Below are 57671 nucleotides of genomic sequence, written 5' to 3'. Positions count from 1 at the left end.
GCCTGTTTGACAACTGTTGGTCTGATTTTGCCAGTTGTTGATCTTCTGGGATATTCTGGTGCCCAGCTTGCAGCTCTTTCAATTTGTATTGCGGGTGGTTCTTTGGTATTGAGTCATGTTAATGACTCAGGTTTTTGGTTATTTGGTAAATTTACTGGTGCGACAGAATCTCAGACACTGAAAACTTGGTCAATTATGGAAACTATTCTTGGAACAACAGGTGCGGTTGTTGGAATGGTTTTCTTTGCCATGTTGTAATTCATATGAATTAAGAGATTGTATTAGATTAATACCGCCTTCTAAAGAAGGCGGCAAGATAAGTTAACTATCTGGAAATATTGGTGACATTAAAATAGTGTTCTTGCTAATGGGTGACGGTGGCACCAGCGATCTTTATAGGCGAAAGTAGGTTTGCCAATAGAATAGCGCATCGTTTTTTGATTCTGCTGACAGAGCGTTGAAGCATTTTGAATATTTAACCACATGACAATGCTTCCAAGGCTGAGATTAGCGTATTCAGGATCGTATCCACCGTTTACTGCATCGAATGAAACCCATTGAGGGCTGTCTGATTTTATAACTAAATCGTAGGCTGCTGGGGTTCCATTGATAGTTAATACACATCCGTACAGATGTTGTTTGAGCTCAGTGTATAATTCGGTTAATTTTCCTTTTTCTTCTTCACTGTGTTTTTTCCCCCACCGTTTTTCGTATAGTATGGTGTAAATATCAACAAATTCTTGGCAAGTGAAATCATCAATTTGATGTATTTCTCCGCCTGCACGCTTAAATCTATTAATTTCATTACTCCGATTTCTTCTTGTTTTATAAGAAAAATCTTCTTTAGCAAGGCATATTGTTCGCTTGTTTAATCGGCCATAATAAAGGTTGACGAAGTTTTCTTTGTGCAGAGGCGATATGGTTTTTGACTTCCCAGGGATGATAGTTTTTAGATGTTTGGCAATAGGGAAGAGAATTTCATCGTAACTGAAAAAATAATAATCCTTTTGGTGACTTGCTGCCAGATGATGATCTTTACATGTAAAGTATGCCCCTTCGATAACGTTTTCTATTTGTGGATTTTCTTTAACGTAAAAGATAAAACTATTGCCAAATTTTTCATTTAAGAAACGTACAATATCTGGATGAGTAGATATTCCACCACCATAAAGAGAATACGCTTGTTGGTAACGTTCGAAGCTACATTCTTTCCAGCCGGAGATGAGCCTTTTTATAGCACTGAGAGGATACTTTTTTGGAAAAATCATATTTTAAATACTCTTTTTAACGCTATGTTTTACATATGGTATAAACTTATTTTTCAACGCATTAAATACAACAAAAAAGATAATTTGTCTTTATAAAATGGGTTTCTTGTGAGCTCATTCATATTGTCAATCTAAGATTATACGTTTAATTTTTCTGCACTAAAAACAAGATAAGTATTTAGTACTATTCCCAATCAAGCTTTATTGTTGCTTACTGATCGAGAATATTTATTAATTGTTGATATAAAGCTTCAGCACTGCGTTCATAACCTGCGGCTGAAAGGTGAACATAATCAGGACGCGCGAGATCTTGTTGCGCCCAGTTCCTAATTGAGCATTTGCCACCCATATATTCACGCCAGTTCCAGAATAGTGTGTGCTGATCTTGAGCGACTTTTTGTTGAATATGGATAATATTATCCAACATTGTTGGTTGTTGTGCTGTACAACTTGTCAGTTGGTTGTTTTTCAAAGAATCACCCGGCCCAATAATAAGGATAACTGCTTGTGGTAACTGATTACGAATCTGCTTTATCTTAGCTTCCAGTTGCTGGCGATAGCTTGATAAATCAAGCGAATGATTAAATGCCTCATTTGTGCCATAAGCGAGGATCACCATATCAGGATGCATTTGAACTAATGTATCAATCCATTTTGGCTGCCACTTATCCATCATATTAATAGTTGCACCATTAATACCCAAGGCAGATAACATAATACCTGGTTGTTTACGTTTGATAAACCAACCGCCTAATTTTAACTGATTATTTTGTATCGCCATAATATTAACCGGGAATGTAACTGATTCCTCAGTAGAAAATTGCCAGTGACCTTGGGTTGCCGGTAATTTCAGTATTCGTTTGGTTGCAGATTGAACCAGAATCTGGGCATCATCCGATGTTTGGTATAATGTTTCGAGTTGATAGCGATCATGGGACGGTGCAAGTAGCCTTAAAGCTAATTGACTTATTTGGTTACTAGGTTCTGCAATTGTACCGCCGAGAGGAAAATCAGACCGATTATCTTTGCGGCTGGTAGTGAGTTTCCATTGCTGTTTATTACCGGTCATACTGACCATGGTGTTACGTTGGCCAGGTACATTAATTGGGCTAACAAAACCAATCCCTGCATCGCCAAAACGTTGTTGCAATAAAGAGCGAAGCTTGCCAGTAAAAAAGTCCGCGGCAGTATGGGAATCTCCTATCTGAACAAAATGCAGTTGATTATGGCGGCTGTTATGCAGTTTATTCGCCAGTAAGGCTAAATTCGGTTCACCAAAGTCTGTTAACTGTTGGTCCATTGTTGCAGGTTGTTGCGTTGGCAATGGTTCTGGTTTTTGTTTATGGCACGATATCAAACTTAAAGAGAGTGTGATGACCAGACTGATGCCAGCAGATTGGTATCGCCGACGGAGTTGTTTAACCATTTCCATTTTGTTTGGCTAATTCCTAAATAAATTCAATCAATGAGAATATATTGTCCGAGATAGTTTGCTGGCCTTTCAAGCTAAAATGTATACCATCGCCGCTTCTGAGTTTAATTTTATTACTATTGTCGCCGACATAATCGGAATAATCATTTGCATGATATTTAAAAATATCATTAACAGAAATGTAGATTTCTCCGGCTTTCGTTACTTCCGATTGATACAAGGCTCTCAGATATTCCATGCTGACGGAAAGTTTTTTCTGCCGCATATTGGGAGGACCAACCCAGATAATATCAGCACCGTGGTTACGTGCTTCAGTAAGGATTATGTCGATACGTTGGCGATAGAGGTTTTCCCAATCAGAACTTGCGAATTTCAGGTAGGTGCTGCCATGTCTTGGTGGCATATCCCAGGGGTCATTTGGCCCCAGGAAGATAACAACCAGCTTGATATCGTGGTTAGCTTCCAGCGCCTTATTGATAGTTTCTGGCCAGTTAAAAAAACTGGGATAAGCAAGCCCGGTACTTTGTTTGCTGAGATTAATACTTGAAATACCGTAATCCTGATAGAGCCGACGTTTCAAATGCGGGGCAATGCCTTGCATCATTGAGTCTCCGGCAAAAAGCACTTTATCCTTGGCTGTCAGCGTCACATTGGTTTTGGCGATCACTATACTGGAATGAACACTATTGCCTGAATTGCGGAGCACTGATGAGTCGACAGAATTAGCATGAGGAGATTTTTGTAATAATTCAGGGAAAGTGGCGGGAAGATTTACAATAGGAGAGGTATAACCACCCAGGAGTTTCAGCCCGATCTGAAAACCCGCAGGAAGGGTGATATTCGCTTCCAGGGGAGTTTGCTGATGATTGTCACTGTTATTGCCGGTGGTATGTAAGATGAATGCTTCTCCCGCAGCGAGTACACCTTGTTCCAGATTATCACCTAAATCCCAAAGTGGATTACCTTGTAAGGCTGCCCACGGGCTTTGCTGGTGGTATTTTTGTTGCCAGAATCTATCCAGTGAATGGTGATTCAGCCAGATTAACAGTAGACTCGTTAATACCACGATAAAAATGGCTTGCCCGGCAGTTTTTAAATTAGATTTGAATTCAGAAATTAGCATAGATGAATCCTGGCATTCCTTGTGGTGAAAGCATGAATACTAAAGTCAGAATAATGGCTAATGGTATTGGGTAGTATATCCATGAAATCTGAGAATGAATTTTCCCAACGGCTATTTTTAGATTAATCAGCCCCGGATAAATAATAAAGAGTCCCCAGAACATCAGTAACAACCCACCGCTGGCTATTATCGAGTGAAATAAATCTGGTGATATCAATTGATTTAATAATGTCAGGGCGTCATCCAGAGTAGGGCAACGGAAGAAAATCCATGCCAGACAGACAAAGTGGAAGGTGATAATTCTGGAGAAAAATGAGGTTGCCGGATTTTTGGATGTATTTTCGTTTTTTGAAGAAAATAACTGATATTTAACATTGAGGATGATTAATCCTAATCCATGAATCGCTCCCCAGATAATGAAGTTAATTCCGGCACCATGCCATAAACCGGAGATGACCATAGCAGCAAACAAATTAAGATTTTTACGTATAAATCCCTTTTTATTACCGCCAAAAGAAATATAGACATAATCACGGATAAATTCAGATAAACTGATATGCCAACGGCGCCAGAAGGCTTGTAAGTTTTCCGCCAGATAAGGGGCATGAAAGTTTTCAGGTACTCTGAATCCGAGGAGTAGCGCTAATCCGGTAACAAGATTGGTATAGCCAGAAAAGTTAAAATAGATATGCCAGGCATAGGCATAAATACCAACCAGGATTTGCCCTGCACTGTAGCTGGTAGGATCATCAAAAACTGGGTTTACATAATTTTCGGATAGATAAGAGCTGAACAGGAATAGTTTGGTTATTGCCAATGCAATCAGCAATATTGCTCTTGATGGTTCGATGATCACTCTTGATGATATCTGGATTTGAGGCAGAAAATCTTTAGCTCGGTTTATTGGTCCGGCAACAATACTCGGAAAAAAGCATAGGTATAAAACGACATCAGGGAATGATGCCCGAGGGATTTCTTTTCTTGTGACAGAAACGACATAGCTGACGGAATGAAATGCATAGAAAGATAAGCCCAAAGGCAGGAGTAGTGTCAGTATGGGTAAATCTATGGATAAACCAAATGTGGCAAATGCTTGTTGCAGGTTTTCTTGAAAGAAAGAGTAATACTTGAATGCGGTGAAACATCCCAGAATACCTATCGTCAGAATGGTAAATGTGATGCGGTCGGATAGAAATTTGCCAGCTATGTTTGTTAAAAGATAGATAAATAGCGTATAGCCAAATAAGATACCGGCGAAAAGTGGATTAAAAGAAAAGACAAACAGATAACTTGCGATTATCAACAAGTAGTTTTGTGCTTTTGCACTTTTTTGTAGCATCCAATACAAGAAAAAGAGGGCAACAAAGGACCCTAGAAACTCAAAAGAAAAGAAATTCATATTAAACTCTGGCTAATCATTTCGTCGCAGTACAAGGTCATAATGAGCGATATTATAATATCTAATCTAAATATTCTATCAATCGGAAAGATACGCTGGTGAACGTGAAAAATCATCCGCTTCATACCTTTGTTATGAAGCGGATGATGTTGGTCGTTGGGGTTATATATGCAGGTTCATACTTATTTAGCACCTTGGTTATGGTCGTTTTTAGCGAACTCTTGTGCTTGGGTAATAAGCCCTTTGTTGCTGTTAAACACTTTATGCAAGTAGCTGTTGTAAGTAGAACCTAATTGTGAATATCCTTCAAGATTATCAATCAGTTTGCTGGTATTCAACGATTCCTGGCTGTTTCTCTGTTTAGCGCGTGAAACACGTAATGATTCATAAGCGTTATGGGTATTCATATTTCTCATATAGGCTTCGACAGAATCATTGATAGTCGGATAGGCGGAATAACCTTTTATCTTACCTTGAGTTTTCTTACAGCTGTTACCGCAACGCATACCGAACAAATTGTTATTCTGTTGTGCAAGCTTAGATGTTCCCCAACCAGATTCTGTTGCGGCCTGAGTGGCAACAAAGTGGGTTGGGATGATGTCAACACGACTTAGTATTTTGTTCCAGTTAACTTTTTTAGGCGAGCTGCTACAGCTCACGTTATAGTTTTTGCAAATACGTTGCAGGAACCTGATATCCTGAGTGGACCAACGTTTGGCTTTCTGGTGTTCCAGTAACCATTTCCGTTCCTGCATAATTCGTTGATTGTGTTTATCAATCACAGGGACAACTACATTTAAAAACGCTTTCTTACGTGGGATGCCCGAAGGGTATTTTCGCAAATCTGGCAAATTGCTTTGCGTGCCATTGTGAGAATACTCTATGCTTTTAGCAGTGCTAGTTGAAGCATGACTAAAAGCGGAAAACAATAGTGAGATAAAGAAAGCGAAGATGGCAGTTGTCCTCATCGTTTGAGAGGGCATTGCTTTTCCTCGTTTGCTCTGAATAAAAAACAAGCTGATGTTAGCAAAATAAATCCAGCATAGCCAGAGTTATTAGTGATTCATAAATATACCCTGCATCTTTCAAGCTGCTGCTTTGTTGGCTGCTTTCACTCACCCCAGTTACATAGTTTATCTATGCTCCTGGGGATTCGTTCACTTGCCGCCGTGCTGCAACTCGAAATCTATTAGGTATATATTTTCTGTAATAAAAATTATTATTTTGCTAATTTGTTCTGTGGTTTTTTATTAATTTATATATGGTTATGTGCTGTTTGTGTACAAAATATTGCCTGTATAGGTTGAATTATTCATTAGATATAATCATGGTTTTTGAGTTAATTTTGTGCCTGTAAGTCGCTTTATCAAAAGAAAAGTGATTTGTAAACCAGCTAGTTATAATATCGGAAGTGATTGAACTTAGTTTTATATAGTACTGTTAATTATAGTACTGCCAATCGTAAGAACACCGCAGCGAGTAATAAACTAATTGATATTAATATTGCCGTTATAAGAATAAGTATCATTTTCATAAAAAGGTAACCTGTTACCGATATGGTCTCTTTCCTCTGTGAGTTAAAACTAAGTCGTATCTGCCAGGCTTGAGCTAATTTTATAATAGATCCATTGTTATTGGTGTGGTGCAGGATATTCGATATGGTTCTAAATGTTAAGTTAAAATAAGTAACAATGTGTTACAAATATTTACTTAGGGTGATATTGTAAGAGTATAATAATGTAGGTGTATGTAAGAATAGAAAAATTTTAATAATTTATTTTTTGATAATATAAATATTTATCTTTCTATTTTTATATTAAAGGTGTTTTTGGAGAATAAAAGTTATATTGTTCTTATGCTCGATTAAGCTATTTATTGCATTTTTACATTATGTTTTATTATATTGACTCCTAAGGTTTTCATTTGTGGATTGTTTTTATGTTATTGATTTTTAATTAATTATTTTAATTTTTAATCGATGTGATTGAATGTTTTCATATATTTTATTTTTCTGTTTATGTGGTTTTTTTGTTGTATTATTATCCTTGAAATATATTTTTACTTCTGGTTTTTTGTTTTTTTTATTTATTCTTTAATAAGGTTTTAAAATATTATCTTGATATTGTTTTTTTAATTTCATTGATAAGTGTAAGTATATTTTTTCTATTTTTCATAGAATTACACTATTTTATGAATAAATTAAGCGAGTTTGAGTGATTACTTAATGTTAGGATTATCATTGTGTTACATCAATTCAGGGGAGATTATAAATGTAAATGAATTTTCCTTTAGAAACACTTTATTACAAATAATTACTTATCGAAACAAAAAATTTTAATTTGAATGAGGGAAATAAGAGGCATCTCCTTTGCCTCTTGGTTAATTTTCCTATTGGTTAATTGTATTCAAAGTTCAGAACAGAGGTTGCTTTCAATTCCCCTGCTACGATGTTTTGGGGATCATAAACGTGGTAGTAAGCATTAAGGTCGATAGCAAAGTGTTTATCGATGGTATTGCCTGAGTTTTTGCTGAATAGCAGTGTTGCGCCGTGGGATGAGGATTGCGAAGCACTGAAAGTTATCGGCGTTGAATCACTTGTCTGAGAAACACGGATACCAACACCTTTAGCGGCACCTGTTTTGCTATCAATTAAAGTTCGATTGTCATTTGGTAGCAGATTATTACTGCTCAGGTAAGCTTTAACCGAGCGTGAAGTTTTACCGTTTTGGAGATATTTGCATTCAAAGTTGAGGGTAAAAGGTGTTTCTCCTTTATCTGTTCCGTTAAGCAATCTAATGCGGTTGACTTTTGGTAGATTCACGGTTAATCCATCATTTAAGAAGTGACAAGTTGTATCTCTATGATTAAAAGTCATTGTGACGGGTTGGTAATAGATATCTTCGGAATGTGTCGGCCACTCCCAAGTGAGCATAAAGGTCAGGAAATCGGTAGCAAAACGGATAATGGCATCAAGGAGTCCTATGTTGGTGGTATCCATTGCAATGACAGCCGTTTTTAATGTTGCAGAATTGCCGGAAAAAACGTGAATATTACTACCGCCGGGTCTACCACTCAGTAACTTTACATTAAGCGTGAATTGGGCTTGCAATTTGCTGGCCGGGTATGTGTCGTTACTGTTTCCCAGATAAATAGTGTTGCCAGGGGAAAGATTGGTGATAGTCACTTCGGCATAATTTTTGCCACCATTGAATCCTAAAACAACTTTGTTTTTGGTAAAAGGCGAGCCATTAGCAACAGAGTTTTGTTTCCATAATGAATTTTTCGTGCATGTAAAATAGCCAGAATATCGGGTGTTGAGTATCCAGGTTGCATTGCTGTTCAGGGTGAGATGATCTGTCATATCAACCGTGATTGCGGATGCCGGTATTGCATATTTAGGTTGGCAATCTGCATAGGCTATGCCACTGCTCAGACTGATTATGGCCGCCAGATACAATGGTTTAAGATACAATGGTTTAAGATGAAATGGTTTAAGATACAAGGATTTAAATTTCATTATCTTCTCTCTTAACGGCAAATATTGGCGCTTGAGCCCATTTCAGGCTGTGGATCATTTATTATGCAGCTCTTTTCGCCTAGTTGACCGATGTGGATATAAATTTGCTGTGGTAATTTTTCTACTCGCAGGAAAACCATACTACCCTGACCAACGTATCCCAGGCTGTTGCCTTCTGAATCGACAATTTCAGTACCGAAAGGTAAAGGTTTACCATCAGCTTGAGTGGCGTGGAAAACAAACGTTTTCCGTTGGTCTGTTTTAAATCCGAGATGGGTAATCGCACCGGAATATGGTGCAACATCTCTGATGTTACCGATAAGTTCAGCGGCATTTTCTGACACTTCACTGGTATCTAGCATGATGGCGTTTTTACGATAAGGGGAAAGATAAGGTATCAGTAACTTACCGCTGTTGTTTGTCACCATGCTTTTATCTCCATTCACAGAAGCGTTTGCTGTGCCCGGTGCGTCAATGATGGCGAAAGTTTCCCCAATCTGATTAGCAGCCAAAATTCCGCCTCGATAAGCAACTAAACTGCCGGTTGCGCCAAGCCCCATTTGGCGGTACTCCTTGGATTGGCTATAAGAGCTACTCAATGTGGAAACGGATGTTTTATAGGTCAAATTTGCACTGGTTGTTGTCGAACCGCTTTTCTGATCTGAAATGTTGAAGTGGTAATTCAAACGGTTATTTGGGCCTGCGCTGCCGCTTAATCCTAAGTTACTATTGTCATAGTGACTTTCATTGATTGAGACATTATTGGTCAAATAGGCAGGGTAGCCAAACAACTCAAAAGGAATAGATAGCATCAGATAGTAGCGCTGTTCCTCTTTACTTTCTGTTTCATTGATATTGTATCGGACACGGCTTGCTGTCAGGGAATAATTGACTTTACCCAGACTGTTGGAATACCCCATTTGATACTCTCTACTTTTATTCTGGGTTCCCCAGTAATCACGGAATGTTCCCGAAAGAAAAAGTGAGCCTGCACGACTACCAAGATTCTGGTTCAAATTGATATTAAAGGTATTTTTCTGATGAGAATAGTATTGTTGGTTATATCCGTTGCTTATCCAGTCATGCAGATCAATCGCATCGATTAGGGTGAGATAATTTTTAGTTGAATAACGATAAGCCGCCAGCGAAAAATTTGTTTTTGTTTGTGGAATATAGCGGCTATAAGCCAATTTGTAGCTTTGACCTTCCATGGTTGGGCTATTATCAAATTTGGCGCTGGATTGCGAAACGTCAATTGAGACAGCGCCAATGGGTAGATTAAAGCCACTACCTAACAGTAGCGAGTAATAATCTTTACTGATAATGGTGCCTGTATAACCGGTCAGGACATTATTAAAACCATATTGATAGCTGGCTTGAAAAAAGTTTGGTTTATAACGACTGTTGGCAAGTTGTGTTTTACCTGCACTGATATCATATTTGCCAAGACCTTCTTTCATCATATTAGGAACGGATGAAAAGGGGACGGTAAAACTGTTAGTACGTCCGTCTGCTTCCGTCACTTCAACTAGCAAATCACCACCCGAACCTGTTGGTAAAATAGTATCAATGGCAAACGGCCCCGGTGGTACATTGCCCTGATAAATAACAACATTATTTTGGGTGATTTTTACCAGAGCGTTAGTCTGCGCAACTCCCCGGACGATAGGGGAAAACCCTTGCCAGGCATCGGGGTACATGCGCATATCGGTTTTCAGATTGATACCACGGAAGCGGAAAGCGTCGAATAAATCGCTTGATGTATAGCTGTCACCAATGCGAAATTCTGAATTAATTGATGAAATTCCCCGTTGCAGATAACGGGTATTGTTACTCCATTTATCACCATTTGAACGTGTGTAGTGATAAGAGGATTGATCACGTAATTGCCAGCCAAATAGATTCAAACCGCTATTAAGTGACACGTAAGCATTATCTTCATTTTCACGGTCGCGGTTTTGTTTATTTCTATTTTGAGTATGGTAATAGTTGGCATTGTAGGACAGCATAGCTCCGGGGATACCTCTGTCCCAGAACGCAGGATCGATATAGCCTTTTAGCTCGTTTTTGATATACGCCTGCGGGACGACCAAATGCAGGCTGAGTTTAGAAACATCGAGATTAGCGGTTCCTTCATGTATTATTTTAGTAAGAAGAATCTCATCTTTGGATAAATTTGATTCTGGTAATTGGCTTTTATCAATTTTTATACCTAACCTAGGAAGATCTTCATTGAATAAGTAAATATCTTTGCCATCGTTCTGGATATTAATATCAAATCTTCCTTTCCAGTCATTATTCAGGTAGATGTCAATACTGTAACGGCCAGCGGGTAGTTCTGAAGTGGAATAAAATCGGGATAAGTCCGCTTTTGCAGATTCACCAACCAGAAAATCAGTATTAAAAGTTGTGGCATAGCATAAACAATCTGTATACAGAAGGGTACCTATTATCAGAGCTAACGGATTGATTTTTTGTCTTATCATGTTCTATGCTATGCCAGTAATATCACTATTGAAGTGGTACAGTTAATTTATTTATAGCACCAAAATCATCAACAATAGCCAGAGTTAATTTATCTCCAACTTTTACTTTTTGATTGGTACTGAATGAATGAGAAGAGAACGGTTTTATAATTGTTCCTTCGTTTAGTAAGTTAGGTTGAGTATCAGAAGATTTAAGGCCGACGATATTCATGAAATAGGGTGATGCATTCTCCAATTTTAGTTGGCTACCCTCACGTTTTAATACAATATGTTGTTGAATCTGTTTAGGTAAGATAGAAAGCTTGCCTGGCCGATAGAAAAATTTGATCCGGGTACGAATAGCAATCTGCATAACGTTTTTATCGCCAATGTTTTCTGCAATGGGTGGAATATCCAGAACATTTAAATAAAATAGCGATTCACGATCCGTGGGTAGATTGTTGTTGATGTATTTAATTCTTAATTGTTGCCCATTATTACCATCAATTTTGACGACTGGAGGGGTGAGTAAAAAGGGGACTTTAGCTGTTTCAGGTGTTGAATTAGGATCGCCATCATCTATCCAGGATTGTACCAGAGAGGGTTGATCCCCTGCATTTAATAATTGAACTGATACCTCTTTATTACTGGCTGGGTAAATAACACGTGTTGTGTTAATAACGATGTTGGCATGAGCAGATAAAGGCGTTATCCCTAATAATATAGTTAAAAATAATTTCTTCATAACGTTATTTTTGCCAAATTAAATAAGCCTATTTATCTAAATAGGCTTTATTTATTGTAGTAAATAGTTATAGATAAGTAACGTGATAAGTAACCATCGTTACTACTTTACCTGGTTCTGCCTCAGCAGTGCCTACTTTGTAGTATTTCGCATAGAAATCGACAATTTCAGGTATTGCTTCAGAGCCTTTGATTCCTGTATCAAAGGCTTTATTCAGTATAATAGGGGTATTTTCTTGGATGTGTTTAACAATAGCGATACCTACGTTTTTCGGCTTGCCATTTGCATTAAGTTCTTGGTTAATCAGATATTTAGCATCGTTAGAAATAGTATGTGATGATGAGAACTGGATTTTCAACATAGAGGTTGCTGGGTCAAAACCAACGGCTTTGGACTGGCAGTTAGAAAATTCTAGTGAAAATGCTTTCTTACCAAAATCAATTAAACCTTCATTTTGTCCGGCTTGCGTGACTGAGATAGGTTCCAAAATAATCGACAGATTAGCTGAAGCACCACCGTTAATAGTACAAGTGGCATCAGTGACTGCACCAGAGAAATGTAATGTACCGCCAGCAGTATTATCGGCTGCAACAGCAGAACCTGTAGCAAAAATAAGCGCGGCGGTGGTTGATAACGCTAGTTTATTCATTTTTCCTCTCCAGGAGTAGGGACATCTTAATTGGCTTTATCAGGGTGAAGATAGGGGCCCTGAATCCCCTGATACATCATAAAAATTAAAAAAACAATGTTAGTGTTTATACCCTTCATCTTTCAAGCTGCTGCTTTGTTGGCTGCTTTCACTCACCCCAGTTACATAGTTATCTATGCTCCTAGGGATTCATTCACTTGCCGCCGCGCTGCAACTCGAAATCTATTAGGTATATCTATTAAATTGATTTAATGTTGTAAATTTAAAATAAAAATCAATGTATTATATAGTTGAAAATAGTTTAGTAACTTGAGTTTTGGTTGAATAAACCTAATTGTCTGCAATGTAAGTTCTTATTTTATCTGCTTAGATAAAGATGATATTGTTTATACATATTTATAACTTGGAAACGTATATTATAGACGATTAAACCTATTTAAGAAGGTATTTTTGTTATTTAAGTTAAATTAAGAGTGAATGTCTAATTTTTCGATAAAAATAAGTGTAATACACAGTTTATGAGTATAACTAAGAATTATAATCTTGTTTTTTTGGTATTTTTGAGATTTTATTTCTTTTTTTAGTTGTTTGGCTGGTTAACATTTTTGTGACTTTTTGATTTATTTCTTAGATTTTGTGTAATATTAATTATTTTATATCAGTTGTTTATTGGTTTTTTATCTTTGTAAATATTTCAATACGATTTTTTTATCCTGTGAAGTAATGCCTTGGTGATGTGGCTTTCCCTTTTTGGCTTAATTTAAGTACAGTCGGTATAGTTTAGTTTTATTATAGGTAATGTTGAGTTTATATTATGATGTAACATTGTGTGAATAATAAATAATGATTGATGATATTTCAATGGGATTATTGTTTGAGAAATATTAATCTAAAATCTCCCATATATTTTAACTCATAATGTTATATTCATTCTTTCATTGAAAATATATGAATTAATAATTCTCTTGTTGTTCTTTCGCTTTTTCTGCCAATTGTGGAAAATCAAGTGCACTCCAGTAGCTTTCTGGTACAGGAAGATCTTTCATTTGGCGGCTAGGCCACAATTGTAATTCGGCCAATTCAGATAATCTGTAGCCAATATATTGTTGTGGCAGGGTAAGCCTGAGTGGAAATTGTTGTTCTGTAGGCACCATATTAGGGGTACGATCGCTGTGAGTATGGAAATCACGTTGAAGGATTAAACGCTTATCAGGCACACGACGTTTGCTGTCCCACCAGATACCATCAACCTGTTCAAACATTTTCCGCGTTTCATCAGGGGATAAGGCTTCCAGTTCACGTAGCGCAGGTGGCAGAATGGCTTGCATTGATAGGCGGTATTGTTTCATTGACGGTATTTGCCCAGCCAGTATCAAAGAGAGGGAAAGACGAGCGCCTAATAGATTAGAGTAGAGATCCTCAGGAGAGAAGGCAGATACTTTTTCAGAAAAGCCGGGTACAGACTGATAACCATACCATTGCGCGATTTCATGCCATGCAGCAAGTTCAAAAGCTAATTTTACGGCTAGATAAGCACTTAGGGTATAGCGTTGTTCTATCGTTGCGGGTGGTGTGAATTGATAGAATTGGATGCGGCGTAATGCCAATTCACTACTGAGTTCTATCTGCCACTCTTCTCCAAGACGAGGCCAGATTTGACTGAATAGAAAGACTGCATTATCAGCGGTATCCCGTACATGAGAAATATCAATGAATCCGCCCCTGCGGGTATATATCATCCCCACTTTTTCATTACTGATCCCGGTTAATGAAGCAACGGTACCGAAAAAACTGTTGTTATAATTATGTGCGCCAAGATTATCGGCATCCAGCACATTACTTATTTGGTAAAAAGGCACTGGAAGGGTAAGTAATTCAGTTTTTAAATTATAGCCAAAAGCACAGCAAGCTCTTAATCCTTCGGGAGAGGGGATGGGAGCAAGAACCGGCCATGCACGGGTTGCTTCGGCGGTTGTTTCACTATTTAAGTCAGGTTGTACTGGTGCAATTGGAGAAAAAGTTCCTTGGCATCCTGCGACTAACGTTAAAGCAGCAATCCATAAACGCAATTTCAAAACGCCTCTCCCACCTGAAAATAGAATCCATTGCTTTTTTTACCGATACCAAAGTCCAGTCTAACATTCATTTTAGGTTTGAATTCAAAACGATAGCCTGCGCCGATTGTGGGTAACCAGTTTTTTGAGCCAATATCTTCTGCGTAATGGCTTAGCGTGCCCGCCCCTGCCCATAGAACAAAACCATGTCGCCAGTCCAATTTGTGCCGATATTCCAGTTGGGTGCTGATAACATTTTTGTCCCGGTATCTACCTTCATAATATCCACGCATCCGATTACTATTACCTAGCATTGATAGCATATTCCAGGGCACTTGACCGTCAGTGAAACGACCATAGCTATCGAATGCCAGTACAGATTTTTCATCTAATTGATAATAGGTGCTGTATTGCATATCAACAGTGTTAAACCTACGGTCGCTGCCTAATGCCGGGGAAAAATGGGTATAGGTAATATCAAGAACTTGTCCTTGATGAGCGTTAGGCAGAAAATCTCGTGTGTCATAGCTGAAATAGGCACTGACGCCCGAACTCAATACGGATTGTCCATCGTTTTCTGCTGCAAATAACTTTTTGGCACCGTTATCGGGGTCTTTGGCGTGTAATGATGAAAAATGCCAGCCAGCGCCTAGATAGAGAGAATCCGCAATCTGGTAGAGCATTCTGGGTTGCAGGCGCAGTTCCTGTGAGTGATATTTTTCTTTGCGATCATTTACCTTACCTGCTTGATATCCTGTTCCCCAGTAATAAGTGGGAACGTTGTTCAAGGTGCCGGAAAGAAAAAAACGCCATTGATCATTAGCAAAGAAATTGTAGTTATCAAATGTGAAGCCAAAGGCACCCGTTGAAGAGGCAAATCCATTCAGGGAAAGCGAAGAGATTTGGCTGGTATGGTCATGATCATCTGGTCGATAGAGACCAACGACAGCAACACCGAGGCCGGCACCTAACTCTGGCGTATAAAAAGGGCCGGGTAAAACGCCCCAATCAATCGCTTTACTGCTGTCATAGGTATTACTGCCACCTAATTTTTCCAGCCAGCCATCGATTTTTTCCCTGCTGAGTGGTGCTTCACCATATGAGAAATCAGAAATAAAAAGGCTGACTAGAGTCAGCCCATATAAAGTACGGCAGATGTTCATTAAAAGCGGAACTCACCTGAGATATAGAAGCTGTTACGTTTGTTAAAGCCAACTTCGGTCAGCATATTGAAATTGCGTGTGACTTCTAGCCTTGCACCAACGGTATTATTCCAGCGAGATGCAACATGCTGTTTTACTTTGAATTTCATACTCTCATAATCGTCGAATGCACGTACCAGTTTGTCAAACATGGGCGGTAAATCCAGATTACTAATATTGCCGTTAAATTCCTGAGTAATTTTCTGGTACATACCACCGGTCCATACTTGCAATTTGGTATTTCCTTGCCCTGGAATGATTGGCTGGAATATAAACTCATAACCAATACGCGGTGTAACAACTAGAGCGCTAATTTTACCATCCAGAATATCCAGATTAGTGTAGGTATAGTTGGTATCAAGCGTACCGAAAAATTGGTCGTAACCCCCTGCCAGAGTAAAACCTCCACCGTAGGTTTTACCTTTAAAGTCCAATTCGAAAGGAATATCTTTCATACCAAGAATAGGGCCGCCACCAAATTTGATTCCCTCAATGTTGGTTTTCGATGTGCCTTTTGTCCAACCATAAACGCCATAAACATTCAGAAAAGGCAGAACCCAGGTGTCTAGTTTGAGCATATGAGACTCATTCTTTTCTCTGGTTTTGCCTGTCTGGATGTCTAATGCATCTTCAAATTCTGGGGTACTCGGTATAATGATTTTAATATCATCTACAACGATATTCTGCCGCATATTCATATAACCGTAACTGGCGCCAAAAGGTTCCGGTAGGTCATAACCTTTAGCTCTGGCTTCGTCACCCCAAATCGGGAGTATCCGTGATTCTTGCTTATTTGGTTTTCTGGATAAACTGCCATCAGTAGTGGCTTGACTTCCGCCGGACTGGCTGACAGAGAGAGAAAGAATTGGGCGGTCATCTGCATAGCTATAAGGGATGGTCAGACAGGATGAAATAACAGCTAATTTGCTAATATCAGAAAATTTCATAATAGGAAGCTCGGCTTTGCGAATAGGGAGATTAAGGTTGTCATTAGGGTTGTTGATATCTCACTGTAATATTTAAAGCGCAACAAACCCGGCAAATTAGCACAAGTTTTATGGATAAGAAATATCATAAGATGCTGAAAAGTATAATTTTGCTGTATGTTTAATGAACTATTTTGTTTTTCTCAGGCAAAGATAGAAGCATCATGGTTATTACGCCACCGATTAACCCCCAGAATGCAGCACCTACGCCAAGTAATGTTACGCCAGAAGCGGTGATTAAAAATGTGATTACCGCAGCCTCCCGTTGCTTTTCATTCTGTAGCGCTTGTAGCAGGCTGCCAGAAATGGTTCCAAGCAATGCTAATCCGGCGATAATATGAATAAGCGCAGCCGGTAGAGCGCTGAATAACATACTGATTGAGCCACCGAACAGGCCCGCGATCAGGTAAAACACCCCCGCAGCGGCAGCGGCCATATAACGGCGATTAGGGTCGGAGTGGATTTCCGGGCTCATACAAATAGCGGCTGTAATGGCGGCAATACAGACGGAAAAGCCACCAAAAGGAGACAAGATCAGTGCGATCAGCGCCGTCCAGCTTATCAATGATGAAACCGAGACTTGATATCCTGCGGCTTTCAGTGTCGCGATGCCGGGCGCATTCTGAGAGGCCATCGTGACAATGAAAAATGGGACGCCTATGCTTAATAATGAAGAGAGTGTGAAACTAGGTGCAATAAATTCAGGGATAGCAAAGGCGACAGTTGATTGTTGTTCAAAATGAATATCTCCCTGTAAAGAGGCGATAATTAGCCCTGATAACAGTGTGAAAATAATGGCATAGCGGGATAAATATCTGCGTGCCAGCAGATAAGTCAGACACATTCCCGCAGTCAGTACAAAATTGACTGAAAACGAGGAAAAGGCGTCAAGGCCAAAACGTAACAGAATTCCGGCCAGCATTGCTGCGGAAAGTGCCTGTGGAATATAGTTCATCAATCGTGCAAACAGGCCGGTAATACCACATAACAAGGTCAGGGCAGAAGCAAAGATAAATATACCAATGGCTTCATTGATTGATGTTCCTGGCATGGTTGTCGCCAGCAGCGCTGCGCCTGGCGTTGACCATGCAGTAAGGACCGGCGTGCGGTAATAAAGCGATAGCCCCAGCGAGCTGATACCCATCCCAAGTCCCAGCATACTCAGCCAGCCACCGATCTGTAGGGTTGTGGCTCCAGCGGCTTCTGCTGCTTGAAAGATAATTGCTGCCGAGCTGGTATACCCAACCAGAACAGCGACAAATCCGGCGATGATTGCCGGAAAAGAGAGGTCACGCAGGGAAATTGCATGGCGCATGTGGTCTCCATTTAAATTATTTTGGTTAAAAGAATCTGAATTTGTCTATAATTTAGCTAACTATCAGCGTAGAACAAATTTATCTATCGTGAACTTGTTAGTACAAACTTTGATTACGACGATATAACGGTGGAACCTGCCAGAATTTCAAGTAATTTAATACCACTGTAGAGACAAGTAAGCCATCGAATGAATTCCTTGTCGAAAGATTTGCAGCTAAAAATAACTATATTTTATAATTAATTCTTATAATTATTATGGAGCCTGCCCAATGGAAAACTATGTTCGCCCTGTTTTAACGTTACCGGATAATGAGGAACGACTACTATTGCACTCTTGTTGTGCTCCTTGCTCTGGTGAAGTGATGGAAGCGTTGCATGCCTCTGGAATTGATTACACCGTCTTTTTCTATAATCCGAATATTCATCCCAAACGGGAATATTTAATTCGCAAAGAAGAGAACATTCGCTTTGCGGAGCAACACAATGTGCCATTTGTGGATGCGGATTATGACAGCGATAACTGGTTTGAACGTGCTAAAGGCATGGAATGGGAGCCAGAAAGAGGTGTTCGTTGCACCATGTGTTTTGATATGCGTTTTGAGCGTACTGCTTTGTATGCTTATGAAAATAATTTCAGCGTTATTTCAAGCTCGTTGGGCATTTCCCGCTGGAAAAACATGCAGCAGATAAATGATTGTGGAAAACGAGCGGCAAGTCAGTATCCGGGGATTCAATATTGGGATTACAACTGGCGTAAGCAAGGTGGTTCAGCCCGGATGATTGAAATCAGTAAACAGGAAAGATTTTATCAGCAGGAATATTGTGGTTGTATCTATTCGTTGCGTGATACGAATAAACACCGTAGATCTCAGGGACGGGATATTATCAGGATTGGTATTAAATATTATGGTGATGAAGATACAGAAGGGACTTGCTAAGCTTTTCACTTTAATATGTTGAGGGGGGATTTCCCCCCTGAATTTACAGTTATGATGCGATCAAACTTGTGTCATAACTATTGCTGCGTGTAGTGGCTTCATGCTGGAAAACTCAGTGAGCTTTCTTTGCTTCTTTGTTTGCTGCCTTCTGGTGTGAGTGCTGTTTAGGTGTGGTTTTACTAGATTTCTTCTCTGCTTTGGTATTTGCTGTATGGGAAGAAGTCACTTTGGTATCCGAAGATTGGGTTACGGGTGTGCTAGGTGCAGCCAATACTGCGCCAGAGAATAACAGTGATAATACAGTTATAGATAAGCCTAAACGTGTCATGATAATTTTCCTGTGTTTTAACTTTGTTTCACTTGCTGGAATACATTTCGAGCTACTTGCTATTCCAGATCTGCTTTAACGCACAGTGAGTATACGGGCTTGATCATTAATTCAGCAAATTTAAGATAATACCTTTTTATAGGTTTTTATAATTCGTTGAAGAATCGTTGAAGTTTCTTGGCATCATTTGCCTGATAACAGAGAACATTTATTTAATAGCAGTGGGTTTTCTATTTACATGTATACCCAATAGATTTCGAGTTGCAGTGCGGCGGCAAGTGAACGAATCCCCAGGAGCATAGCTAACTATGTGACTGGGGTGAGTGAAAGCAGCCAACAAAGCAGCAGCTTGAAAGATGAAGGGTATATCATTCCGGGGTTTGCGTGTTGCTAGTGTTCACTGTTCATTCATCAGAACGGTTTGTACAAGCTATAATTAATTGCCATTGCGAGTTTGCTTGCACACTATTTATAGCCTATATTTAGATAATAATGTTTTAATGAAAATAAAATAAACGTAGTCTATTTATATTTTTAGTGAAATACGTTATTTGTTTAATTCCAAATCTATTCGTTGAATAATATATTCTGATTTTATTGTGTTTTTATGAATATTGATGTTAATAGATTTAAGTTATCTAAAGCGTTACACCTGTAGTAATTAATATAAGTATAATCTAGTGGAATTATCATATGATAATATTGTTTTTTATTTAGATAGATTAGAGAGGAATATTATTACAACTAATTTCTATGTCTTTTGTGGACAATGGTGAAAACTACACTATTATGAAATTGGTGCATTGAAATAATTAATGCTGATATATACCTTAATAGATTTCAAGTTGCATCGCGACGGCAAGGGAGCGAATCCCCGGGAGCATAGATAACTATGTGACCGGGGTGAGTGAGTGTAGCCAACAAAGAGGTAGCTTGAAAGATAACGGGTATAACAGTTTAGTAATTACATCACAGTCTATAATAACAGACTGAACATATTAACGCTCTATTAGGGAAAAACTTATACCGTTCATGATGAAAAGGCAATGAAGTGTCATGATAACTCATTGGCTGTAATCGGAAAAGTAATGTTAACCAAGTGGAGATAGATGTATGTCTAAATACAAATTAAACCGATATCTATTAGCAATTTCTGTATTATATTCTTTCACATCAGGAAATGTTATCGCCGCCAATCCTAAAATATCTGCATATTATCTGAGTGGGCCTGCTGCTCAGGTTGATACTCAGGAATATTATGCCAGCCTTGATAACTTTAAAAAATTGAGTAGAGATATTGCTAAGAACAAGAGTAACTTTAATACGCTGGTATTGTCTTTCGTCCAGCCTGGTTTTGTTAACTATGAAAAAAACAGCCTGAAATGTTCAGGATTGTTTGGTTATACCTGTACTTCTGGTCAAATCATTAGCACCAGAGAAGCTGAAAATGCCAAGGCTGATTTTGTGGTATTAAAAGGTGTTATTGCTGATTTAAAATCTCATGGAGTGGGTACTTATATTGCTGTAGGTGGATGGAACTTTAGTTGTTATCCGAAAATTTATGATATCACTGCCAGCAAAAAAGATGCTTGTGGTAATGAACCCGGTGCAGTTTATGATATTTTCCCCAATCCACTGACCAAAATTCCTCGATTTGACAGTACTATTACGGGTAAAGCAGCAGATAAGGCATATAGAAATATTGTTAATTTGGCGGCCAATTTAGGTGTAGCAGGAATTGATGTGGATTATGAAGAGTTTTGGCACGCTGATATTAATGCAAAAAGCTGGAAATTAACACCTGACTCGATCAAGGTTCCCTCTAATAACAGTGAAAATCTTATTACATCAACTTTAATCGCAAAGGGATTAGGCGGTTATGTTTATGATGCATCAATGAAGATTGTTCCTGGCGCGGAAAAAATTCCCCGTGCAATGCCGGCAACCGTGGATAAATTCGCTGCTATTTTAAAGTCTTTTTACACTTCAATTAATGCAGTTAAACCATCACTTAAGCTAAGTACGGCTGGTCCCGCAACGGGAGGTATCCCGAATATGTCCGCTAACTGGGGAACTAATGCGAGGAATAGTGATATTTATGGTGGAGCCTGGTGGGGAGGAAATCTCTATGGTTTGATTTACAATACTGCGCTGAGTTACCCCAATCTGATCAACCGACTCAGTTATATTGGTGTGATGACCTATGATTTAAGTGAAAAAGATTGTGGATTTATTGGGGGAGGTGAAACATATATTCCTTGTGACCTGCCTGGACAAGTTAAGTATTATTATGGTCAATATATTAACTGGCTTAAATCAGGCAATGAAGTTGTTACCTTCCATGTCAAACTGAAAGGGGCACGTAATTACGCTCAGGCATCAGTTCAACCTCAAAAATTATTGGTTTTGCCGCCTATTACAGTTGGATTTGAAGTTGGTAAACCCGCAACCGGTAATTTACCGCTTACGAAGAGCGCTCTCAACAGAATATTAGATGGTACGATTAAATATGGTAAAACGGGCCTCATTATGTGGGATCTATTTAAGAATGAACGTTATGACGGTAATAACTGGAAAGATGAATGGGCAACTCCTAACGATCTTTTGTCTACGGCTTGCAAAAAAATAGGGCTGACAGGAGAGCATTATAATTGCGATAGTACTGTCCCGACACCTGATCCTGTTCCGGCTGTTATCAAGAAAGAATATTGATGTTGATATTCCATCTTTAATTCTGCCGACATGCGGGCTTCCTTTAGAGGCGACCCGCATTATTAAAGAACGGTGGGACTTACCGGAAATGCTGAATCTTCATCATTGATAGATATTGCCCCGCGGTGTACTGCGGGGTAACAGATGAAAATAGGTAAAACTATGGGGTTCTTGATGCTGTATCGTTTTCATCCTCGCTGACGATAAACCACGGAGTGTACTGTTTTTCTCGCAAATATTTCTTAGCGGTGATGACCTTGTATTCCCGTCCCAGTGGATCATAAAGATGGGTATCGGCAAACAGATCATCTCGCGCGCTGTCATCACTGACATAGCGCCAGTCATTCAGAAAATAGGGTTGATAAGTACGCACCGGTTGGCCTTTGTCGTCATATTCTGTACGACCGGAAACAGCCCATCGGGTATCTGTAGCGGCACTGACCAGAACGCCATTTGCATCCACAACCAGCCCACCGTCTTCTTTACGTTGCCAGGCATCACCGGGTTCATGACGCACTGAACTCTGGAGTAACCGGCCAAAACCATCACTAAAACTCACCGTTTGCTGGTGCTGTTGTTGCGGATCGTTATCGTAGCGGTCAGTAGTGATCCCCAGTACATGTGGCGGTAAACGGGGAATACTTGCCAATAGAGAGATGAGTTGAATCGCTAGGTTCTGATGGCCTATTCCCCGTTTACCGCCTAGCGCACACACTTTCCCATCTTCGGTAACCATATGAGCGGCACGCAGTTGCGCCCATAGCGCTTCTGCTTCTACTTGTGATTGAGCAAGCTGAGACAGCGATAACGACGGCATCCAGCTATCAACGGCATAGACTAAACATTGGGCAACGGGGAGGGTGCCGGTTAACGCCAGCGCTTTGTCTACGGAGTCCGGTGGTGTAAAGGGCTGGTTGGAATAGCCTGTGGCTTGCCCTGCCTCCGTACCCCAGAACCGGCTGGTGGTCACGCGACCTAGTGCATCCAGTGTCACAATATGTTGATTATCATTAATATCGGTCAGTTGTACCGGTGTAAGGAAACGATAATCGTAACGGGCTTGCGTCGTTAATCCAGCGGCATCCTGAGTCTGTATTATTACACAATGATGGGTATCCCAGCTTAGTGTGGTTTTCCCTGTTAGCAGAGAGTTACGTTGAGCTTGAGGCCGCCAGAACTGCGTAGCATTGCCGTAATCGGTATAGCCTTGCCGCGCTACCCATACCGGACTTTCTGAACCAGTATTGAACAACCGCGCGACTTGCTGATAACCGGCCTGTGTCAGTGCGGTATTCAGTTCCTGCTCCTCAATCACCCCTTCATAAGCTTTTAATGAGATGTCGTCCATCATGGCGGTTTCTTGGAACGCCACCAGTGCCTGTAGTGTGGGTTTTTCTAGAGTGACTGCCGATTGGCCGGCGGTATAAAACGTCTGTTGTTGCCCCAGATAAACGGCGGCTTTTTCATCTGCCAGCAGGCCATCTGCTTTCAGCAAGACTTCAAGAGAAATCCCTTCGGCCGGAATTTTGCTCCGGTCATAAGTATAAACATCATGGCGTTGTGCATTCGGTAAGCCTAATCGCCAGTTTTCCCCGTCAGTCAGGTGATGCCAGTTATTTTTTTGCCTCACCAGACGTAATAGTTGTTGCTGGTCATCATAGCTGCTGTCAAACAGGGTTTCCGGTAGGGTAGTCGGGTAGGGATTTACTGCCGGTTTTTCGCGGCGCGGCCAGGCAATATCGACACTTTGCAGTGATTGACCAAAGATATCGTGTTGCAACCAGATACTCTGGCTGAATTGTGGATCACTGATGATACGTTCATAGTGATAGCTGCGATTTTCAATGGCGGTAACCCAGGCAGATAATTCGGTTTCTTTATCTACCGGAATAGAGCGTACCTGATAGCGCGATTCACTGACGGTATAAGGCACTGTTTGCTTATCCGTTCCGTCCAGACCGTAGAGTTCACTGCGTAACAGTTGGCCTTTAAGCGCCCGCGTTAGCCAGTTACGTTGTGTCTCATTGGGGGTAAATACTTGGTCTGTCTGGCTGGCGTTGTCCCAGACGGTATAACGGGTTTCAAATCCGCTATAAGCTTGAGTGTCTGCTTGCCAATATTCCGAGGCTAATTGGCTGTCTACCTGATCTATACCGGTGGCAAACCAGCTAATGCTCAGTGACGGTGCAGCTTGTTCGGGGGCGGTGCCGTGAGAAAACGTTGTGGTATCGGTCTGTTTGACACAGCCAAATCCTCTGAATTCCCGTTCTTTTCCATCCCAGACACCGTGGCTGTAGCTGACTTCACTGGTGAGCCGGTTACCGCTGATTTCATCCTGAATTTCGGTATGCCATAGCAGATGCATTGGAAACGGCAGGTAACAAGCCGGGGATTTGCCCGCTTTGGTGAGCTGTAATTTCTCATCCAACCAGAATTGCGCGGAACTGCGATAATGTAAGGTGTGATGTGCGCCTCGGTTATTATTCATCACATTCAACAACCAAGGTTTGGTCAGTGACAGGTCACAACGCCAGTGATGTGGCGCTATATGTGGCACAGTCAGAATCAGGCTGGCTATCCCTAATCCCTGAATATCGGCGACTTGGAGTTGGCAAGTGTTGTCAAATTGTACGCCTTCTGGCAACGCTAATGTCAGCGGGGCATCAAACTGATTACCACTTTGGTTGAGATAAATGAGCAAAGAGCCGGATTGCGCATAGATAAGATCGGTGGTACCGGAGCCGTCGATATCCGCCAGAAACAGCCGTTCGGGATTGAAGCTATTTTCGGGCTGACTAAATCCTGGCAAGGTTAGTGGTTGACCGAAACGGCCATGTCCCAGATTAGGCCAACAAGTGACGCGATTAGCCTTGATTTCCACCAGATGTTGTTGACCGGAACCGAGCATATCACTGAAAGCCACCAGTTTACGGGCGTCGGTCCCAGAGATGGGCAGAGTGATACCTGTGGATTGGGGCACATCTTGTCCTTTACGCCAGCCGTTTCGCTGGTTGGCATATAGACGCACGCTTTTCGGCCCGATTAATACTAAATCGGATAAGCCTGCCCCGGTAAGGTCAGCGAACTGGATGTTTGGATGAAAATATTCCACGGGCAAGGCATTGATTGGGGTAAAGTGCGTCCATTTTCCATCGGGTTGCTGGCTATGGTATCCGCGAATACCGGAGGCGGTGACGACCCAATCCAGTTGGCCGTCTCCGTTGATATCCATCAATGAGGCATTATCCTGCAAACTGGGCAAGGTAGGCAGCGGGGCGATTTTGTCGTAAGTGACAGCATTACTGTCTCCGCCTTCCTGACGTTGCGGCGCTTTATACCACCAGGCGTTGCGATCCTGATACAGCATACCCGGTAACCCTTCTCCCCGCAGATCAACCAATTGATAACGTTGCTGCGAGTTAAAATTATCTAGTGCATCAAAACGTTGCCATGTCGGCATCTTCTCTAGGTCGAATCGCTGCCAGGCTAATTCCAGTGGTGGCAGGGTCACTGGGCTGCCATCCGGTTCATGGCTTAATTGACGGATGGTAATCAATGTGGTGACGCTGGCGTTTTTGTCATATTCCAGTATCAACCGTCCGACCAGTTCCGGTGTGTTATTGGCGCCGACTTCTCCGGCCAATAGTGCGGTACGGTGAAACATCAGCACTTGTTGACATAAGCGGCGAGTACGTACTTCAAAACCGTATTCATAGCGAGAGAAGATATCTGGACGTACCGACCATTGCGCTGTACCGGCATCCCATGTTGGCACGGCATGAAGTGAGGTATCGCGCTCGCCGTGGTCAAAGACTAGATGAAACAGCCACTCTTCCGGTGCGGGAGGGGTGTTATCCAGTACGAACAGGCTGGCTTGTGGTTTGATGTTACCGTAGTTCACCTGTACCAGATAGCGCTGCGCGGTAACATTAGGATGAGCTGTTTTTTCATTGTCGTCACAATGGGCTTCATCTTCGGCTCGGTATTGATAGCTGACATGTTCACCGGTTGGCGTCACGGTTTCTTCCAGCAACCACTGAGCGATTTGTTGGTCATTTTGCGGATTTGCCAGACAAGCCTGCGCGGTTTTCCCTAAGATGTGCAGTTGGCCGTCCGGGGACGATATCAGCCAGAAAGCGCGTCCTTCTTGACCGGAGGCAGGTTGCCAGTATTCGATTTTACTGAAATCCACGATCTGGCGGGCTTGATAGCGGGTTACGGTATAGGAGATTGGCAAGACCACGCCTTGCAGCGTCTTAACGTCTTGACGGATATCTGGTTGCCCTTGGTTATTCAGGGCAATATTCATGACCTCGCCTTGTGGGGATAAGAACGTGTCGTCATTATCGTATTGTGGAATGCCATGTTGGGTGCGTCGGCTAATGGTCATGACACCACATTGCCAGCCGATGCCGAAAGGCCCGTTACCTGCACTGTTGCTGTAAATCAGTGATAATCCAGGAGCAGTCCCTCTGCCAGTCGAAAGGGGCAAAGGCAGAGATAGGGTGGCCATTCCATCAGGGCCGGCAGCATTCAGTGCTTCTCCCATGCCATTGATAGCACCGCCACCTTTGGGAAGTGACAGCGTTGTAATCGATACTTCTGGTGAATCCTGCATAAAGTACTCCTTAATAACAGGCCCCTAATAGGGACCTGTAATCGACAAAGAAAAGAAATTTATGCGTCTCGAATGATGTAATTCAGATGCACAATGATGTCACTTAGATTAGCAACCAACTCGTGTTGCGATTCCTCTTTACCAGCATGGAAAATATTGAGCGACAGTGTACCGGTTGTTGCATCTCGACCTTCAAAAGGCAGAAAACGACTGTCGTTAAAGTCGGTAACAAACCGGCCTCCGTCATTCACGCCGTGTGATAAAGTAGCGATTTCCGCTCCCATTACCAGTGTGGCTTCAAGATCTTGATAGGGTCCCAGAAGTGTTGGCAGGGTGACGGCGATACGTTTAATACGACGCTTCTTCTCGTTACCCAAGTTGTAAGAGTTATCCAAACCTAGTTGACTCAAATCCAGTGTTGCTTGGAAGATATCCCCTGTTAGCGTCAGAGTGACGCCACCGGATGGAGATACCGTTTCCCCGTTAAGCACTTTATTGATATTTTCACTTAACGTCCCTGTACCAAACAGGGTATCCAGCGACACGGTGCGGATGGCTTCCAGCCCAATGCCGCCACGTGCAAGCCAGATGGCATCCAGTTTCTGTAGCTCTGAGCTTAAACCTTCCCCTGCTAACAGCCCTTGCCACAGATCATTCCACACCGGGACTTGGAATAGACTGTCGCTGTCTTTCTCGCCTAATTCCTGTACTAATGCAGCTTTTGCCTGGAGACATATTGGCAAAGTGGAATCATACATCTGGTAATAGAGCGCGGAGAGACGACCGGCCATCCAGTTGTACAGCGCCTGTCCGGTAAAGCGAGTGGTTTGCAGGTCATAAATCGCTTGGGCATTCGCTTGTTCGGTTTCAGAGAGCGTGATCTGTTTTTGTGCCATTGTGATCTGCTCTTGTAGGCTTTGTATCTGGGCATCCAGTTGGGTTATTTCGTTATCAGCAATATCCCGTTGCAATGCCCATTCTTCCTGACGACGCTGATAACCCGCTGTCACTTCTGAAATACCGGCACTCTGATCTTGGATACCGGCGCCAACTTGGGTTGCTTGCCCGGAGCCAATTAATGGCGCGCCCCATTCAGAACCACCGTTAGCCAGTCCGAAGACGTTAGGTACCGCGTTGGCAATTCCGCCGGCAATCAGTAATCCCGTCGCAACGCCATTGGTGATCATAGCGGTGCTGCGTAATGTCAGACCGGCGATTTCTGCCGCAGATAGGCCGCCGTTAATCAGGTCGCTGTAATGTTTTTGGCGCAATGTCGCACCATCACGGCTGGCCTGTAATGCTGTCAGGCTATGTTGCAATCCTTTCAGATTATTTTGCTGTATATCATGCTGTTGTTTCAGGATGGCTTGCTGTTGAGTCTGCAACAGTAGCGTCATCTTTTCATTATCTTGACGCTCTAATGTCGTTTGTAAGCTGTTGCCGAACTGAGTCAACAAACTGACGGCAGTGCGGGCGCGTTCTACCAATAGTGGATAGCGCCAGCCTTGAACACTCCCTTGACCGCCAGCTGGACTGCTGCCTGTACCATCGCCCCCGGCTTGTTGACGTTGCAAAGTTTTCGGATCTACCGGGGTGGCATACAGGGGTAGATTTAGTGGTTGACCATCTAGACTCAGATTGTGGCGCAGGTTGTACAAGCGTACTTCAAGCTTATCCCAGTAACCGAACAGTACATCGTTATACGGTGGCAGGAAATTGCCGTCACCAATATCGGCGGTATCACCTGCACTTAGCCAGGCGGCAAAGGTCATCACTTCCGGTGAACTCAGCAGTGTTGGCGTGGCAATGGCACCCGCTTCCTCGCTCAAGGTGGGATTTGGCCAGGTATTGGTGGTATGGATATCAGGGCGTGGCCCGAGTAACTGTTGTGCTTGAATGTAGTACATTTTGGCTTCGACTAAAGTATCACGCTCAAGTTGACGGTAAGCGCTGTCGCCGCGGGCAATCAACAGGTCAAGGGTATGCAGGAATATCGCCAGCTTGTAATGCATCGGATCCGCCATTGCGATCACATCTGGATCAGTGGTGGCAGGTTGTGTGGTATCCCATGCGGTATCCAGTTCCAATGGCATCACATTCCAATAACGTGGTTTGCTGCCATCTGTAATGAGTTCGCCGTTAGCATCACGGTAACCGGCGCTGCGGAAAATGTATTTGTACCAAGTGTCCGCGTCATTGTAACGCTGCTCGGTTTGCATACGGACCGCAACCAAGAACGGAATATGGAAGAAGATTTCCCACAGATAAATACCATAGGGGCCACTGAAATTATCAACCGGATTAGATCCGCCAAACTGTCCTTGTACGTCGTAATTAAGCAGTGAATCAAGGCTAATATCTAATAGTGCGTTGAGATCTATATAGTTAGGGAGGTGTAAATTTATTACTTCGTTAGAAGGTAGTGTAAATTGCTTGCCGTCTGATGAGAATGTGCCGTAGGAGGTAAATATATATGCCGTAAGATTAAAACTACAATAATTGCTATTGTTATAGCTTGTGCCATGACACATACGTAACTTAATGTCTAAATAATCTTTTGAAGGTAAATCAGCACTTCCTGTATTAGGCAAGCTCTTTATTACTGCCTTTGATGAGTCATAACACAACGTCACTCCGGTGCTTGGTGTAGCTCCACCCGTGTTTTGTAAAGTAAGAACTTTTCCATCTTCTGAAATATTTAACTGGGCATCAGAACCATATTGTGAGCTTACTTCAGTTGGGCTTGATGAACCGGTTGCTCCCCGTCTAGTGTAATCGGTAAAAATAAGCTGAGTGCTCTTTTCCTTTTTCTTTGAAGTCCAGTTATAGTCACTATTCATAACCCAGACATTTTCAGTTTTGGATAAGTTATCACCTTCGTTAGTAATATTAAACCAGCGGATATGTAGCTTATTATTTTGCCAAAAAGATTCTACTGTATCTAAATAGGGTTCGCTAATCCCGGCATTAATTGCTCGCCACTCTGACCACTGATCCGGTTTCAGCTTACCGCCATCAGTGACTAAAGTTAATTTCCGCCAATAAAATGCATAGGGTGCGTTTTGTGTGCGGCCAATAAAAAAGACCGTTTTCTCATCCTGACCTTTCGTTGCATTGATATAGTCAAGGGTAACTAAAGTGTCATAACTAATGAGATAATCACGCAATTTAGATTCGACTAATTCACTTTTTAATTTCCCTTGAGAAATACCCTGTTCAAATGCGGTAAATATTTCGGTCTTATTCAATCGCAATGTTGGATCAATATAATCCCCGGCATAGAATTTCAACCGCTCCTTGCCAGCCCAAGTACTATAACGGTGGTTAAAACTATCCCAGTTATATAAAAACTGCTCATCGGCAAAATAGGATTTTGCTGAATCTGCCAGTGTACCGTCATAGCCCTCTATTGCACGATGGATAAACAGTTGCAGACTGCCAATTGCCTCGGACAATGGTGAAGTGGTAACCAGATCGCTAATTTTAGTATCCAGCAACAGATATTCATACAGATCATCAGCGGTCTGGATACTCTCTTTTAAATCTGCGGGGACTTGGGTAGCAATATAATGAGCAACCAATGCATCACGGCGCGCTTCTTTTAACGTTTGTGTAAATAAAGATTCAGACATAATCAATTCCTTCTTATCCGGTTACTGATGGTTGCTGATTGCGGCACTTAAGTTTTGGGCTACCGATGCCAGTAAGGCGCTACTCTCGGCGGCAGGATCTGCTTGCATCATGGCCAACAAATTGCCCAGAGTGGTACTACCGACATTCAAGCTTTGTCCGACACGTAACCAGGTCAGAAGTTGCCAGAGTGATGTAAAACTTTTCGGCCAGTTATTTTCCCCTGATAGCAAAGTATTGACTTGCGCTACCGTACCTTTATCCATCTCATGCAATGTGGCGATCAGTGAAGCAGCGCTATCAGCCGTCATACCTTCGGCATTTAATTGATCGAAACAGCGCATCGCTTCATCACGAGAAACGGTGACCTGAGTTTGCCACTGTTTAAAACGTGATAGCGTGAGTAATAGCTCCGGGTTGGGAACAGGAACGCCAGTGATATTATTCATCAAATGTTCAGGATGGGTTGTGAGTAGTTGCAGATCCTGTTCAGTCAGGCTCAGCCATTTCACAATGAGCACAAGTTGGCTTAATCGTTGAGTCGCAATCACCAAAGCCGTATCCGCCTGCAAGTCATCCAGTGTGACATCGTTGCGACTAAATAGGGTTTGAATGGCGTTCCAGTAATTAACCAATGTGAAAGGACTATCATCATTGGCCGTGATTTTCTCCAGCCAGACGGTGACGATGCCCATCACATTGCTCTTAATGCCGAAGCCGGCACTCAGGGCACGTAGCACTTTCTGCTGTAACGCTGGATCCATTGTTTCTTTAGTGGCAGCTTGACTATTCACGCTGTCACAAACGTTTTTCAAGAAATTGAACATCTCTGCGGTGGCGGTGCCGCTCCACTGCGTACTCACCATTCCTTGCAAATAAGTCAGACTTAAATTCACAGATGACATCCAATCCAGCACCTGCTCGGTACGGCGTAAAATCGCCAGTGGTTGCAGGGATTTTGCCTGACCTAATTGTTGCAACAAGATATCTTTTCCGCCTTCCATCAGACGCCATAAAATTTCGGCTTGGGCAAATGTCAGCCCAAACAACCGGGGAATGGCGCCGAAGCGATACAACTGACTGGCGGTATATTCATCCAAGGTAAAACTACCTGCATTACCGAAACAATAGCGACCAATACGGAAAAATTCATCACTGGTGACGCCTAATGCTTTACAGCATATCGTGGACAACTCATCCTGCTCATTTTCTGCATATTTCACTGCTGTACCTAGCGCAATGACGTGATTACCGTCGGCGGAGCGGAAAGCAGTTTCATAGAAACTCGGTGTTTGGTCTGGCGTGTAGGGGTTCACTGCGCTAATGAACGTCACAAAGGTATTGGCATCAAGTCCATAGCGCTGTTTCAGGCTGACATACTCCGCCAGTGCTTCAAGGACCGGCTTATCCAGTACAATTTTGTCGTGGTGGTCCGGCACACTACGGCTGGCATTGGCAATCAGCCAGTCCAGTTCTTCAAATGATAACCCGGTCTGAGATGATAAACGCACCAGCTTTTCAGCGCGACCGGCTAAGGCGACTACCGTATCGTCAGTGAAATTCAGGCTTTTGCCGTCGGTTTGTACCCACAGATATTGACCATCAGCCGCGGCGGCCAATGTGCTGTTCAGATAGGCGGCCCCGTAGACATTGACGCGGGTAGCGGTGGTTTCCCCAAAACGAACATAGCGGCTGGCGGCTTTCGCATCAACGCTGCTTTGGCTGTAAGATTGCTGGGCGGTTAGAGCCATTAGCTGATTGAAGTTTAACCGGGTTTTCTCACAGAAGGTTTCGATAGAATTCAGTGCCGTAGTTAACGCGGAGGCCGAAGATGCCGTTTCCTGTAAGCGACTGCTGCCAAGGCCATAATGGTGGGTAATATCATCTTCTGTCGGTGCCGGATTGGTCATCAACTGATAACTTACCGGCGTCAGTGACAAAGTTTCGCGGGCTGGTGGTGATGGAATATCGTTAATAGCGGGAGGAATAACATCATCTGGGTTTGTCGGGGTACCTGAACTATCGCTGCAAAAGGTTAATAACAGCCCATTGTCTTTTGTCCCATTGATGACCAGCGCATTTTTCCAGTTTGACTGACCGGAACTATCTACCGCGATATAACCCTGCTCGGTTTTCAGGTAATACTTATCCTTATCCTCGCTGCGTTCTAGGGTGACAGGCAGATGGAAGCCAGATATAGGCTGAGTACTGCCTGATTTATTGGCTACTTGGGCGAAAATACCGTTTTGATCCGGGTTGGTTGGGCTGTTACCTCTTAAGAAACAGCCGGTTAGAACATTACCGTCTCCCATCTTTGTACCATCGGGAGCTCCTAGGTAGTAACACTGTTTTGCCATTGACCAGGTGAGTTGTAATGGTGCGACGATGGCGGCAGCAGCTTGATCTGGATTACCTGCAATCAATTGTGCGCCGACAATACCACTCCCGCTGGTGTACTGTGACAGGTAAACCATTGGTTGTCCGCTGAATCCTACCGCTTTGAAATAAAAAGTATTTCCGGCAAAAAAAGTATCTTGATTATCATTTTGGGCAGCGAATAGTTTAAGTGTATTCGTATTACCGGCCTGTTCTGAAACCGCTTGTGCCGTGGTATCGGTCAACGTATTCCATACACCGTTCAAAGTTCTGGCTTGTGCCGATAGAGCGGAATCGATTTGCGACAGGTGATCGTCATAAGGTAACGTCATTGGGAAGAACGCGCTGGACAGCTCAGTAATATCTTTACTGCCTTTTTGTAGCACATCCAGCAGGATATCAAGGGAAGTGACCTCTTTATTCATCGTCGTTTCACTTAATATCAAGTCTTTCAGATCAGCTCGGCGATTATCAATATGCAAACTGGAATCTGGTTTATGCAGATCTTTTGCAACCTTGTAGAGTGCGGAAGCATAACGGCCCGGTGAAAACAGGGATTGAATAGAAGCAGCGTCGGCATATTGACTGGCGCGATTCATTAAATCGCTGAAATCCCCGTCACCGCCAATATTCTCTACCAAAGCATCTTTAAGCACAGATACGTTGGCTTGCGCGTTAAGTTTAGTCAGCCCATTAATGACTGGTTCCTGACGTAATTGCCAGGCTCGATAGAGGGATTTCAGATTTTCCGCACGTTGCCGAGCCTGACGATAGACTGTACCCGCTTCTTTGGCGGGCAGGGTAGGAACGGACTGCACGAAAGCAGCCCGGCTGATTGACGCGATATCAAAAACGTTTTGATAACCAGCGTCAAGCAGGGGTTGTTCGGATGTACCTGATAAAAATGATATTTTACTTTGCATAACAGTCACCATCACATGGTTTAGAGTTAGAACGTCTTGGAAGGTTAGTTTCGAAAATCGAGCTAGCTTTCTTGGTGTGACAATTCATAAATATTCCTTTTTATTTCCGTTTGTTTATTGCTGGTTCAATTAAGGTAATAAAGAGATAAACAAAACGACCAGTATGAGAAATTTCATCCAAGGTGCTGATAGCAAAAGTGTTATAAAAATGAAAATTAATTTATGATGATAGTCTAGTTCATCATCTATCTTAGGTATTTAGAAGCATTTTCACTATTTGGTAAGAGTTGTTAACTGATGGAGGCATGACTTTATAGCGTGGAAGCTTATTATGTTAAGCTCAATTTTTATTAATGTAGGAATAAAAAATTAATTTAATCATGGTGGTAAGGAAACCACGCAACGGTTTTAGCCTGAAAATAATCAGGCTTACATTTTATTGGGGCATTTGTGGTCTTTGATCAGCTAATTTGTCGATCATTTTTGATTGTTGGGTAAATAGATTCCTGCCGAATATGTTGGCTGGCTAAAACGCACGAAAACCTATTTTGTTTGCTCTTGCCAGCTTCGTTTGAGCGATAAAGTGAGCTGTTATTACTGCATCTTACGCCACAATGGAATGATATTGGTCAACACATCAGGGGGAGGGCAAGGGTCATTCACCTTTACCATTTTCCATAAACCGGTATGGCTTTTACGGGCGGCATTATTGGACATGAAGACTTGATATAACGAGCCTGTATCGCCAGCATGATTATGGGTATCAAGAAAACCTTTATTTCCCCATCGATTATAGAGAGAGATACTATCGCCTTCTCTGATATTTTCATTTGGTGGTGTGGTTTCACAATGAATAACCCATTCTAATGTCGCTCTTTTGCGGATATCTGAGGTGTAGACTTGATGTATTTCGGTTAATTGTTCATTTTGATCCACCACATCATAATATCGTAAATAACCGCCATCACAGTAATATAAGTTGTGAAGCAAAATAATATCATTATTGATTATTTCACTTCCGACAGGTTTTCCTGTTGCTGACTCAATTCTCCAGGCGCCGCCATAAATAGCTAAAGAAGCATCTACGGTTACCACGCTATATTTTGTACCCGGCTTATTACCGTTGCCAAATACACTGAGATACCCGCCGCTCCAGTTCTTGTAGCTGTTTAATATTGTCACGGTATCGCCATATTTAAGTACATTATCCATCATTTCCTCGGAAAATATGTTATTACTCTTCAAACAACTGATACTTACCCTGAAATGACTTTCCATTCGATTATGTTATTAGTGCATAACTTTTGGCGTCATTTCAGGGTTCGGTTATTGTCATGAACAGGTTATCTCACCTTTTATCTGATCCCTTGTGGACTTAAAATAGGGTCGAATTCCTGCACTGTTTAATACTCATAGCAATGGGAGATAGGAAAAGAAAAGATCAAAAGTTAATTTTTATCGGATAGGGGACTATTTGAGGGATGACCGACTTTGGCCTGTGATCAGGTTACTTGAAGGAGTAAATGATGTTTTTTCTGTTTGTAACCGTGTTCATATCAGTAAAAACGGTATCATTTTACGGATATATCTGACGTGGTATACAGAAAAAAGCGGCATAATACCGCTTTAATTTATTGATAAATGTCATCTCTACTGGCGTTATCAGAGTGGTATATTTTTGCTTTTTGATTCAGGAGTGTGACCAAATTAACACGACTACGCTGTCATTGTAATTATTATTGCTTCCATTGCTGGCACCGATAATGGCGGTTCCCGGTTTTTCGTCAAGGGTGTTATAGGCGTAACGGAGTTTGCAGGGTTTTCCGTCGCCTATCATTTCAATGCAGACTTTTCCTGTGCTTGATGAGTAACTTTTAAAGCCCAACACACTACTGACACTTTGGTTGATTAATGTATCGACTAATTGATCGTCAATATACACTTTTATTGTCTGCTGATGAGCTGTATTACCATAGGCTGACAGGCTAAGCTTTATATTGTGAGGTAACTGAAAACAGTGTTTACCGGTGTTAGTGCTGCCACATATTCCGCCACAGCTTCTATACTCACTACCTAACGAATCTATATCAACCGATACGGCGGCTTGAATTTTTTTAAAGGTGACTCCGTTCCAGTAAGCTTGAATAAAGGAGGGGTCACTATCAATAACCTGAGATTTTGTATTGTATTGGATGTAATAACTATCTTTGAAAAAGTAAATAATAGAGCCGGCGGTATTCTTCCATAAAATAACAGCATCGAGATCTTCACTAAATCCTGCATATTTCCCGGTAGTGCCCCATCGGTCTGAAATGGTTTTCTTATTAATCGTGTGTAAACTGACGGTGTAATCGATGCAATCTCTGCCTTTAAAGAAACAGACAACATCTTGTTTGGTATCCACCCATTCTGTAGCTGCGTCTATACCATTTTCAAATCCCGTATCTTTCAACCCCGGCCATCCTTCAATAATGGGTTTTGGCCCATCAATCACCAGAGCTTTGGCTATATCGAATTTAAGGTATTGAGAGCCTTTAAAAAAATATAATGAGCCATTTAAATTAATCACATCGTCAATATCTTTTTGAAACTCGATAGGGAGACCAGGCCAATCGTTGCTGATAGATTGGGGATAGTCAGTGTCTGCTTTATCGTCTGAGTCGTTATATCTAATGTTTTCTGAGTTAAGAAATAGATAGGTGTTTGAATTCATTTTTTACATCCTTAATCATGGTTAATTTGAATGTCATTTTAATGTGTTTACTCGATTTTCTATTTTCAGATATCACAGCGATATATTTTTTCTCATGATAATGGCCAATTCAACACTACCACACTATCATCATAATTGTCATTGGAACCATTGTTAGCGCCGATAATGGCTGATCCTGGTTTTGCTTCGAGTGTGTTATAGGCATAACGGAGCTTGCAGGGTTTACCCTCTCCGATAATCTCGATACAGACTTTGCCGGTACCTGATGTGTAGGTCCTAATATCTGTTATGTGACTTATTCCCTTACCGGTTAATGTATCGACCAATCGGTCGTCGATATAGACATTGATTGTTTGCTGATGAATATCACTATTTACGTAGGCAGTCAGGCCAAAGCGAATACTTTGGGGTAATTGGAAACAGTGTTTACCGGAGTTATTAATCCCACATGTTCCGCCGCAGTTTATATTGATATCACCACCTAATACATTTGGATCAACTGACACTGCCGCTTGAATTTTATTGAAAGTGACGCCTTTCCATTTAGTTTGAATAAGATCGGGTTTACCATACATACTATTCAACATTAGATGTAAGCGGAGATATTCATTGCCTTTGAAAAGATAAATAAAATAACCGGAGTTACGCCATAAAATCGCGGCATCTAAATTCGCGCTAAATTTCGCGTATTCTCCGGTAATTCTCCATCTTTCTGCGATGGTTTTTTTGTCAATGGTATGTGAGCTAACCGTATAATTGATACACTCTTTGCCTTTAAAGAAACAAACGATATCTTTTTTTGTATCTATCCACTCTGTGGCGGCGTCTATCCCATTTTCAAATTCCGTTCCTGCTAATCCCGGCCATCCCGCTATAATAGGTTTTGGTCCATCGATCACTTGTGATTTTGCAATATCGAATTTAAGATATTGCGAGCCTTTAAAGAAATACAAAGCACCATTTAAATTAATCACATCATCGATATGCCTTTGAAACGCAATAGGCAGATTAGGCCAATTGTGACGGATAGGCTGAGGATAATCTATATCTATATTATTTAATGGATCATTATATTTAATATTTTCTGAATTAAGAAAGAAATAGGTATTTGTATTACTGTCATTATCCATCTTGCTGCCTAATAAATCCATATCAATTAGCACGGCGGCTTGAATTCTTTTGAAGGTCACTCCACGCCAATTAGCGCCAATGGATGCCTGACCATCAATGGTATTCGATTTCAGATGAATCCTGATGTTCGAATTGTCTTTGAACAGGAAAAGAAAAGGGCTACCAATATTTGCCCATAGAATAGCTGCATCCAGATTTTCACTAAATTCTGAGTATTGTTTTGTTATTCCCCATCTGTCTGCGATAGTTTTTTTGCTAACAGTATGTGAACTCACCGTATAGTCAATACAATCACTCCCTTTAAAGAAACAGACGACATCTGTCGTACCCGTTTTTTCTAAATAGGGCCATTCTGTGGCGGCGTCTATCCCGTTTTCAAATTCCGTTCCTGCTAATCCCGGCCATCCTTCTATGATAGGTTTTGGTCCGTCAATCACTTTTGCTTTTGCGATATCAAATTTAAGATATTGCGAGCCTTTAAAGAAATATAAATAGCCGTTTAAATTGATCGCATCATCAATATGTCTCTGAAATTCAATAGGAAGATCAGGCCAATCGTTATTTATAGGCCGGGGATAACCAATATCTATATTATTTAATGGATCATTATATTTAATATTTTCTGAATTAAGAAAGAAATAGGTATTTGTATTACTGTCACTGCCCATCTCGCTGCCTAATAAATCCATATCAAGTGATATCGCGGCTTGAACTCTTTTGAAGGTCACACCACGCCAATTAGCGCCAATGGGGGCTTGACCATCAATAGTATTCGATTTCAAATTAATTCTGATGTTCGAATTGTCTTTGAACAGGAAAAGAAAAGGGCTACCAATATTTGCCCATAGAATAGCTGCATCCAGATTTTCACTAAATTCTGAGTATTGTTCTGTTATCCCCCATCGGTCTGTGATAGTTTTTTTGCTAACAGTATGTGAACTCACCGTATAGTCAATACAATCACCGCCTTTAAAGAAACAGACGACATCTGTCATACCTGTTTTTTCTACATAAGGCCATTCCGTAGCGGCGTCTATCTCGTTTTCAAATTCCGTTCCTGCTAATCCCGGCCATCCTTCTATGATAGGTTTTGGTCCGTCAATCACTTTTGCTTTTGCGATATCAAATTTAAGATATTGCGAGCCTTTAAAGAAATATAAATAGCCGTTTAAATTGATCGCATCATCAATATGTCTTTGAAACTCAATAGGAAGATCAGGCCAATCGTTATTTATAGGCCGGGGATAACCAATATCTGCTTCATACGATTTCTGATGGTGTTTAATATTTTCTGAATCAAGAAAAAGATAACTTGATGTATTCATTTATATATCCTTATTGGTGATTTGGATTTAATATGTTGTTTAAATTTGTTTTTTACAACTGAAATTGGTGAGAATAATATTAAGATATGCTGATTTAACGCTCTCATATTGCTTATCTGTCTGGTGAATAGGAAAATTTATTTTATTTAAACTAATACTGATGATAAGTCATAAGCAAGACTATATATTAACAACTCATTAATGGATCTAATATTGTTGGGTTTTGTGCGGCTTACTTTATTTAAGAGTTAAAAATAAACTTTATCTAAGGTATAAAATACAAGATTAATGTGTCATTGTATTTTTTATAGGAGATATTTTAGTCATGAAATTAGAACAGCATGAACATCAAATCTCAATTGAAAGTTCATCTAATTCCAATTCCGTTCCAATAACGGTATGGGAACCAAATTTATATCCTGAAGGTCGATGGATAGATGCGACAACACAGCGAGCTGGCGTGTTGTTTAAGGATTCAATCCGTGTGACTAGCGCTTGGGATATAGTCAGTGTTGGGGGAAGGAAAGCTTTCAAGGCACAAACTTTATCTAAATCATCAGATTGTTGTGGTAACTGTCTCGGAGTTGCAACAGATACTCCTGTTGATGCCAGATATTGCTACTGTGAACTTGACTTGTTTTGTAATCCATATCCTGAAATTATACTATGTGTGCTATCCAACAAAACCAGTGCAAGCGGTACATATATGAATATTGGTTACGGCTATATGGCGATTCACTTGACTGGGGGGTATAAAGGTAAGCCCCAATGGATGCCATCAAATATTTCGTTAGGTACTTCGATTGACACGGCAACGCCTTATGTTATGGTTTTGAATTATCAGGCTGCTCAGTTGATTCAGTCAGTTAATTTTGTTGGTAAGCAAACGGATGGTATTTATAAAGGTCAACCAACATTAGGTAGTACTCGTTCTGGTTTTCCACTGAGTGATGAATGGCCGAAAAATACCTGGTCACGATGGCGTATTGGATTGCTTGCGGCAAATAATGGTACATTAATCATCGAGTGGTATAACACTGTGGCAGATAAATGGAAGGTAGAACTTTGCCAATATAATATGAACACGCTTATGACGGGAAATCTTGCGTCAGGTCAGATTGGGATTATGTATGGTACGCTTTCTCGTGCTAGAACAATAGATCAACAAAATTCTCTTTATAGAACACCATTTGATCGAGCGATATTTTTTCAAGATTTTTAAGATGGAGTATTGAATCTGGTTATTTAACCATTTTGTGTGATATATACAAAGGGGCTTTCTTCTTAGCCCCATATATTGTTGTAATATATACCTGTTATCTTTCAAGTTGCCTCTTTGTTGGCTGCACTCACTCACCCCGGTCACATAGTCGGGGATTCGCTCCCTTGCCGTCGCGATGCATCTTGAAATCTATAGGGTATAATCGCTGAAATTAATTAAGCCAAATGATTGCACTGAATAACCGCAGAGATAGATGCATATGAATCGATATGTACCGTGCTACCACGTACATTACTCCATTGAGCTTTTATAGTAGAAACATTAGACGCAAGAGAACAACGGGCGACCAGTGTGAATGGCATACGCCCATAGGATTCTGGACTCTGATTACTGTAAGTAAATCCACCAAAAGCCAATTGTTCGCCTTTATCAGTTACAATGATAAAGTTCCCTCCGGGAAAATTGTTACCTGAAGCGTAGGGAGTTGGTATATTTAACGTGATTAATGCTGTTAAGCATGGTGAATTCGAATACTTTGAAACATTAAGTTCCAAACCAGGTATATCCACATAATTTTGGTTTGATGTTTGTAAGGGATTGCTACGTGGATCTATTGATGTAAAAACAATTGCCATAATTAATACTCCTAGGTTAGTTATTTTCGTTTTTTCTTATTTAGATCCCTCTATAATGTTTATCCTAATTTTTAATTTATACAAATTACCTTATCATAGGATTCTATTATTTATCTCTTTAAAAATTAAACAAACATCACTGTTTTTTATTAATAAAGTTCATGGCTCAATTAAATAGATAGATGATTTATATTATTTTAACTGATTTTTAACTCAATGTTAATATTTAACTGACAGATAATTTGGATACAAAAATTTTATTATTTTTTATCTGGTGTTATTTATTGCAGGGCATCAGTGCTATGATAGGTATAATTCATTCCGTTTAGTGGTTTAGTTTTTTTGCAATTGATCAGATCGCAAAAATTGGACTGAGTTTTATCCAAGTGATCCATGTTTTGAAAAGTTATTTTGTATATGTAAAAATTAATACCATTAATGGATTATAAATAAATCTATATATTAACAATTCATTAGTGAATTCAATGCTGTTTGTTTTTGTTTGATTTTTTAAATTCCTGTGGCTGGTGATCTGTTTTTTTGGGGGGATATTCTTGTTCTTTAAATAAATATGAGGGTGTTTATTTATTTTGGAATTAAAGTTAACTTGGTCACGTTGGCGTATTGGATTGCTTGCGGCAAATAACGGTACATTAATCATTGAGTGGTATAATGTTGAGGCAGATAAATGGAAGGTAGAGCTTTTCCAATATAATATGAACACGCTTATGACGGGAAATCTTACGTTTGGTCAGACAGGGATTATTTCTGGCATGTCTTCTACGGCGACTACAATAGATCAACAAAATTCTCTTTACCGAACACCGTTTGATCGAGCGATATTTTTGCAAAATTTCTAATATGGAGTATTGAATCTGGTTATTAACCATCTTGTGTGACATATGTAAAGGGGCTTTCTTCCTGGCCCCATATATACCCTTCATCTTTCAAGCTGCTGCTTTGTTGGCTGCTTTCACTCACCCCAGTCACATAGTTATCTATGCTCCTGGGGATTCGTTCATTTGCCGCCTCGCTGCAACTCGAAATCTATTAGGTATATTGTTTTAATATCAAAAAATAATTTTTGTTTATGGTGCAATTTACCAAAGTATTTTTAATTTACACCAGCGGCCAATTTAACATGACCACGCAGTCATTGTAATTATTATTAGTACCATTTTCAGCGCCGATAATCGCTGTTCCCGGTTTTCCATCAAGAGTGTTATCGAAATAGCGCAGTTTGCTAGGTTTGCCATCTCCTTCAATTGCGATACAAATTTTTCCTGTACCTGATGTGTAGGTTTTGGTCGCCATTGGATTATTTGTTCCTTTACCGATTAATGTGTCTACCAGAAGGTCGTCAATATAGACTTTTACCGTTTGCTGAATGTTCGTATTATTATAGGCTGTTAGTCCGAATCTAATACTATGAGGTAATTGGAAACAGTGTTTACCGGTGTCATTGGTGCCACATGTTCCGCCACAGCTACTATTGCCACCACGGTCACTACCTAATAAATCTGCATCAATAGAGACTGCTGCTTGAATTTTGGGGAAGGTGACTCCAGGCCAACCGGATTGGGTGGATGTAGGCCCAATATCAATAGTATTTGAATTTGTATTGTATCGGATATAATTACCATCTTTGAAAAGGTAAATTAAATAGCCAGCAATATTCCTCCATAAAATAACAGCATCCAGATTAGAGTTGAATCCAGAGTAATTTCCGGTAGTTCCCCATCCGGCTGAGATAGTATTCATATAAATCGTGTGTGAACTGACGGTATATTTGATATAATGGCTTCCTTTAAAGAAATAAACAATATCTTGTTTTGTATCTACCCATTCTGTGGCTGCATCTATTCCGTTTTCAAATTCGGTTCCTTTTAATCCAGGCCACCCATCCACAATTGGTTTTGGCCCTTCACTTACCTGTGCTTTCGCTATATCGAATTTGAGATATTGCGAACCTTTAAAAAAGTATAAATAACCATTTAAATTAATTACATCGTCAATATGTCGTTGAAACGCGACAGGAAGGCTAGGCCAATTTTTACTGATAGGTTGGGGAGTGTCCCCTTTATTTATTTGTGCATCATCATGATATTTAATGTTTTCTGCATCAAGGAATAAGTAGGTATTTGTATTCATTGTTATATCTCCTCTATGGTGATTAATTATTTAAACTTACTATTTCTAGATAATATATAATAAAAATGATATTCAAAGCTTTGATTATGATTGTTTTGTATTTATTACTTGCAGAGTGATGTGGAGTAGTTTATTTCATTGATGGTTTGTAATCAAGGTTGTATATTAATAAATAATTGATTAATTTAATATCATTGATGTTTTGCAAAAATAAAAATACTATGATAAGAGATGGATTTTTATTATATAAATAAGATGTGAAACATGGTTTATATTTTTCAAATATTATCTTTGAATGTTTTTTATTGAATAATAATACCTTGGTATATATTTGGTTAATAATGAATTTAGCATAGTAAAAAGCGGAATAATACCGCTTTAATTAATTGGTAAATATTATTTTTGCTTATAGTGAAATTTATCACACTGTTTTTAATTCACACCAGAGGCCAATTTAATATCATTACGCAATCATTGTAATTATTATTGGTGCCATTTTCGGCGCCGATAATTACTGTTCCCGGCTTTCCATCGAGGGCGTTATCGAAATAACGCAGTTTGCTAGGTTTACCATCTCCTTCAATTTCAATGCAAACTTTACCTGTACCTGATGTGTAGGTTTTGGTCGCCATTGGATTATTTGTTCCTTTGCCGGTTAATGTGTCTATCAGAAGGTCGTCAATATAGACTTTTATCGTTTGCTGAATGTTCGTATTATTATAGGCTGTTAGTCCGAATCTAATACTATGAGGTAATTGGAAACAGTGTTTACCGGTGTCATTGGTACCGCATTCTCCACCGCAATTGGATGGTTTGGTAGGTGGACAAGGATCATTGATTTTTTCCATTTTCCACTGGTCTACCTTATGTACTTTACGAGCGCTATTACCAGAAAGAGATACACCATATAACGTGCTTGGTTTGTTGGCATTACCATAACTATTAAGGAAACCTTTATTTCCCCATCGATTATGTAGGGTGATAATTGCTCCTTCTATGATATTTCCCTTTATAGAATGAGGTTTCTCGCAATAAATAATCCACTCTAATGTTTTTGGAGAATAAGTATTTATATCTGATGTGATTATCGGATATATTTCTCCACTTGGTACCGTTTGATTTGGGCCATCATAATATCCCAAATAACCACCATCGCAGAAAGCCAGATTATGAAGTAAAATAATATCATCATTAATTATTTCACTGCCGATAGCTTTTCCTGTTCCTGATTTTATTCGCCATATTACCCCTAGATCAGAAAAGGAGGGCACTACTGTTAATACGTTATGTTTTGCGCCCGGGATGTCATTACTTCCATGTGTACTGAGATATCCTCCTTGCCAGTTATTGTAACCATTTAATATTCTTACTGTATCGCCATATTTAAGTATATCAGCCATAATTTATCCTTAAAGATTAGTAGTTTATTTTTAACAATGAAAATGAGATTAAAATTACCCAAGATCAATTACCTTCTTATCATTTTATGAATTACATCATAATTGGTTATTAAAATAAGATGAATTCTCAACTTTTTTGTAACCCTAAAAATAGTGATTAACGCCTGATTTGGTTAATTGTAAATATTAATGGTTGTCGAAGAAAGGCAGAGTATTTGTTTCTTGATTCTGACAATGAATGTATTGTTAAAATTTCATTTGCTTAATTTACTAAGTTAAATTATTTAATAGTGATAGAAAAACAAAAGCTTAATTTTATTGATACGAAGAATGCGGCTCTAATAAATTAATGCTTTGATATATGATTGTTTTTTTATTATCAAACCGAATTTTGTCGTACCAAAATAGAATTTATTTTTATATCAAAACTATTAAATTCCAAACTTTCGGGATATAGTAGTGGTAATGTCAACTCTGCTCATAACACCGTTATTGAGACAAGGTTCATTTTGATTTCCAATAAATCATAAGGCAACAACACAGTGAAAACAGGGCTAAAACAACGCTTTCATATACTAATAGGATTAGCAGCAATACTGATCATCATCCAATTGTTTGATACTTTAACTGGTGGCGCACTAAGTAATTTCGGTATCATTCCCCGATATGCTCAAGGGCTAATGGGTATTCCACTATCTCCATTCCTGCATGGCAACTGGGGGCACTTGTTCAGCAATCTCCCTGCATTATTAGTATTGAGTGCGTTATTGATGGCACACTCCATTCGTTATTACGTGCTAGCCAGCCTGTTTATTATCTTTGTGGGCGGAACATTAGTCTGGTTATTTGGACGCACGGCTATTCATATTGGCGCCAGTGGATGGATTTTTGGTTTGTGGGGATTGCTGCTGGCTAACGCTTTTTTCCTGAGAAGAGTAAAAGATTTCTTCTTTGCGATTCTAGTATTTATGTACTACGGTGGGATTGTGTTTGGCCTGTTACCGTGGCAAGAGGATATTTCAACGGAAGGCCATATCTTTGGCGCGATATCTGGGCTGGTTTTTTCTTGGCTGTCGAAAAAGTGGGTAATAACTAGCCATTAGTTTTATGGTATTGAGGATAGCAGATTATCCCCATTTCAAATATTTATTAATAAACAGCAAAAAAATAAACTTGGTTACCTTTATTCCGAGAATAAATAAATTACCATTTAAAATAGAATGTGACTTGGGATAATGAGTTCTTAAACCTGATTAATGACAATTAGCAGCCCGTTTATGATAACGGGCTGACAATAGAGTATATTATATAACCCCTGATTTTTTAATTTCGGGTGGTTATGTCCATTTCAACGCGGCATCATCTACAGGCTGTCCCAAAACTTGTTTATCTTTTTTGTAATCATGCGGAACCTGCCAGGTTGAACTGCGTCCCTGACGAGGAAGTAAGTCCTCTGCACGTTTTACATAACCAGATTGCAAGGCGCTAAAAATATGTTCGTCCTCTTGCATTTCACCCGGCTGAGCACATGGTGTCACCGTTGTAGCGTCACGACGATCCATCTCGTTCAACAAACGGCAGATATAATCCGCAGAGAGATCAACTTTCAACGTCCAGGGGTTATTGATATAACCAAACAGACAGGCAAAATTAGGGATATTCTGTATCAACGTCCCCTTATAAAGCATGCGATCATGACCTTGCTGTTTTTGCCCATCAATAGAGAGTTCAATTCCGCCAAGAAAATGTAATTGCAGTCCAGTGGCGGTAACAATAATATCCGCTGGTAATTCCTGGCCGGATTGTAATGAGATGCCGTTTTCAGTTATGCGTTCAATATTGTCAGTAACGATAGAGGCTTTACCTTCTTTCAGTACCTTAAATAGGTTATTGCTGGGAATAAAACAGAGCCGTTCATCCCACGGCATGTATTTGGGCGTCAAGTGCTTCATGTCAAAATCTGGGCCGACGCGTTTGCGAGCAGATGACAGTAAAAATGATTTCGATAAATTAGGTAAATATCGACTCGTTTTATAAAGTAAGCGCTGTAGAAAGAGATTGCGATTTCTACTCAATGTGTAAATCCAGCGCTGTGGAATAATGCCTTTGCAGAACTCTGCTATCTTATCTCTTCCAGGGATTGAAATAATATAACTCGGAGAACGCTGTAGCATCGTGATATGTTGAGTATCATTTGCCATTGCCGGAAGTAAAGTAACTGCTGTTGCGCCACTACCAATGACAACAACCCGCTTTCCTTTGTAATCTAATCCTTCAGGCCAATGTTGAGGGTGAATTACCGGGCCTTTAAAATCTTCAATGCCGGGGAATTTAGGTAAATGAGGTTCATCATAGTTATAATAACCTGTTGCAGCGACGAGAAAACGACAGGTAAATTGCCGAGTTTCCCCACTGATTTCATCAATCGCGATAACAGTCCACTGGTGAGTCGCATTTGACCAGTCAGTATGAGTGATTTTTAGACCAAACTCTATTTTCTTATCAATTTCATACTCTTTTGCTGTTGCATGGATATAACTTCTAATTGAAGGCCCATCTGCAAAAACACTGGTGTCTGTCCAAGGTCGGAATTTATAGCCATAGCTCATCATATCTGAATCTGAGCGAATGCCTGGATAGCGAAATAAATCCCAAGTACCGCCTATCGTCTGGCGACGTTCTAAGATAATAAACTTCTTATCAGGACATTTCCTTGTTAAATGACATGCTGTACCAATGCCTGCAATACCAGCGCCAATAATCAAAACATCATAATGGTTATTCACTGTATTTCTCCTACGAGGTCATTTTTTGATGAGTTGAAACTCACCTAGCTAAAGCAACGTAATTCTTGTCGTCATTGACAGTAGCATAGCAATATGAAATTGCTTTAGTCTTACATTGCTCATTACAAGCGTTGAACGTGTCAATATTCCCTACCGTTACAAATAAATAATTAGCCTGAGAATATTTTCACCCTTCAATGTTAATATTGGGTACCGTATTTAAGTCACGTTATAGACGAAACAAACACAATCAAAAGTTTGCTCTAGCATTTTTGCCTGTTCTTGAGTCAATATTGTATGATGCAAGGATTTTGAAGTGAACCTGACAGAACTTAGCCGAGGGAAGATCAGATGTATTGTATTGATTGAATATCTTCCCAAAGTTTAGATCCTAGCTATTCATGAGGAGATTTTTCGGTTAATTCGATATACCCTTCATCTTTCAAGCTGCTGCTTTGTTGGCTGCTTTTACTCACCCCAGTCACATAGTTATCTATGCTCCTGGGGATTCGTTCACTTGCCGCCTCGCTGCAACTCGAAATCTATTAGGTATAAAATAATCCAGAGAACAGGATATTCTCTGAATTATTTTAAACATGTGAAGTTGTTCAAGGGGATTTAATTTTTACTTATTGCTGACTGATCCCTCCTAATCATTTTCATGTTAGGGGCCAGTTCAATACCACCACGCTATCATTATAATTGCCCTCGGTACCATTTTCAGCACCAATAATGATTGAGCCGGGTTTTCCGTCAAGGGTATTATAGGCGTAACGGAGTTTACAAGGTTTGCCGTCCCCTGTAATTTCAATACAGATTTTACCTGTACCAGATGTATAGGCTTTAGTCGCCATCAGATTATCTGTTCCTTTACCGGTTAATGTATCTACTAGAAGATCGTCAATATAGACTTTTACCGTTTGCCGACGAATATCGGTATTAGAATAGGCTATCAGGCCAAATCGAATACTTTGAGGTAACTGGAAACAGTGTTTACCAGTGTCATTAGTATCACATATTCCACCACAACCCCCACTATTGCTTCGGTCACTGCCTAATAAATCGGGATCAACTGACACTGCTGCTTGAATTTTGTTGAAGGGACCGCCGGTATAATTAGAAATGGGAGCCGGTCCATAATCAATAGCATTCGATTTTAGGTTAAACCGGATATAATTACCTCCTTTGAAGAGATCAATACGAGAAGATATTCTCTGTACAGCCGCATCTAGATTGGTACTGAATTCTGTGTATTTCTTTGTAATGCCCCATCTGGCTGAAATAGAGTTTTGTTTAATCGTATGTGAATTCACAGCGTAATCGATACAATCACTGCCTTTGAAGAAGCAAACAATATTTGTTGTAAATTCTGTGGCTGCATCTATCCCATTTTCGAATTCGGTCCCTTTCAGTCCGGGCCATCCCTCTGAGATAAACTTAGGCCCATCAGTTACCTTAGCTTTTGCGATATTAAATTTAACATATTGCGAGCCTTTGAAAAAATATAAATAACCATTTAAATTAATCACATCGTCAATATTTCTTTGAAACTCGATAGGCAAGTTATGCCAATCTTTACTGATAGGTTTAGGATAGTTAATGTCTGGTTTTTTTGATATCTCATCATATCTAGCGTTATCTGCATTAAGGAATAAATAGACACTTGAGTTCATTAATATATATCCTTTATAGTTTTTAAATTTGTCATTGATTTCTCATATTTGTTAAATTTCCTGTTCATAGATAAATAATAGAAATAATGACATTAAGACTATTTAGTGAAACAGAAAATTTACACTATAGAAATTAATGGAAAAGATAGATTATGGCAATGTTATATATTAATGAGTTATTTATTGATTTAATGGTGTTGTTTCTTTGAAAAAAATATAAATATAGACTAAGAGGTGATGATTATATTGTGAAATTAAGGCATAAGTAGCTATTTTGTATTTATATTTTATTTGTTTTTATGATTTAATGATGACATGTGAAAAATATATTAGATTGATAATATTTTTATATAAAAAGCGGTATAATACCGCTTTAATTTAGTATTTTATTTTTTGTGGTTAAATGACTAAGATTTTTCTAATTCATACCTGCGGCCAATTCAATATCACTACACAGTCATTGTAATTATTCTTGGTACCGTTTTCAGCACCAATAATGACTGAACCGGGTTTTCCATCGAGGGTATTATAGGCATAACGGAGCTTGCAGGGTTTGCCATTTCCTGTAATTTCAATACAGATTTTACCTGTACCTGATGAGTAAGATTTAGTGGCGGTTAAATTATCAACTCCTTTGCCGGTTAATGTATCTACCAGAATGTCGTCAATATATATTTTTATCGTTTGCTGATGAACATCAGTATTCGTGTAGGCTGTTAGCCTAAATCTGGTACTCTGTGGTAATTGGAAACAGTAGTTACCAGTGTCATTATTACCACATGTTCCGCCACAGTTTTGACTACCTAACAAATCTGTATCAACTGATACCGCAGCTTGAATTTTGTTGAAGGTAACTCCTAGCCAATTAGTTTTATTAGGGGTCGTTGGTCCCCCATCGATAGCATTTAATTTCAGATTAAATCGGATATTAGAGTTACCTTTGAAAATGAAGATATAATGGTATCCACGAGTCCTCCATAAAATTGCGGCATCCAGATTGGTACTGAATTCTGAATATTTTCCAGTTGTTCCCAATTTTTCTGAAATCGTTTTCTGATTAATCGTATGTGAACTTACAGTATAATCGATACACTCGCTGCCTTTAAAGAAGCAAACGACATCGGTAATGTCAGGGGTTTTTATATCTATCCATTCCGTAGCTGCATCTATCCCATTTTCAAATTCGGTTCCTATTAATCCGGGCCATCCTTCCACGATGGGTTTAGGTCCCTCAGCTACTCGAGCTTTTGCGATGTCGAATTTAAGATATTGTGATCCTTTAAAGAAATACAAATAACCATTTAAATTAATCACATCGTCAATATGTCTTTGGAATTCGACAGGAAGATTAGGCCAATCTTTACTGACAGGTTGGGGATAACCTGGGTACACTCCATTATGGCCAGATATTTCATTGTATTTAATATTTTCCGAGTTAAGAAAAAGATAACTGGATGTATTCATTGTTATATATCCTTCATGGTAATTATATCTTAACGTATTGTTTTGATTTTCAGTTGAAATAGATTTAAAAATGGTGTTGAAAATTCCAAGTTTAACTCTGCAATTTTTTATATATTTGGTGATGCAGAATGATTTGTATAATTTAAGGTTAATTCCAGTGATGGGTTGTAATCAAGATTATATATTAATGATTTCCTGATCTATTTGATTTGTTTGTATCTTTGCAGAAATAAAAATACATGCTAAGAGATAAGGTATATATAAATCAAATGGGAATTAAAGCATTAGATTGTATTTTTTAACGTCTTTTTCAGTGTTTTTTATTTTTATGTGGGATGAGTAATGCTTGGAAATATATTTTATTAATGATGTTCATGGCATAAGAAAGCGGCATGTATTACCGCTTTAATTTATTAATGATTTTTTTAGTGAAATTAATAGGGTATTTTTAACTAATTCACCAGTGGCCAGTTCAAGACGACCACACTATCGTTGTAATTATTATTGGAATCATTTTCAGCACCAATAATGACTGCACCGGGTTTTCCATCAAGCGTGTTATAGGAATAACGGAGCTTACAGGGTTTACCATCCCCTATAATCTCAATACAGATTTTACCTGTACCTGATGTATAAGCTTTAGTTTCTGTTCCTTTGCTGGTTAATGTATCGACCAGAAGATCGTCAATATACACTTTTACTGTTTGTTGATGGATAATTGTATTCGTATAAGCTATCAGACCAAATCGAATACTTTGAGGTACCTGGAAGCAGTATTTACCGCCGTCACTGGTGCCGCATTCTCCAGCACAATTAGAGGGTTTGGTCACCGGGAGACAAGGATCTTTAACTTGTGTCATTTTCCACAGGCCAGTATAAGGTTTGCGGAGGTTATTAGCAGAAGTATATACATGACATACTGTTTCAGGGACGCCAACCCAACCATGAGTATCAAGAAAGCCTCTGGTTCCCCAACGGTTATATAGCGTAATGCTTTCATCTTCTTTGATTTTCCCATCGATAGATGGCATGTCGGAATAAATAATCCACTCTAATGTTTCTGGGCGAATGTTTTTATCTGATGTATGTATCGGGTATATTTCACCTTCTGGAACCTGTTGACTTGAGGATTGATAATGTCCTAAGTAGCCGCCATCACATTGATAAAGATTGTGGAGTAAAATAGTATCATTGTTAATAACTTCACTACCAACAGGCTTGCCCGTTCCTGATTCAATTCGCCAGAATGATCCTGCCGCAGTGGTGGTTATCACAGTATATTTTCCATCTGAAATACCACTCGTTCCATATACACTAAGATATCCACCATCCCAGTTTCTGAAACTATTTAATATTTTTACGGTATCGCCATATTTAAGTATATTCGCCATGATTTCTCCAGAGGATGTGTTATTTATTGCTCATCATTGATATATCCCTGATTTCATCATGCTATTGTTGCATAATATTTTAAATTGCTTCAGGGATCAGCAAGGTATTTTGCTTTTTTATGATTCTTAATAGAGATAGTCATCCCACCAATAGAGTATCAATCATAAGATGATTGAGAGAAAGGCCGAGCATTTGTGACTTACTCCTAACAATGAACAGCGCCTGGAAATTGCTATTACTTGATGATTCTGTTTTGCTGCTATCAGCGTCACGTCACGCTTGGTTACGCCAGATGCTTACAGTGATGCTACGCGGCGCTTTTTTTTGCTCTGCATGTGATGTAAATTGCTTACTACGTCGATGAAATTTAAGCCAATAGGAATTGGAACTCATAATGTCGAAGTTAATTGGAAATAATCAGGTAGTTGGAACTAATAATATAGTTGTTATTGCGATGGTTGTTGCATTAGTTCAATTTATTAATGCATTAGAGTACATGATGGTAACTCCGCTTTTTGTTTATATGTCGAAAGATTTTCACATGCCGGTTACGATGGCGGGAGTTATTGCGGGTGTTTATGTTTTTTCCTCGGTATTTTCTGGCCTGACATCCTTTTTCTTTATTGATCGCTTTAATAAAAGAAAGGTTCTCATTTTAAACACACTGTTTCTCGGTTTGATTACGTTCCTGACGATTTTCTCTTCGGAACCATACCAACTTATTCTGCTACGTATCATTGCCGGTCTGTTTGGTGGTGTGACATTGGGAGTCGGTATTGGGATCTTACTTAATAATTCTCCAGAAAGTATGCGGGGAAGAGTATTAGGGATTGCATTTTCATCTTTTTCATTTGTGAGCATTTTAGGTATACCGTTGTGTTTATATTTGGCCGAGAATTTTAACTGGCAAGTCTCTTTTTTATTTATCGTTATTTTATGCATAGTGAGTTTGCCTCTGATCCTCTTCTTTATTCCAGGAGCAGAGAAAGTAAAAAAGAGTCACAATAAAATTGTGCTGACTAAAAAAATAACATTAGCCGGGATGGCTAGTGGTGTCAGTAATTTTAGTCCCTTCATGCTTATTCCGATACTTGCTCCGTTATTAACCAATGTGTTTTATATCCCGGAAAATCAGATTGCACTGGTATTCTTTTGCGGTGGTATCGCATCTTGGGTGGGTACTTATTTAACCGGGAAACTTTGCGATAGATACCCTCCTCAGCGAATTACTATCGCCGCAGCGACGCTATTTATTGTCAATATCTTTCTAGGATTGACGGGAAAAGTAGATGGATACATTTTCTTCTCACTTTTTATGTTCGCGACTTATGTGCAGGTTATGGCTGCAAATGTGCTTGCTTCTTATGCTTCGACGCCTGAAAACCGTGCGGGTTTTGGCGCCCTTCAGATGGCATTTTCTAATTTGGGTGCCGGTGTGGTGTTCTTCTTCTCCTCCATTTTCTTAGACGGTAAGGAGATTATTGCTGAGAACGTGCGGCCTATTTTCATACTGACTATGGTTAGCGCCCTGATATTACCTATATACGTAATGAAATTAGCTCAGGTGATGAAAAGAGGGACAAAAGATTTAATGAATAATGCTAAGCGTAATAGTTAAGGGAAAATAACGATAGATATGTGATCTAGCCTTAATGGTAAAATAAAGGTTTTGCGCTATATTTGAATTTAAGGCTAATCATTGATATAAGAGTATAGGTATAATTAGTAAAAATGGAATGTTGTTTTAAGTATAATATCACTGGAGGAAATTACTGTAATAAGGATAATTTTGGCTCATGCTGGATGATAGTGTGCGAAAGGATGAAGTTATTATAAATCCTATCATAATTATTATTGAAATTACTAATTGACATAGGTGAATAAAATGGAACGAAAATTAAGTAACACTCAGAATAAACCAGCTATTAATATTATTGCGGGAGTAACGAATATTAAATCTATTTATAATAAAACGCCTTGTAAAATTGTGGTTGAGCATGGATATATTTCCAGGAAAAATTTTTCTGTGGATAAGATGTCTGAATGGCATGGCGATTTATGGGCTCCTTGGATAGGGGATAAATATGAACCTAATAAAGCAATTCATATCTATACTGAAAAAGGATTTAAATCTGAATTTGGATTTAATATTTGGATATTTCAAGACTATTGTAATCCACTGAATGAAAATGCGGTTAAATATTCCATAAATAGGGAATTTACTTACGATGATGCATTAGAGATTTCAGGTAATAATCGAGGTGGTGGAAATAAAATTCTAACATTGGAATTTAATGATAATAATATTCATCTGGAAATGATATAGCGTTATGAGATATTAAATATCTCGGATAACGTTCTGTATCAATAGACATCCGTTGAAATGACAGCATTTCTTCGCGTGTAGTTCAGTATTTTTGATTTTCTTGTCGATAGTTTAGATAATTAACTATTAGACAAGTTTTTATTTGAACTAATAATTAAATTATTGAAATGCTGATACGCGTAGAAATCGTTTATCTTTCTAATACCTATCTCATTAAACTATTTCGTTTGCTGTTTATTGTAATAAAGAATAAATCTGCTTAATGGAGTGAGTGATGTAAATCATTTGTCATGTACTGTGTATATACCCTTCATCTTTCAAGCTGCTGCTTTGTTGGCTGCTTTCACTCACCCCAGTCACATAGTTATCTATGCTCCTGGGGATTCGTTCATTTGCCGCCGCGCTGCAACTCGAAATCTATTAGGTATAGGTTAATACACTGGTTGATGGAGATATTTATACAAGTAATAATGTAATTAATAATCAATATCATTTGGTAAAATAAGATTAAAAATAAATTAGTGAAATAATAACAATTATCCGATATTTATTGCATATTTTTACTGGTTATTACATATTGTTGAGATATGTAACAAATTAAGAACTAAAAATAGCAATAATTAGTTACGAAATGTCATTAAGAATTTACGGAATTTTATTTATTTTTGTTTAATTTTGTCTTGTTTAACTTCTGTTGAAGTGACACCTCATCTGTATAAGCTTAATTTTTTTGGTTAACATGCTGATCATGAAAGGGGGAATGTTTTATCTATTTTTATGGGTGTTAAAACAGTCAGTGCAGAGGATATGAGGTAAAATCAGATTTCATTGTTGCTTAGTGGTGTATCATTTACACTAAACGAAATTCACTATCCAGATACGATAATGCTCCAACAACTAGACACCGTAGACAGTGTGCGCCGCAAGATTGCTCCCCGGATTACTAAGAAACGCAAGGCTGAATTAGGTCAATTCATGACCCCTTCTAACGTAGCCCGTTTTATGGCATCCCTTTTTCCACCTAGCACTCTGCGTACCTGCCGTCTGCTAGATGCGGGCGCAGGGGTGGGGGCGTTATCGTGTGCCTTCCTTGATCGATGGGTGACGGGCGGTTTTGGCTTTGAGTCCGTCGAGGTGACGGCTTATGAGATTGACGACAACTTGTGTGGCTATTTAGCGCGGCACTTGGCTGGATACAGCGGTGTGACGCCGCGTATCATCGTGGGTGATTATATCGAACTGGCAACGACCGAAGGTCAGCAGGAGCAAGGCTATACACATGCGATCCTCAATCCGCCTTACAAGAAGATTAACAGTAATTCAGCGCATCGGCTGGCTTTGCGCTGTGTTGGTATCGAGACTGTGAACCTGTATTCGGCCTTTGTGGCGCTTGCTGTGTCCGAGACAGTACAGGGCGGGCAGATCGTGGCGATCATCCCTCGCAGCTTCTGCAACGGACCATATTACCGCCCATTCCGTAACTTTATTCTAGAGCGTGCAGCTATCCGGCATATGCATCTATTTGGATCGCGCAACAAGGCGTTCAAGGATGACGAAGTTTTGCAGGAGAACATCATCATCCGGTTTGAGTGTGGTGGTCGGCAAGGACCAGTGACGGTATCAACTTCGACCGATGACACTTTCACCGACCTTGCTACCCATGAGTATCCATTTGACCGGATTGTATGCCCAGATGACCCCGAGCAATTTATCCATGTGCCCACGTCGCCGGAGAGAAGCGCCATTGAGCTATCCTCGGTGATCCGCTACACGCTGGCTGACCTTGGCATCAAGGTATCGACTGGGCCTGTAGTTGATTTCCGGTTGAAAGCGCACCTGCATAGCATGCCGGGGCCGGGGACCGTGCCTTTACTCTATCCCGGTCATTTCAGCAGCAATGTTACTCGATGGCCCATCGAAGGGATGAAAAAACCTAATGCTATTGAACTCAACGCTGACACTGAAAAGTGGCTTTACCCAAGCGGTTTTTACTGTGTAGTACGGCGCTTTTCGTCCAAAGAGGAAAAGCGTCGAATCATGGCGAATGTGGTTGAACCAGATACATTTGGTGACGCGCCCGTACTGGGCTTTGAGAACCACTTAAACCTATTCCATGAGGACAAGCATGGTTTGCCTGAACGATTGGCCCGTGGTTTGGCCGTGTTTTTGAACACGACTGCTGTTGATGAAAATTTTCGACGCTTCAATGGCCATACTCAGGTTAATGCAACTGACCTCAAGATGATGAAGTACCCGAGCCGCGACACTTTGATTGAATTTGGCGAGTGGGCTATGCAGCAAGGAGAACTCACGCAAGCTATGATTGATACCAAATTAGGGAACCTAATCGAATGAACGACAAAAACGACTATATCAAAGCTGCGTACCAGCTCATCATTTCTTTGGGGTTGCCACGTGCACAACAGAATGAGCGTTCTGCTTTGTGTCTGTTGGCCCTATTGAACCTCACGCCGGGTAAGGCGTGGGCCGCTGCGGAAAACCCGCTTTTGGGCATTACACCCATCATGAACTGGGTGCGAGAGTTCTACAATAAAGAATACGCGCCGAATACCCGCGAGACGTTTCGCCGTCGGACTATGCATCAGTTCTGTCATGCGAGTATTGCCCTTTACAATCCAGATAAACCTGATCGCTCAGTGAACAGCCCCAAGGCGGTTTATCAGATTGTTTAGTTATCATGAAGGTGTGGTTACTGTCGCTGTAGATAAAATAATAAAAGTCGCGTAAATATTATAGTAAATATCTGGTAAGGCTTTTATTAATAAGTGGATTATTTGTTATAGAATTAAGATCTAAACTATTCTGATAGAGAATATTGGGAAATCATGATTTTTATATTTGATGATTTCTAATAAAGTTGCCGGAATATAGCCTCTTGATGATGTTTAATATAGTCAAAAGGTGATATTCTTACAGAGGAATCAGGTGTAAACTAGCCAGTAATGAACTGTAACGTATCTCCGGCTTTAACTGATTGACACATCCTTAAGATAGAGGGAATTCGCTCTTGGAATTGTCTCGTCATCAATCTGTCCCAACAAATATTATCCTTGAAGCAAATCGAACGTATTGCGTGTTTGGTTTGCATGACTGTGCCATAGTTGTTGTATTTATGAAGGCAGCATGGGGGGATAAGCCTATCTGGGAGATGAGTAGCGTTTCTCTATGTTGTACTTTGTCTCTTCTATTGCCATTCCATAAAAAAATAATCTAACGGTTAATTCATAACATCATGGTTTTCAATCTTTTTAAAATCCGATGATTATTGCTGACCATTTATTTGATTCTCTGATTAGTCAGAAAAGGTGAATTTGTATAGTGACATGATAAAGCAATCTGGTATTATAAGTTATTGTAAATGTAACATCGGTATATTATTGAGTTTTACGTAAAACCATTAATATTTTTCGTAAATGCTGACAAAAACTGTCACTAGTTTGTGAATAATGCTTGTTAGGGGTAATCGTGTTTTTCCGTGAATAGCAATAATATATACCTAATAGATTTCGAGTTGCAGCGAGGCGGCAAGTGAACGAATCCCCAGGAGCATAGATAACGATGTGACTGGGGTGAGTGAAAGCAGCCAACAAAGCAGCAGCTTGAAAGATGAAGGGTATAAATAACGATAGGAATAGTTCAGATGAAATATGCCTTTATTACCGGTGCGACAGGAGATATTGGTTTCGCAATTACAGAGAGATTATCTGAGGATGGCTTTGAACCAATATTATTATCGCGTACTCCTGAGCG

39 protein-coding genes (2 of these 39 cut by a window edge) are annotated in these 57671 nt (G+C 40.0%); 11 read left to right on the top strand and 28 right to left on the bottom strand.

Features of this window, described 5'->3' with window-relative positions:
* Positions 1-258 carry the 3' end of a gluconate transporter gene (gene gntU, locus D3222_RS09360; RefSeq protein WP_118985916.1) on the top strand. The gene continues 1080 nt to the left of window position 1, outside the view, so 258 of the gene's 1338 nt are visible here — the last part of the coding sequence; its start codon lies off the left edge, out of view; its stop codon occupies positions 256-258.
* Between the two features lie 89 nt (positions 259-347).
* Here the strand turns inward: gntU and D3222_RS09355 are convergent, their stop codons facing one another.
* From D3222_RS09355 to D3222_RS09290, 13 genes are all read right to left on the bottom strand, one after another.
* Positions 348-1268, bottom strand: a complete 921-nt coding sequence (locus tag D3222_RS09355) for a GNAT family N-acetyltransferase (protein WP_118985915.1) — start codon at positions 1266-1268, stop codon at positions 348-350.
* Between the two features lie 211 nt (positions 1269-1479).
* Positions 1480-2700 (bottom strand): SGNH/GDSL hydrolase family protein, encoded by a 1221-nt coding sequence (locus D3222_RS09350; protein ID WP_118985914.1) that lies wholly within the window; start codon positions 2698-2700, stop codon positions 1480-1482.
* 16 nt (positions 2701-2716) lie between these two features.
* The gene (locus tag D3222_RS09345) at positions 2717-3823 is read right to left on the bottom strand and encodes an SGNH/GDSL hydrolase family protein (RefSeq protein ID WP_118985913.1); all 1107 of its coding nucleotides are present in this window, start codon (positions 3821-3823) and stop codon (positions 2717-2719) included.
* Positions 3810-5222: an MBOAT family O-acyltransferase gene (locus D3222_RS09340; protein WP_118985924.1), complete on the bottom strand. Its 1413-nt coding sequence runs from the start codon at positions 5220-5222 to the stop codon at positions 3810-3812. The genes D3222_RS09345 and D3222_RS09340 overlap by 14 nt, the downstream gene beginning before the upstream one ends.
* A 182-nt stretch (positions 5223-5404) precedes the next feature.
* Positions 5405-6205, bottom strand: a complete 801-nt coding sequence (locus D3222_RS09335) for a protein bax (RefSeq protein WP_118985912.1) — start codon at positions 6203-6205, stop codon at positions 5405-5407.
* A gap of 1412 nt (positions 6206-7617) precedes the next feature.
* Positions 7618-8739, bottom strand: coding sequence for a fimbrial protein (locus D3222_RS09325; protein WP_118985910.1), 1122 nt, complete (start codon positions 8737-8739; stop codon positions 7618-7620).
* Positions 8740-8750: 11 nt separating this feature from the next.
* A complete protein-coding gene (locus tag D3222_RS09320) occupies positions 8751-11225 on the bottom strand; it encodes a fimbria/pilus outer membrane usher protein (protein ID WP_118985909.1) in 2475 nt (824 codons plus the stop codon).
* Positions 11226-11250: 25 nt separating this feature from the next.
* Positions 11251-11949, bottom strand: coding sequence for a fimbrial biogenesis chaperone (locus D3222_RS09315; RefSeq protein ID WP_118985908.1), 699 nt, complete (start codon positions 11947-11949; stop codon positions 11251-11253).
* A 67-nt stretch (positions 11950-12016) separates the two neighbouring features.
* Complete coding sequence (locus D3222_RS09310; RefSeq protein WP_118985907.1) at positions 12017-12598, bottom strand: fimbrial protein; 582 nt, start codon at positions 12596-12598, stop codon at positions 12017-12019.
* A gap of 953 nt (positions 12599-13551) precedes the next feature.
* On the bottom strand, positions 13552-14673 hold the full coding sequence (locus D3222_RS09305) for a DUF4056 domain-containing protein (protein WP_118985906.1): 1122 nt from the start codon (positions 14671-14673) through the stop codon (positions 13552-13554).
* The gene (locus D3222_RS09300; RefSeq protein WP_118985905.1) at positions 14670-15815 is read right to left on the bottom strand and encodes a BamA/TamA family outer membrane protein; all 1146 of its coding nucleotides are present in this window, start codon (positions 15813-15815) and stop codon (positions 14670-14672) included. The genes D3222_RS09305 and D3222_RS09300 overlap by 4 nt, the downstream gene beginning before the upstream one ends.
* A complete protein-coding gene (locus D3222_RS09295; RefSeq protein WP_118985904.1) occupies positions 15815-16801 on the bottom strand; it encodes a hypothetical protein in 987 nt (328 codons plus the stop codon). Before D3222_RS09295 ends, D3222_RS09300 begins: the two co-directional genes overlap by 1 nt.
* A 160-nt stretch (positions 16802-16961) precedes the next feature.
* Positions 16962-18155: a benzoate/H(+) symporter BenE family transporter gene (locus D3222_RS09290; RefSeq protein WP_118985903.1), complete on the bottom strand. Its 1194-nt coding sequence runs from the start codon at positions 18153-18155 to the stop codon at positions 16962-16964.
* Positions 18156-18426: 271 nt separating this feature from the next.
* Between D3222_RS09290 and D3222_RS09285 the strand changes: the two genes are divergently transcribed.
* A complete protein-coding gene (locus D3222_RS09285; protein ID WP_118985902.1) occupies positions 18427-19095 on the top strand; it encodes an epoxyqueuosine reductase QueH in 669 nt (222 codons plus the stop codon).
* Positions 19096-19207: 112 nt separating this feature from the next.
* Here the strand turns inward: D3222_RS09285 and D3222_RS09280 are convergent, their stop codons facing one another.
* The gene (locus tag D3222_RS09280; protein WP_118985901.1) at positions 19208-19423 is read right to left on the bottom strand and encodes a hypothetical protein; all 216 of its coding nucleotides are present in this window, start codon (positions 19421-19423) and stop codon (positions 19208-19210) included.
* Between the two features lie 1113 nt (positions 19424-20536).
* On the opposite strand from D3222_RS09280, the gene D3222_RS09275 reads away from it, so the two are divergent.
* The gene (locus tag D3222_RS09275) at positions 20537-22135 is read left to right on the top strand and encodes a toxin (RefSeq protein WP_118985900.1); all 1599 of its coding nucleotides are present in this window, start codon (positions 20537-20539) and stop codon (positions 22133-22135) included.
* Positions 22136-22295: 160 nt separating this feature from the next.
* On the opposite strand, the gene tcaC is transcribed toward D3222_RS09275, so the two are convergent.
* The 6 genes from tcaC to D3222_RS26660 form a co-directional block, all read right to left on the bottom strand.
* Positions 22296-26753 (bottom strand): insecticidal toxin complex protein TcaC, encoded by a 4458-nt coding sequence (tcaC, locus tag D3222_RS09270; protein WP_118985899.1) that lies wholly within the window; start codon positions 26751-26753, stop codon positions 22296-22298.
* Between the two features lie 59 nt (positions 26754-26812).
* Complete coding sequence (tcaB, locus tag D3222_RS09265) at positions 26813-30385, bottom strand: insecticidal toxin complex protein TcaB (RefSeq protein WP_118985898.1); 3573 nt, start codon at positions 30383-30385, stop codon at positions 26813-26815.
* Positions 30386-30406: 21 nt separating this feature from the next.
* Positions 30407-33694, bottom strand: a complete 3288-nt coding sequence (tcaA, locus tag D3222_RS09260; protein WP_118985897.1) for an insecticidal toxin complex protein TcaA — start codon at positions 33692-33694, stop codon at positions 30407-30409.
* A gap of 582 nt (positions 33695-34276) precedes the next feature.
* Positions 34277-34894 (bottom strand): hypothetical protein, encoded by a 618-nt coding sequence (locus D3222_RS09255; protein ID WP_118985896.1) that lies wholly within the window; start codon positions 34892-34894, stop codon positions 34277-34279.
* Between the two features lie 478 nt (positions 34895-35372).
* Positions 35373-36395, bottom strand: a complete 1023-nt coding sequence (gene ppxB / locus D3222_RS09250; protein WP_118985895.1) for a photopexin PpxB — start codon at positions 36393-36395, stop codon at positions 35373-35375.
* A 92-nt stretch (positions 36396-36487) separates the two neighbouring features.
* Complete coding sequence (locus D3222_RS26660; RefSeq protein ID WP_369973504.1) at positions 36488-38851, bottom strand: fucose-binding lectin II; 2364 nt, start codon at positions 38849-38851, stop codon at positions 36488-36490.
* A gap of 325 nt (positions 38852-39176) precedes the next feature.
* Here D3222_RS26660 and D3222_RS09235 point away from each other — a divergent pair, with 325 nt between their 5' ends.
* Entirely contained in the window at positions 39177-40073 is an 897-nt protein-coding gene (locus tag D3222_RS09235; RefSeq protein ID WP_118985894.1) for a hypothetical protein, read from the top strand.
* A gap of 215 nt (positions 40074-40288) precedes the next feature.
* Here D3222_RS09235 and D3222_RS09230 read toward each other — a convergent pair whose 3' ends face one another.
* Entirely contained in the window at positions 40289-40708 is a 420-nt protein-coding gene (locus tag D3222_RS09230; RefSeq protein WP_118985893.1) for a hypothetical protein, read from the bottom strand.
* Positions 40709-41298: 590 nt separating this feature from the next.
* On the opposite strand from D3222_RS09230, the gene D3222_RS09225 reads away from it, so the two are divergent.
* A complete protein-coding gene (locus D3222_RS09225) occupies positions 41299-41568 on the top strand; it encodes a hypothetical protein (RefSeq protein WP_232832460.1) in 270 nt (89 codons plus the stop codon).
* Between the two features lie 259 nt (positions 41569-41827).
* Here D3222_RS09225 and D3222_RS09220 read toward each other — a convergent pair whose 3' ends face one another.
* On the bottom strand, positions 41828-42859 hold the full coding sequence (locus D3222_RS09220) for a fucose-binding lectin II (protein WP_118985892.1): 1032 nt from the start codon (positions 42857-42859) through the stop codon (positions 41828-41830).
* Between the two features lie 437 nt (positions 42860-43296).
* Entirely contained in the window at positions 43297-44259 is a 963-nt protein-coding gene (locus D3222_RS09215; RefSeq protein ID WP_118985891.1) for a fucose-binding lectin II, read from the bottom strand.
* Between the two features lie 542 nt (positions 44260-44801).
* On the opposite strand from D3222_RS09215, the gene D3222_RS09210 reads away from it, so the two are divergent.
* Positions 44802-45362 carry a rhomboid family intramembrane serine protease gene (locus D3222_RS09210; RefSeq protein WP_118985890.1) on the top strand — a complete coding sequence of 187 codons (561 nt, stop codon included), beginning with the start codon at positions 44802-44804 and terminating at the stop codon, positions 45360-45362.
* A gap of 234 nt (positions 45363-45596) precedes the next feature.
* Here D3222_RS09210 and D3222_RS09205 read toward each other — a convergent pair whose 3' ends face one another.
* From D3222_RS09205 to D3222_RS09185, 5 genes are all read right to left on the bottom strand, one after another.
* Positions 45597-47045, bottom strand: a complete 1449-nt coding sequence (locus tag D3222_RS09205; protein ID WP_118985889.1) for a flavin-containing monooxygenase — start codon at positions 47043-47045, stop codon at positions 45597-45599.
* Between the two features lie 219 nt (positions 47046-47264).
* Positions 47265-47336 (bottom strand): helix-turn-helix domain-containing protein, encoded by a 72-nt coding sequence (locus D3222_RS26655; RefSeq protein WP_369973505.1) that lies wholly within the window; start codon positions 47334-47336, stop codon positions 47265-47267.
* Positions 47337-47704: 368 nt separating this feature from the next.
* Positions 47705-48718, bottom strand: coding sequence for a fucose-binding lectin II (locus tag D3222_RS09195; protein ID WP_118985887.1), 1014 nt, complete (start codon positions 48716-48718; stop codon positions 47705-47707).
* Positions 48719-49141: 423 nt separating this feature from the next.
* Positions 49142-50182, bottom strand: a complete 1041-nt coding sequence (locus D3222_RS09190; protein ID WP_118985886.1) for a fucose-binding lectin II — start codon at positions 50180-50182, stop codon at positions 49142-49144.
* Between the two features lie 452 nt (positions 50183-50634).
* Positions 50635-51573, bottom strand: coding sequence for a fucose-binding lectin II (locus D3222_RS09185; protein ID WP_118985885.1), 939 nt, complete (start codon positions 51571-51573; stop codon positions 50635-50637).
* Between the two features lie 395 nt (positions 51574-51968).
* Here D3222_RS09185 and D3222_RS09180 point away from each other — a divergent pair, with 395 nt between their 5' ends.
* The 5 genes from D3222_RS09180 to D3222_RS09160 all read left to right on the top strand — a co-directional run.
* Positions 51969-53192, top strand: coding sequence for an MFS transporter (locus D3222_RS09180; protein ID WP_118985884.1), 1224 nt, complete (start codon positions 51969-51971; stop codon positions 53190-53192).
* 267 nt (positions 53193-53459) lie between these two features.
* Entirely contained in the window at positions 53460-53900 is a 441-nt protein-coding gene (locus D3222_RS09175; protein WP_118985883.1) for a hypothetical protein, read from the top strand.
* Positions 53901-54785: 885 nt separating this feature from the next.
* Positions 54786-56255 (top strand): Eco57I restriction-modification methylase domain-containing protein, encoded by a 1470-nt coding sequence (locus D3222_RS09170; RefSeq protein WP_118985882.1) that lies wholly within the window; start codon positions 54786-54788, stop codon positions 56253-56255.
* Positions 56252-56593 (top strand): hypothetical protein, encoded by a 342-nt coding sequence (locus D3222_RS09165; protein ID WP_232832459.1) that lies wholly within the window; start codon positions 56252-56254, stop codon positions 56591-56593. The genes D3222_RS09170 and D3222_RS09165 overlap by 4 nt, the downstream gene beginning before the upstream one ends.
* Positions 56594-57561: 968 nt before the next feature.
* Positions 57562-57671, top strand: partial view of an SDR family oxidoreductase gene (locus D3222_RS09160; protein WP_118985881.1) — the beginning only. 667 nt of this gene lie beyond the right edge of the window; only the first 110 of its 777 coding nucleotides appear in the window; the start codon lies at positions 57562-57564; the stop codon falls past the right edge of the window.

Source organism: Photorhabdus sp. CRCIA-P01 (genome assembly GCF_003545805.1).
Classification (GTDB): Bacteria; Pseudomonadota; Gammaproteobacteria; order Enterobacterales; family Enterobacteriaceae; genus Photorhabdus; species Photorhabdus antumapuensis.
The sequence above is the reverse complement of the archived record's forward strand: the minus strand, read 5'-3'. Positions and strand labels throughout refer to the sequence as shown.

What these genes read in the sequence shown, in the direction of transcription:
- D3222_RS09325 (WP_118985910.1), bottom strand. Translation starts at nt 8,739, where the DNA reads ATGAAATTTAAATCCTTGTATCTTAAACCATTTCATCTTAAACCATTG.
- D3222_RS09190 (WP_118985886.1), bottom strand. Translation starts at nt 50,182, where the DNA reads ATGAATACATCCAGTTATCTTTTTCTTAACTCGGAAAATATTAAATAC.
- D3222_RS09165 (WP_232832459.1), top strand. Translation starts at nt 56,252, where the DNA reads ATGAACGACAAAAACGACTATATCAAAGCTGCGTACCAGCTCATCATT.
- D3222_RS09180 (WP_118985884.1), top strand. Translation starts at nt 51,969, where the DNA reads ATGTCGAAGTTAATTGGAAATAATCAGGTAGTTGGAACTAATAATATA.
- D3222_RS09290 (WP_118985903.1), bottom strand. Translation starts at nt 18,155, where the DNA reads ATGCGCCATGCAATTTCCCTGCGTGACCTCTCTTTTCCGGCAATCATC.
- D3222_RS09295 (WP_118985904.1), bottom strand. Translation starts at nt 16,801, where the DNA reads ATGAAATTTTCTGATATTAGCAAATTAGCTGTTATTTCATCCTGTCTG.
- D3222_RS09220 (WP_118985892.1), bottom strand. Translation starts at nt 42,859, where the DNA reads ATGAATACAAATACCTACTTATTCCTTGATGCAGAAAACATTAAATAT.
- D3222_RS09340 (WP_118985924.1), bottom strand. Translation starts at nt 5,222, where the DNA reads ATGAATTTCTTTTCTTTTGAGTTTCTAGGGTCCTTTGTTGCCCTCTTT.
- D3222_RS09170 (WP_118985882.1), top strand. Translation starts at nt 54,786, where the DNA reads ATGCTCCAACAACTAGACACCGTAGACAGTGTGCGCCGCAAGATTGCT.
- D3222_RS09255 (WP_118985896.1), bottom strand. Translation starts at nt 34,894, where the DNA reads ATGGATAATGTACTTAAATATGGCGATACCGTGACAATATTAAACAGC.
- D3222_RS09335 (WP_118985912.1), bottom strand. Translation starts at nt 6,205, where the DNA reads ATGCCCTCTCAAACGATGAGGACAACTGCCATCTTCGCTTTCTTTATC.
- D3222_RS09215 (WP_118985891.1), bottom strand. Translation starts at nt 44,259, where the DNA reads ATGGCTGATATACTTAAATATGGCGATACAGTAAGAATATTAAATGGT.
- D3222_RS09320 (WP_118985909.1), bottom strand. Translation starts at nt 11,225, where the DNA reads ATGATAAGACAAAAAATCAATCCGTTAGCTCTGATAATAGGTACCCTT.
- D3222_RS09310 (WP_118985907.1), bottom strand. Translation starts at nt 12,598, where the DNA reads ATGAATAAACTAGCGTTATCAACCACCGCCGCGCTTATTTTTGCTACA.
- D3222_RS09280 (WP_118985901.1), bottom strand. Translation starts at nt 19,423, where the DNA reads ATGACACGTTTAGGCTTATCTATAACTGTATTATCACTGTTATTCTCT.
- D3222_RS09300 (WP_118985905.1), bottom strand. Translation starts at nt 15,815, where the DNA reads ATGAACATCTGCCGTACTTTATATGGGCTGACTCTAGTCAGCCTTTTT.
- tcaC (WP_118985899.1), bottom strand. Translation starts at nt 26,753, where the DNA reads ATGCAGGATTCACCAGAAGTATCGATTACAACGCTGTCACTTCCCAAA.
- D3222_RS09195 (WP_118985887.1), bottom strand. Translation starts at nt 48,718, where the DNA reads ATGAACTCAAGTGTCTATTTATTCCTTAATGCAGATAACGCTAGATAT.
- D3222_RS09315 (WP_118985908.1), bottom strand. Translation starts at nt 11,949, where the DNA reads ATGAAGAAATTATTTTTAACTATATTATTAGGGATAACGCCTTTATCT.
- D3222_RS09185 (WP_118985885.1), bottom strand. Translation starts at nt 51,573, where the DNA reads ATGGCGAATATACTTAAATATGGCGATACCGTAAAAATATTAAATAGT.
- D3222_RS09230 (WP_118985893.1), bottom strand. Translation starts at nt 40,708, where the DNA reads ATGGCAATTGTTTTTACATCAATAGATCCACGTAGCAATCCCTTACAA.
- D3222_RS09175 (WP_118985883.1), top strand. Translation starts at nt 53,460, where the DNA reads ATGGAACGAAAATTAAGTAACACTCAGAATAAACCAGCTATTAATATT.
- D3222_RS09235 (WP_118985894.1), top strand. Translation starts at nt 39,177, where the DNA reads ATGAAATTAGAACAGCATGAACATCAAATCTCAATTGAAAGTTCATCT.
- D3222_RS09285 (WP_118985902.1), top strand. Translation starts at nt 18,427, where the DNA reads ATGGAAAACTATGTTCGCCCTGTTTTAACGTTACCGGATAATGAGGAA.
- tcaB (WP_118985898.1), bottom strand. Translation starts at nt 30,385, where the DNA reads ATGTCTGAATCTTTATTTACACAAACGTTAAAAGAAGCGCGCCGTGAT.
- D3222_RS09350 (WP_118985914.1), bottom strand. Translation starts at nt 2,700, where the DNA reads ATGGAAATGGTTAAACAACTCCGTCGGCGATACCAATCTGCTGGCATC.
- D3222_RS09355 (WP_118985915.1), bottom strand. Translation starts at nt 1,268, where the DNA reads ATGATTTTTCCAAAAAAGTATCCTCTCAGTGCTATAAAAAGGCTCATC.
- D3222_RS26660 (WP_369973504.1), bottom strand. Translation starts at nt 38,851, where the DNA reads ATGAATACATCAAGTTATCTTTTTCTTGATTCAGAAAATATTAAACAC.
- D3222_RS09275 (WP_118985900.1), top strand. Translation starts at nt 20,537, where the DNA reads ATGTCTAAATACAAATTAAACCGATATCTATTAGCAATTTCTGTATTA.
- D3222_RS09345 (WP_118985913.1), bottom strand. Translation starts at nt 3,823, where the DNA reads ATGCTAATTTCTGAATTCAAATCTAATTTAAAAACTGCCGGGCAAGCC.
- ppxB (WP_118985895.1), bottom strand. Translation starts at nt 36,395, where the DNA reads ATGAATTCAAACACCTATCTATTTCTTAACTCAGAAAACATTAGATAT.
- tcaA (WP_118985897.1), bottom strand. Translation starts at nt 33,694, where the DNA reads ATGGTGACTGTTATGCAAAGTAAAATATCATTTTTATCAGGTACATCC.